We start from the raw sequence: 57,225 nt of genomic DNA, 5'->3' as shown, positions 1-57,225 counted from the left end.
GGTGTGGCTTGCCGGCAGATTGGCACCGTGACGGAAAAGGAAGAGCTCATCATCCACATCAATGGTGAGCAGGTGATTCAACAGGATGTTGCATATTTAAGCAAACAGTGGGAGGAAGCCATTCCATGCGCGATGAAAGCATCTTCGACCTCGACGAACTGAATGAAGAGTGCGGCGTCTTTGGAATCATCGGCCATGCTGACGCCGCCCAACTCACTTATTACGGTTTGCACGCTTTGCAACATCGCGGCCAAGAGAGCGCGGGCATTGTTACGACTGACGGCCAGAAGTTTTCGGTGCAAAGGGGCACCGGCTTGGTGACGGAAGTGTTTAACAACAACAATATCAAGCAACTGCTTGGGTCCACCGGAATCGGTCACGTGCGTTATTCGACCACGGGCGGCACCGGCCTTGCCAACGCGCAACCCTTGGTGTTCAAATACGCCAAAGGGGAATTGGCGATTGCTACCAACGGGAATTTGGTCAACGCCAAAAAGTTGCGTCGTGAATTGGAAGAGTCGGGTTCCATTTTTCAAACGACGACTGACACGGAAGTGATCGCGCACCTGATTGCTCGCTCTTCGGCTCCCAACATCGTGGAGGCGGCCAAAGAGGCGTTGAATCAGCTGGTGGGAGCCTACGCACTGATGATCATGACCAATGATACCTTGATTGTGGCGGAAGATCCCCATGGTTTGCGCCCCTTGTCGATGGCTAAGATGGGGGAGGCGACCGTTTTCTCCTCGGAGACTTGTGCGTTTGACGTGATCGGGGCAGAGTTTGTACGCGACATCGAGCCGGGTGAAATGCTGGTTTTCGACGCGGAGGGGATGCGGACGACGACCTTCGCGCCTAAAGCGGAGCGGGCTATTTGCTCGTTTGAGCACGTTTATTTCGCTCGCCCGGACAGCAACGTCGGCGGTGTCAATGTTCATGCGGCTCGCAAACGCATGGGCCGAATCTTGGCTGAGGAAGCGCCAGTTGAAGCGGATGTGGTTACTGGTGTGCCCGACTCCAGCACTTCAGCGGCTATCGGTTTTGCTGAAGCGACCGGTATCCCGTATGAGTTGGGTTTGATCAAGAACCGTTATGTGGGCCGGACGTTCATTCAGCCGAGCCAAGAGTTGCGCGAGCAAGGGGTTAAAATGAAGTTAAGCGCGGTGCGCGGGGTTGTGGCCGGCAAACGCGTGGTGATGGTGGATGATTCCATCGTACGCGGAACGACCAGCCGCCGCATCGTCACCATGCTGCGTGAAGCTGGCGCAACGGAAGTACATGTGCGCATCAGCTCTCCCCCAGTCAAAAATCCGTGTTTCTATGGCATCGACACACCAGATCGGGAGCAACTGATCGCCGCCCAAAAAACGGTGGAAGAAATTCGGCAGGAGATTGGGGCCGACACTCTCACTTTTATCAGTGTGGAGGGCATGTTGCGTGCGATTGGCCGTCCGGCGAGTGAACGAAACCGTGGCCACTGCATTGCTTGCTTCACCGGGGAATACCCCACTGTCCTTGAAGATGAGTTGGTATTGGAGGGGAAACGATGAGTGAGGCGTATAAAGCGGCTGGTGTCGATATCGATGCCGGCAATGAAACCGTGGATCGCATCAAAAAGCATGTCGCCCGTACCATGAGGGATGAGGTGCTGGGAGGATTGGGCGGGTTTGGCGGCTTGTTTGCCCTCAAATCATACAAGGAGCCAGTACTCGTGGCCGCGACCGATGGTGTAGGTACCAAGTTGAAAGTGGCTTTTGCGCTCGACCGTCACGATACGATCGGGATCGATTGCGTGGCCATGTGTGTGAATGACTTGGTTGTGCAAGGCGCAGAGCCGCTCTTTTTCCTCGACTACCTGGCAACGGGAAAATTGGCTCCAGCACAAGCGGAAGCGGTGGTCAAAGGGATCGCCGACGGGTGCGTCGAAGCCGGATGCGCGCTCATCGGCGGTGAGACAGCGGAGATGCCGGGCATGTACGCCAAGGGCGAGTATGATGTGGCTGGCTTTTGCGTCGGTGTCGTTGAACGCGATCGCGTGTTGACGGGTGCTACCATTCGCCCTGGGGATGCGTTAATCGGTTTGGCATCCAATGGCTTGCATAGCAATGGTTATTCGCTGGCGCGCAAAGTATTGTTAGATGATGGTCGCTACCCGTTTGCGACGAAGGTACCGGGAACCGAGCAAACATTGGGCGAGGCGATGCTAGCTCCGACAAGGATCTATGTGAAAACATTCCTTGAGCTGATGCAACAGTTCCAGGTCAAGGGTGGTGCCCACATCACCGGCGGCGGGTTGATAGAGAACGTGCCCCGCATGTTGCCTGAAGGATGCCAGGCGCAGCTTGACAAGTCTTCTTGGGAAGTGCCGGCGATTTTCCGTTGGATCGAGGAAGCGGGCCAAGTGTCTGAAGAAGATATGTTCCGCACCTTTAACATGGGTGTGGGCATGGTTATCGCGGTGCCAGCCGAGGAAGCGAAAGAAGCGGTACGTGTGGCGCAGGAGCTCGGTGAGCGGGCGTTTGTTATCGGTCGGGTGGCAGAGGGTCCGCGGGAAGTGGTCTGGGCATGAGTATCGCCGTGTTCGCATCCGGTAGCGGAAGCAACTTCGAGAGACTGGTGGAGGTCTCGCGAGACCAAAAGTGGCCGGTGCCTATCCGGTTGTTGGTATGCGACAAGCCGGGGGCGAAGGTATTGGAGCGGGCCGAGCGGCTGGGCATTCCCGCTGTTTGCGTCAGTCCCAAGACATTTGCTGATAAAGCGGCTTATGAAACGTTTGTACTCGCTGAACTGCGCAAGCATGGCATCGAGTGGATTGTGCTGGCGGGTTACATGCGGTTGATCGGTTCCACTTTGCTTGATGCGTATCCATGGCGGATTGTGAATATCCATCCATCTCTGTTGCCGGCCTTTCCTGGCAAGGATGCGATCGGGCAGGCGTTTGCTTACGGAGTGAAGGTCTCAGGCGTAAGTGTCCATCTGGTCGATGCGGGGATGGACACCGGACCGCTTCTGGCGCAGGTTCCTGTGTTGCTGGAAGAGGATGACGATTTGGAGAGTTTTACCACTAAGATTCATCAGGCTGAGCACCGCCTTTACCCGGAAGTGGTTTACCAATGGATCACCGGCGCCATCAAAACGCCGGACATGGAAGGCTAACGGCCATTTCAAAAACCCTCTGGTATGAGGGATGGGGAGGATTTGCAGGTGAGTATTCGTCGCGCGTTGATCAGCGTTTCAGATAAAACCGGGATTGTCTCATTCGCCAAACAGTTGGCTGAACTGGGGATCGAAATCATCTCCACCGGAGGTACGCACCGTGTGCTGGAAGAGGCGGGCGTTCCGGTTACGGGTATTTCGGAAGTGACTCATTTTCCGGAGATCATGGATGGGCGGGTCAAAACGTTGCATCCGAAAATTCATGGCGGACTCTTGGCGATCCGTGATTTGCCTTCGCATATCTCTGCGATGGAGGAAAACGGAATTGAAGCGATTGACCTCGTTGTGGTCAATTTATATCCATTCCAGCAGACGATTCAAAAGCCGGGCGTCACAGTGGAAGAAGCCATTGAAAATATTGATATCGGCGGTCCATCCATGGTTCGTTCCGCCGCCAAGAACCATCAATATGTCACCGTTGTGGTCGATCCCGCGGATTACGAAGAAGTGATCGCGCAATTGCAAAAGGATGGCAGCACGAGCTTGGAGACACGCCGCCAGTTGGCTGCTAAGGCATTTGGGCACACGGCGGCATACGATGCGTTGATTGCTAATTATTTCAATGAATTGCTCGGCATCACCTTCCCAGAGCAATTGACTGTCACCTACAACAAACAGCAAGCGTTGCGGTATGGTGAAAATCCGCATCAGCAAGCCGCTTTTTACCGCGAACCGCGGGCGGCAGCAGGCACCATCGCCTCCGCCAAGCAATTGCACGGCAAAGAGTTGTCTTATAACAATATCAATGATGCCAACGCAGCTTTGGAATTGGTGCGCGAATTCAGCGAACCGGCTGTGGTGGCGGTGAAGCACATGAACCCATGCGGAGTGGGGATCGGCAAGACCATTTCGGCCGCTTACCAAAAAGCGTATGAAGCCGATCCGGTGTCGATTTTCGGGGGCATTGTGGCGGCTAACCGTCCCATCGACAAAGAGACGGCGGAACAAATGAAAGGAATTTTCCTTGAAATAATCCTTGCTCCTTCTTTCACACCAGAGGCACTTGAGCTGTTAAGCACGAAAAAGAATTTGCGGTTGCTGGAATGGGGTGACAGCTCGCTGACTGAACAGGCGGCTGGCCTCAAAGTGCAGACGGTGGGCGGGGGCGCCTTGGTGCAAGAAGCCGATCTGGGGCAAGTGACGCAGGAACAGTGTGAGACAGTAACAGAGCGTGCGCCGAGTGAAGAAGAGTGGAAGCAGCTGCTCTTCGCTTGGAAAGTGGTTAAACACGTGAAATCCAATGCGATTGTGGTTGCCAAAGATTCCCGCACCTTGGGAGTGGGCGCAGGGCAGATGAATCGTGTCGGTTCGGCAGTGATTGCGCTCAACCAAGCTGGCGCCGAAGCAAAAGGTGCCGTGCTGGCGTCCGATGCCTTTTTCCCGATGAAAGATACGGTAGAACAAGCCGCCAAAGCGGGGATCACGGCGATCATCCAGCCGGGTGGTTCGATTCGGGATCAAGAGTCGATCGATGAAGCGAACAAATACGGCATCGCCATGGTTTTCACCGGCATGCGCCATTTCAAACACTAAGAACCTTCTTGCTATGTATCGAGGTACCCTTCTGATGCGTATACTAAGACAAAAACGCTGACGGAGGGTTACCCTATGCGGATATTTGCTTGGGCCATTGGTTGGATGGTCATCGCCGTATGTTTGACGGGCATTACATCGTATTTGACATACGATTTTAATCTACAGATTTGGCAAGCGCATCTGCGCACAGCCAGTGGCATTTTCTTTATGATCGCGCTGATCGTTGGCGGGGTGTTGACCACTGATGCGGCCTACCGCAGTCGTAAACGGTTTTTTTACCGGGAAGAGTGGTCCTTCATCTGTTTGTTGGTGACAGTGGGATTGTTCGGATTAAGTTTGATCTTGTCCTGATGCGTTCCCGGCTTTAGATGCGGGGTTCGGGGTTATAAATGAGAGATGGGAGGGGACAAGCAATGCGAATCCTGGTGATCGGCAATGGTGGACGGGAGCACGCCATTGTATGGAAGTTGAAGCAGAGTCCCAAAGTGACGGAGATTTATTGTGCGCCGGGCAATGGAGGCATTGCCGGACTGGCCACATGCGTGCCGATTGCAGTGGAAGACGTGGACGGCTTGGTCGCTTTCGCGCAGGAAAAACGGGTGGATCTGACAGTCGTGGGGCCTGAAGTGCCTCTGTTGCTAGGTGTGGTAGATCGGTTTGAACGGGAAGGTCTCCAAGTGTTCGGCCCACGCAAGCAAGCCGCGTTGATCGAGGGGAGCAAACGGTTTGCGAAAGAATTGATGCAAAAATACCACATTCCCACAGCCGCGTTTGCTTCATTCACTGATGCAGAGAAAGCGAAGGCTTATGTGCGTAAGCAAGGTGCTCCCATCGTGATCAAAGCCGATGGCTTGGCTGCGGGCAAAGGGGTTGTCGTAGCGCAGTCGGTGGCCGAGGCAGAACAGGCGATTGCCGATGCGATGGAAGAGAAGGTGTTTGGTGAAGCGGGCAACGAAGTGGTCATTGAGGAGTTTTTAAGCGGGCAGGAAGTTTCGCTGATGGCTTTCTTAGACGGGAAGACGGTTAAGCCGATGGTGGTCGCGCAAGATCACAAGCCGGTGTATGACCATGACCAAGGGCCGAACACCGGAGGCATGGGCACGTATTCACCTGTTCCACAAATCCCGGAAAAAGTGGTGCAACAAGCGATTGACACCATTATTTGGCCGATGCACGAAGCTTTTCGTAATGAAGGGATAGAGTATAAAGGGGTATTGTATGCCGGTCTGATGATCACCGCGGATGGGCCCAAAGTCATAGAATTCAACGCCCGATTTGGTGATCCGGAAACCCAAGTTGTGTTGCCGCGGCTTAAGACCGACTTGGTTGAGGTGATGGAAGCGGTCATCGCTGGCACATTGGACGAGCTATCCCTACAATGGAGTGAGCAGGCTGCCGTCTGTGTGATTTTAGCAGCGGGTGGCTATCCCGGCTCATATGAAAAAGGGTTGCCGATTACCGGTTTGGATGAGGTGGGGGAAGACACGATGGTGTTCCACGCCGGAACCAAACAGCAAGAAGATAGAGTCGTTACTGCTGGTGGACGCGTGCTGGGCGTGACCGCGACAGGAGCCGATATTGGGAAAGCGCGGGAAAAAGCTTATCAGGAGTTGGCCAAAATTTCTTTCAAGGATATGCATTATCGCACTGATATTGCGGCCAGAGCGTTATAATAAAAAGCCGATCACGGATGTGGTCGGCTTCTTTTGAAACGGCTTATAAAAAAACGAGCCTAGTCATCCTCTTGGGCTCGTTGTTCTTCATCGGTTTTGAGTCAACCGATTTTCGTTGTCTCTTTTTCACCTTGAATGCTGATGCCATTGACGGGGATTTTAAACCACCAACCACCTTGGGATTTCTTTATTGGTTGGTACCCAGCTTTTTTCAAGGAACGAGCAACTGTCCAGCTGGCAGTGTAAACAGTAGCAAGGTTTGTGGATTCGTCAAATTGAATCACGGTTTCTTTTTCCATTTCGCTAAGAGACATTGCACTCACGCTCCTTAATGGTGTTGTGTCGTTCTTATGTGCCGATCATATGTTCGCATCCTCTTGCAATCATTTTATCATGATCCATTGCATTTGCCACTACTCTCTTCAGGAAAATCTGTAATTCTTTTTTTCGACGCCATGTTACATGATGTCCTGCTTTTTTCGATAAAAAATGACGAATTTTGTATGCAAGATTGTTAATATTCGATTTTTGTCGATTCAATACGCTAACTTGAAGAGACGGTGTCTGAGCTAATATGTTGCAGTTTGCGCTTGTTCAATCAATTGGGCTAAAATTTCATCTAGGGTATGACGAATCGTTGCAAGAAAAAGGTGAACAACTCTTTCAGTTAAGTAAATTTCTAAGTTTGATTCTAAGGCATAGACGAAATTTAATCAACAACCAACTGCACATTGCGGGTTGACAGATAGCAAATTGGCTTGAAGTTGTCACCTTTTGGCTCATTTTGCGTGCGGCCTTAGCCGTGAACGACGAACGGCGAATCGGGACTAGATCCCGCACCCCCTCCGACTAATTGGTTTCATGGCATCCGCCAGCGTAATAACTTTTGGCAGTGACTTAAGCGCATCGGCGTGTATTGCCTTGTGCACCTATTTGACGTTATGAAACGGCCATCCGGGTGATGGGCATTGCATGAGGTTTAATCGGATGGCACGGGAGTGTTGTCTTTAGTCAGTGCTGGTTCATGGTGTTTGGAGCACAAGTCCATTCCTCCACTACGATTTGTGCGAAATATGGGAGGGAGGAGAAGATGGATGTCGAAAGTAATCCAATAATCTGAAAATATCTAGATCTGAACCAACTTTCTACGTGGTATTCTTGGAAACTATTATACAAAAAAGTCTGAATATAGGCAAGGGATTTGTATTCGTTTTTTTATATTTTTATTCTACTTGTATATTGAATGCTTGTGTCAAGGCGGTTTGACAGGGAAATCGTTGCTTCACAAATAAATGTTTGTCGATCTCCCTGTGCGCAAACTTCGACAAGTGAGCGATTTTACGTTGTTCGTTTGTTTAACATATCTAACATCGGACAATAGCGGGTGATTCCTTCTGCTACTTTTAGCGCTGATATAAGCGCGATCATGTAGGGGAAGTTTCGCCGGCCCTTGACCGCGCACCAAGTTAGTCCGAGCAGCCCGCAGGTGATGCGGATAATGGCGTCAATGGTGCCCACGTTTTGCTTCATCAACCGACTTCCTCCTTTCGCTTTTCCGTAGCTTGGGAGTTAGTTTGCTACCTTGCCGATGTTTCTATGCGACTGGGGATTGCCATGTTTTGACTGGATGGGGACGGATTTGCACATCAAAGGAGGTTATCATTGTGATCAAAAGAACAATGGCCGAGCATCAAAACCTGTTGGATGTGGTGATGGGCCGCAAAGCCCCTTCTCGCATTATTCGCGGGGGCCAAATTCTCAATGTGCATACGGGAAGGCTGGAGGAGAAAGACATCGCCTTGGCCGGACGCTGGATTGCATATGTCGGGCAACTGGAAGAAAGCGGGCTGTTGTTGGAGGGAGCGGGTTGCGAAGATGATGTGTCAGGCTGCGTGTTGGTTCCGGGGTATATAGAGCCGCACGCTCATCCGTGCCAGATTTATCAGCCGTTGACGTTGGCCTCCCATGTTGTCCAACGCGGGACGACGACGATGGTTTGTGATACGCTTCCTTTCTTCATGCAATTAGAAGCGTTTGAGTTGTTAACTTTGTTTGATGGGTTGCAATCTTCTCCGGTAAAACTCTTGTGGTGGGGACGGCTCGATTCGCAAACCCACCTGAGCGAGGCGGAATCGGCAAAGCTGTTCTCCATGGAGCGGATGCAGTCGATCTTGCGTTCACCTCATGTTGCACAAGCAGGGGAGTTGTCGGATTGGATGCCGCTGTTGGCTGGGGACAAAGAGAAAAACGCATGTCTGCTTGACGCTTGGGGTCGGGGTAAGCGTATCGAAGGGCATGCGCCGGGTGCTTCAACCCGTACGCTTTCCCGCTTAGCCGCGTTGGGGGTGACAGGTGATCATGAAAGCATCACCCCCGAGGAGGTTTGGCGCCGGCTGGAATTAGGATACATGGTTACTTTGCGCCACAGTTCCATTCGGCCCGACCTGCCTGAGTTGCTGGCGGGCTTGTTGGCGCATGGCGACGTTCCTTGGCACCGGTTGATGATGACTACGGATGGAGCTACCCCGCCCTATTTGGCTGAAGGGTTCACTGATTATCTGCTAAAGTTGGCTTTGGAGCAAGGTGTTGATCCTGTTCAAGCGTACAGAATGGTCACTGTCAACCCGGCTGTGTATTACCGTCTGGACGAACGGTTGGGCAGTATCTCCCCAGGACGCTTGGCGGATATCAATGTGCTCGCCTCTTTGGACGTGCCGACACCGATCAAGGTGTTAAACGAAGGGGAGTGGGTGGATTCGTCATTCCCACTGGGAACTGAGCCACCGGTGCTTCCAGCGGGCTACCGCGCATGGGGAGGGCGGTTTCAGTTGACGCCGGATGAGTGGCGGGTTCCGCACACAGAAGAGGGAACGGTTCCTGTCATAAACTTGCTTAATGCCGTGATAACCAAATTAACGATGGAGGCAGCCCCTTCTCCCGTCGGCTCCCGCTTGGTTCCTGAAGAGGATGACCGGTTGGCCGTATTCTTGGTTGATCGCAATGGAAATTGGAAGACTGGCGCCTATTTACGCGGGTTTGCGCAAGGGATTGACGGACTTGCTTCCAGCTACACCTGCACTCACGACTTGCTAGTGATCGGCCAGGATGCCGAAGCGATGGCGCAGGCGGCCAATTATGTGATAGCGCAAAACGGGGGCATTTATTGGCTGCAAGGGGGAGAAGAACGGTTTTATTTGCCGTTGCCCATTTTGGGGACGATGAGCGATCTTGACTTGGAAGAGCTGATCCCACAGTGCCAAGCATTGGCAGAACGGCTTCGGGAGGCCGGCTATACCCACCTCGACCCCATCTACACCCTGCAATTCCTCACATCTACCCATCTGCCCCAAGTGCGTTTAACGAACGCGGGCGTAATGAGCGTGAAGAAAAACAAAATCATTACTCCCCCGCTTGGGAGGAATGAGTAAATGCGGCGCGCAAGGCAGATTATCGCCATGGGTGGAGGCGGGTTCTCCATGGAGCCGAGGAATCCTTTGTTAGACCGTTATGTTTTGGCGCAAGCGGGCGTGTCTACACCGCGCATCTGTTTTGTGCCGACGGCGAGCGGTGATTCTCGCCCCTATATCCATCGGTTTAAACGTTTCTTTGAAAAAGAGTCTTGCCAACCGTCCTGCCTGGCACTGTTTCGCTTAGAAGTTGCAGACTTGCGTGATTTTCTCCTGTCGCAGGACATCATCTACGTCGGGGGAGGGAATACGCGCAATATGCTGGTGTTGTGGCGGGAATGGGGGGGTGGACGAACTGTTGCGAGAAGCGTGGGAGGAAGGCGTGGTCTTAGCCGGGCTTAGCGCGGGGGCGAATTGCTGGTTTTCTTCTTGTGTCACGGATTCCAATCCGGGTGAGATGTCGGCATTGCCCGCCCTCGGTTTGCTTCAAGGGAGTTTCTGTCCACATTATGATGGGGAAAGTCGTCGCCGTCCCACCTATCACCGCTTGTTGCAGTCAGGGGAGATCGAGCCGGGATGGGCATGCGATGACGGTGTGGCGTTGCATTTCGTTGACAATCAGCTACATGCCGTTGTTAGCTCGCGGGTACATGCACGCGCTTACCGGGTGGAACGAGTTGATGGGGAAGTAAGGGAAACGGTGGTGGTGCCCCGTTTTTTGGGAAGTGGAGGAGACTCCGCCAGTTAACGGAGTCTGGCTGATCGGGAAGCTACGGCGGCACCATGTTAGGCGGATTAATTGGTCAGTGCCAAGGAGGGGGTGGCGGACAATTCCCTGCCTTTGCCATACGGAATACAGTGGGGGGTGCCGGCGATCGGGTCGGTCATCACTTTGCACCGCAAATGGAAGACGTCTTGCACCAATTTTTCTGTTACAATTTGTTCAGGCGCCCCTTGCGCATAAACCTGTTTATTCTGGACGGCGATCATGTGGTGCGCATAACGGCAAGAAAGATTGAGGTCGTGCAACACCATGACGATGGTCCGATTCTCTTTTTCGTTCAATTCATACAGCAAGTCGAGGATTTCAATTTGATGGGTCAAATCCAGATATGTGGTTGGTTCATCCAACAAGATGATGTCCGTATCTTGCGCAAGCGTCATCGCGATCCATGCGCGTTGGCGTTGTCCACCAGACAGGTCGTCCACCGAACGATGGGCGAGGGATGTGAGTTGTGTCTTCTCAAGCGCCCAGTTCACTTTGGCTTCATCTTCTTTTGACCATTGCCGGGCCCATGACTGATACGGGTAGCGTCCCTGCTTGACCAATTGGTGGACGGTTAGCCCTTCCGGTGCTTCAGGGCCTTGCGGCAGAATCGCCAGTTGTTTGGCGACCTCTCTGGTGGATAACATGTGAATCTCTTTTCCGTTTAAGAGGATGTGTCCGGCCCGTGGTTTGAGTAGCCGCGCCAACGAACGGAGCAAAGTGGATTTGCCGCAACCGTTGCTGCCGACGAGCACAGTGATTTTGCCGTGGGGAATGGTGAGATCCAGATCGTTGATGATGATGGATGAACCATAAGACAGTGTTAAATTTTGGGTTTTCAATCCTTGGGACAACAGGATCGCCTCCATTTCAAAAAATAGCCGAAACCGTGCAGATATTTCTGTTTCCATTCTATGAGAATGTTTTTCAATCGTCAATGAAAATGAAATTTCTTTTCAATTAAAGGGTATTCCCATCCGCCCGATTTGACCCCTGTCGGCGCATTGGTTATATTAGACTCTATGGTAGGGTGATACAGGTTTCGTATTTTGTCCCAGTACCCCTGCCTTTTCTATGGGCATTTCCTTTTTTTGTAGAAAAAAGAGGGAAAGAAAAAGGATGGAATCGAATTTGAATAAAATAGGTTTACCTTTCCCCGCGCCCAAGGAATAAGAAGGATGGAGCGGAGAACAATAGGGTGAGGTTGGGGTTTCAACGGGGTGAAAACTTCTGAACAAGGGAGTTTATACTTTTGAAGGTGATGAATAGAACGACAATAAACGGATTGATGATGGGGTTGTTTTTATCCATTGTCTTGTCCACGTACTTGCCGCCGGTTATGCTGGCGGTCGTGGGGATATTGATGGTGTTCGTCTACCGGGACAGGTGGACGGCGAATGAATGGCCAGAGAAAACGTTCCTTGGCTTTATCATTCTCTCCTGCATCAGCTGGGTTTACAATCCATCTTGGTTTTATTGGGTGCCGATCGGCATTATTCCCATTGTCATGTTTGGCCTTTATTATTCTCTATCATTGTGGGTTCGTCATGTTGTGAAATGGTCTTGGCCGGAGGTGCAACGGGCGTACCTGTTTTTCTGGTTGGCCGGTCTTTATGTGGCCCTGATTGTCATCATCCAACAGATTGATTGGCATGTGATCAACAATTCGTTGGGGCCGCTGATGGATTTTTACCGTGAACATCGGTGGGAGTCGGAGCATTCGGTGCGGAGTGTAGGTACATCGGGGAATTCCAACTTGGCCGCGGCGTTGTTGATTTGTTTTGCCCTCATGAGCATTTATGCAATGTCCGTACTAAAGAAGCCGTGGCAAAAAGTTGGCGCTTTTGCAGTGTTTATCCTGTATTGCGCGGCAATATGGTGCACCGGATCGCGCGGAGCATGGGTGGGTCTAGTGATCGGCATGATCGTCCAACTGTGGATGACGGGGCATCGCAAACGGACGGTATCCATCACATTGGCTATCCTGTTATTTGTCTATTTGTGTCCGCAATTTATCCCCCGGAAAGAATCTCTTTACGCCACGATTGAAGTCCGTCTAAAAGTATGGTCAACCGCGCTTGAGATTTTCAAGGAAAATTGGTTGTTTGGCGTTTTACCCCTGCATTTTGGGCAGCTGTTTGCCAAAATGGCCGGATTTTACGTTTGGCATGCCCATAATATCTTCTTGGGGATAGCCAGCGAATATGGGATCATAGGGTTGGGCCTGTTTTTGATCCTTATTTTCATGACGATTCGCCGGGCCCGCCGCTGGCGCAAACAAGCCAACCAAAAAGAAGAAAAGCGGTTGGCTGGGATGTTGCTTTCTTTGATTATTGCCTTGCTGGGCCACGGCATGTATGATTATCCGATCATCGCGCCTCAAGTCGGGCTGATGTTCATGTTGAGCGTCATCATGATTCATACTCAATATGAACGTCGTTGCCTGTGCAAGCCAGTTTGGGATGAAGGAAGCAAAGCACAGGTGTCGGAATGGGCGATGCTGAAGAAGGTGATCACCGCCGCGGTGGTGTGGTTAAAAAGCGGTCCCCTGAGGGTGTTGATCAATTTGGCCTCAGGGGGTTATCGAAAGCGGGCTTAACGGCCTGCTTTTTTTGTATAAAACCGGCGGGTTCCGTCCACACTGGATACCAACTCTAGCAATCTATGAAAGCGAGAGGGGGTATCTTTACGTATGCAGAAGTCTTTAAAAGTTACTTGTGGGTTAGCCTTGTGCTTGCTCATGGCTGTGTTGCCATGGATGGCAGGGCCACGGGCAGAAGCCGCCAATTCGTTCATCGAAGTCACAGTGAAGCGAGGTGACACGCTGACCAAATTGGCGAAAAAACACGGGGTGGAGGTTGCTGCCATTCAACGTGCCAATCGCTTGGCGAACCCTGATTTGATTCGAATTGGCCAAGTGTTGCGCATTCCGGGGACACCCCGCACGGTGTCTGAACGCCCACAGAATGAAGAAAAGGCCCCTGTCCCAGACGTGCCGGTGCTGAAGCGGGGCCAAGGGTTAGGTTCATTTATGATCACCGCTTACACAGCGGGACCGGAGTCAACAGGAAAACATGTAGGCGAGCCTGGATACGGGATTACTTCCAGTGGCCAACCCGTCAATGAAGGTGTGACGATTGCGGTGGACCCGGAAGTCATCCCGATCGGCTCACGTGTATACATTGAAGGGATTGGTTACCGGATCGCGCAGGATACCGGTTCTAAGATCAAAGGCAAGCGGATTGATTTATATATGAACAGCGTGGCTGAAGCGCGGGCGTTTGGCGTCAAGCGGAATGTCCGTGTCGAATTGGTCGAGTGACGGAAGGCTTGACTAGACGTGTCTGATGAATAGGCCAGCGGCTCCAAAACCATATTCTCATTCGCTTCACGCGGTACTAGGCGCTCCTCGAGAAAAGGTTTTTCCGCCGCTTCTTCCCTACCAACTTGATTTGCCAGACACACCCTAGTCAAGCGATGAGGCAACTTCAGCGTTCGCTGTAGATTTGGTGTGTAGCCTGGAGCCGTCCAGGCTGTTATTTATGAGAAAATTATAGCGCGCATCTCCCGGTTGGAAAGGGGCGTGTTCTGAACAATAAGTGACGATGATTTTGAAATCATGTGAAAATGGTAAAATGGATGGGGCACAAGCAAAGGTCTGGATGAGTCCGGTAGTCGGAGATCGGCCCCCTAGATCGATGGAGGCTGGGCTGAGCCGTGATGGCGAATGCCGTGCATATCGGATAATCGATTTTACAGCACTGTGGCGGGGCCGATTCAGTGTGGAAAGGGGTTATTCCTAATGCAATTCCAATTGCCATTGATCTATCCCTATTCTTTCGAACTGACCACCAAGCGGTTGCGCACGTTTGAGAAGACTAGTTTCGTAGCCGACGGGGATAAGTTGTCCCGCACCATGCACGGCTCGCGAGGCCCGCTCCTGTGCACGGTGGAGCCGCTTGCTGGGGAAAACGCGTTACGGGTGGAAATCGAGGGGGCTCTGGCTGAAGGAGAAGCGGAAGAAATAAAGCGTAAGGTGGCCCGGATGTTCAGCACCCAAGTCGATTTGACGCCATTTTATGAGCAGATGAGGGAGCATCCTGTCTTGGCGCCCGTCATCGCCGAGCGGGAAGGGTTGCACTTTGTGTTAGAGCCCAGCCTGTATGAGTGTGTGGTCAAAACGATTATCGGCCAGCAACTCCATGTCTCTTTTGCGGCGACGCTGATTCAGCGGTTTCAGGAACTTGCCGGTAGCAAAGCGGTGTTCCGGGGGCGGGAGTGGGTGTTATTTCCGACACCGGAACAAGTGGCCCGCTTGAAATATGAGGAGTTGCAAGCATTGCAATTCAATCGGCGCAAAGCGGAATATATCATTGATTTTTCTCGCAAAGTGGTAAATGGGGAATTGTCGTTAGAAGCTTTGTGGTCCCTCAGTGATGAAGAGGTTTTGCACACCTTGTTGCCGATTAGGGGAATCGGGCGGTGGACGGTAGAATGCGTTTTGTTGTTCGGGTTGGGGCGGCCCGATTTGTTACCGGCAGCCGATATCGGTTTGCGCAATACGTTGAAGCGCGTTTACGGCCTCGATCATCAACCGGGGGAAGAAGAAGTGCGGCAATGGGGGGAAAGCTGGGCACCTTATCGGAGTTATGTGACATTTTATTTGTGGGATTCGTTGGATAATGTGAAGTAGGGTTGAACAAAATGTGATAGAATCATCATGAATGAATGCAGATGAAAAGGAGGCGCTCCCGGTTGGCCAAGAAGAGAGTTAAAGAAAAACGGGTTGCCGCGGTGGATGAGCATGGCGTGCTGATGCGCGATCTCAAATCCACGGCCTTGTGGATCATGATCTCTGTGGGTGTTGTCGCGGTGCTGGCGCTCATGGAGCGGACAATATTTTAATGCACATTTGAAAACCCCGGTCGGGTTTTTTTGACCGGGGTTTTGTCGTGTCAATCGTTGCCACCTGTCCCGATCAAGCCGGAAGAAGGTCAACTATTCACTTTGGCGGGGACTTGCGCCTGCATTTGCTGTTCGGGGCTGTAGATCACGCTACGCGGATAGGCGATCGGAATCCCTTGCTGATGAAGGCTGATCACCGCTTCTTTGCGCATTTCCCGCTCAAGGGACCAGTGTTGTTCTGGTTCGCTCAGTGCGGTGACGGTGAATTCCACCCCGGTCTGGTCGATACGCGTGATGCCCATGATCTCGGGTGGTTGGATCAGATGGGGCGCGTAGCGCTCAGCGATGGTACTGCACATTTTCTCCAAGGCCTGGTTGACCACGGTCAAATCTGATTCATAGGGCACCGTGACTGCCACAATGGCCCGCATCTGCTCGCGGTTGTAGTTGGTCACCTGCGTGATGTTTCCATTGGCGATGTAATGAAGACGTTGGTTGAATTCGCGGACTTTGGTCACCCTTAAGCCCACTTCTTCGACTCTGCCGCTGATTTGGCCGTTGATCTCTACAAAATCCCCAACTTCCAATTGGCTTTCGAAAATGAGGAAAAATCCGGTGATGATGTCGCGCACCAGATTTTGGGCACCGAATCCGATGGCCAAGCCCAGGATTCCGGCACCCGCCAACACCGGAAGAGGATCAAAGCCGAGATTGATTAAAAGCGTCAGAGCGGACATGAAATAGATGCCATACCGCGCGATCGATTTGATCAATTTGCGCAAGGTATCAGCTTTTTTGCTCTCAATGCGGCTTAATTCAAACACTTTGTCGATCAGTCGATCGATAAAGCGCAAAGCAACGATCGTGAGTACGATGATAAGTGTGATTTCCCCAACAGGCAACAGAATGTATTGCACAGGATCTTCAATGATTTTGGTGAATAGAGTTTTCGTCTCCGCGGCGAGGTTGCTCACGGTTGAGACTTTTTGCTCCAAGGCTGTTGAGGTTGCTTGTTCCCAAATCAAAAGAATTGCACCTCCGATGATGTTATGCCAAGGGTTTGGGGCGCCTTTATTTTCCTCCGTCCCTTCCGCGGCAAGGGGGGCGGCAAACCGCCCCAGCCCGTCGGACACGCCTCAACTAGACGGCAAGGATTGTTTAACTTTTTTGTCTAACTGCTCTTGATTGATCCACCCCACAAAAGAGTAAATAATGTTATACTCGTGGTCAAGCAAAGCGACGGCCAAGAAAGGAAAATGTTTTTTGGAGTGGTAACGAACATCTAGCCATCTCACCTCATACCCATAAGCGCGTTTGCGAACTTCGGGATAGCCATATGAAGTGAAATCTAAAAAGGCTGCGATTGGTTCCGCTTTTTTCGAATGGAGGGTCGCCGGATGTTGCAATCCCTTAGTGGAGATCCTGCCGGTCCATAACAATTGTTGGTCGCGGATTTCCCCCAGATGGACTTCTTCCGCAAATTCAGCGATCACTTTCCAGTGAAACCAATTGCCGGTGGGGATCAGTGTGTAGCGCCCGTTGCGGTTGAGATCGCGCTGCACAGCACGGGTCAATCTTCGGCGGATCCATATCCGGATGGCGATATAGACCGCGATCGCTACATAGATGGTGAGAAAGAGAAAACCGACTTGGTTTGGAAACAGCCACCACAGAAGAAAACCGACCAAGTGGATGGAAAAAATGAAGGGATCGAAAATAGCCAATGTGTGAAAAGCGATCCACTTATTTGTGAAAGGCCGCCCTGCTTGTGTACCGTATGAGTTGAACAGGTCGATGAATATATGGATGAAGACAGCCAGGAACGTCCACCACCACAGGTGAACCATATCGGCGTTGGGCCAAAACAAATGCAGGCCGGCGGTGATGAAACTAGGCCAGATGGACAGCATCGGGAGCGAGTGGCTGAAGCCGCGATGCTGGCGAATGTAGGTGGCGTTGCCTCGGAAGCGGAAGATCGTGTCGGAGTCAGGCATTTGCGAGCCGATGACAGTCCCCAAGAGAACCGCTTGCGAAGTGTCTGGATTGGCGCCGATGGCGGGATCGAGGTGGGCCAAGCCAAAGAGGCCGATACCCATGACGAAGTGCGTGACCGTATCCATTCACCATCCCCCTTTAGAAAAATGGATTGACATGCTGTCGTCGGGAACAGCAACCCTTTCTCATTGAAAAAGGTTGCGGCTTGCATCCTTGACGGGTTGATCAGGAAGCGATGGGAACGGATGGAGCCAGGTGCCATGCCATTCCTTTTGACATGCCCGGTTCGCTCGCTTTGGTCCGGTTCCCGCTTGATAGGCTGTTCCCGATAATGAAGCTTTCACCCTCGGGTTGTTGACTGGAAAACCGTTTGGTGCGCAATGGCTGGGCATGGTGGATCGTCAGAATGACTGACAGAGACTTCTACAAAAGTCTAACAGATTTTACGAGTCAATGGGTGAAAACTTCCTTGAAAAGGAGTGAAGATGTTGTATATCGTTTTTGTCGAATATGCCGTTGATAAACAAGCCATGGACGAAGTGGCCCAAGCGTTGTGCATCCTGCGTGAAGAGATGAAGGACCAGATTCCAATTGCGTCATACCACGGAGGGGAAAGTTGTGATCAGCCGGGCCTCATTGTTGAAATGATCCAAGTGCCATCATGGGAACAGGCCAACCTTGTCAAGCGCATGCGCACTGCGCTAGAACATGGCTGGGGCCATGCGATGGACCCCTGGATTAAAGGTGGGCGCGGCAAAGTCCGCTCGTGGATTTTCCGCCTGTTTGATGATCGTTCGCTCTCCGCATCTCCCCGCCAAGACGTCTAACCCCGGCGGCTGGCAATCCCAAAATGAAGCTACCTCTTCATGCGACGGAGGCGGGTCTTTTGCACCTTAAAGCCTCATTCATCCTGTCTCCTGTCGCCCGTTTCCCCTTTTCTTTTCGATAAGCCCGTTATCATGAGCAATGTTTAAAATCTGTCTATATCCTTTGGTTGGAATAACAGTGTATGATGTATATAACCAATCTTTTAAATAAGAGATTGACGCTTACACTTCCTTAGACTTTGCCGGTGAACAAGTATTAAGGAGGCAAAGGTATTGGTAAAAAAAGATGTCTTCACCATAGATGGGGAAGTGGTTCAGATTATTGGGTGGGAGCTTCTTGATTGGTACAACCGCAATCGGAGGGATCTGCCATGGAGGAAGGATCAGGATCCATATAAGATTTGGGTTTCTGAAATCATGCTCCAACAAACTCGTGTCGATACAGTTATCCCCTATTTTCAGCGTTTTATTGAACAGTTCCCGACGCTGGACGATTTGGCTAAAGCACCGGAAGAGCAGGTGATCAAAGCCTGGGAAGGGTTGGGGTATTACTCGCGCGTGAAAAATTTGCATGCGGCGGTGAAGGAAGTATCCACCCATTATGGAAGCCGTGTGCCCGATGATCTGGAGACCATTTCCAAGCTGAAGGGAATTGGCCCTTATACTGCCGGTGCCGTGTTGAGCATCGCCTACAATAAAAAAGCGGCGGCGGTAGACGGCAACGTCATGCGCGTGTTCTCTCGCTTGTTTGCGTTGACAGACGATATCGCGCTGGCTTCTACCCGTAAAAAAATGGAGCACATTGCCTTGCAACTGATTCCGGAAGATGCTCCCGGCGACTTCAACCAAGCCTTGATGGAATTGGGAGCGCTCATTTGCACGCCGTCTTCGCCACAATGTCTATTCTGCCCCCTGCAGTCTGTCTGTAATGCATATGCAGAGGGAATCGAGGAAGAACTGCCGCGCAAGAAGAAAGCCAAACCGCCTAAGCGAATGGACATGGTGATGTTGTGGTTGACGCAGGATGAGCGAGCCTTGGTTGAAAAACGGCCGGATGAAGGACTGCTTGCGGGCATGTGGGGATTGCCAACCATTCACTTAGCCGAAGCGAAGGATCCCTTAGATGAAGCCTACCGGTTTTGTGACAAAAATGGTCTGGACGTTACGAATGTAACGGTAGCGGGGAAGTTTGAGCACATCTTCAGCCATCAGCATTGGAAGGTGACTGTGTTACGTGGAGATGTGAAGCGAGCAGATGATACCGCGTCCCCGTCGCTTACATGGATGTCAGCCCAACAAATCAAAGATAAACCTTTTTCAAACGTTTACCGTAAAGCATTGCAATTATTCATATGATTTCCAAATGAATGGGCAACAGTTTGGCGCCTCAAAACGATGTTTCTTATATTGATTTACACATCAGATAGGGAGAGAGTGTCTGTGGAAGGTAAAAAACCGATCGAAGAGCAGTTGCCTGAGGGAAAGAAGGACGCGGCAGAAGAATTGCAATCGCCGGCAGGTCAAGAAAGTGACGAGCGAAAAGCCGCATCTCCCGAATGTGATGCGGAAGTGAAACAGGCGACGCCGAAGGATGAGGCGGCAGAGCAAACACCCGAGGTGACAGGGGACGAAACCGCTTTCCAGCCCGCCGACAAAGATGAGGCAGAACCGGCAGAAACCAAAGAGATTGACCGCGACCGTGCCTTTGACACGATGGAGCTCAAGATTTTTGGCCAGTGGGACACGGAGAACAAGGCAACGCCGATTTTGGAGCAAAATCAGGAAAGCGCACCTGAGGCACAAGAAACAAAGCCTGATCAACCGGAGGAAGCAACGCAAGCGGTGACGGCGGAGGAGCCCGCGCAACCAGCAGAGGAAGTGAAGCCGGAAAACGACGCTCCGGTAGCGGAAGCACCCAAGGCCGAAATCGCTCCTAAGCAGGAACCGCATCCCCTGGCGACCATGAAGGTGGACTTCAGTGAGGAAATCGCCAATCTGGAGAAAGAAGAGTCGAAAAAGGCCGAAGAGAAGCGCCAACCTGAACCCGCTCCAGCCGATGCATCTGCCGCTGTGACGGATGACACAGGCGTGTTCAAATCGGTGAAGCGCGAAATCCGCACCACACCACGACCCAAGAAATTGTTGGTAATGGGTATCGTTTCCTCGATGGTGATCGCCGGAGTAGTTGGTTTTAGCGCTTTTGCCTACGAACAGCAGACTTCTGCAGGAACCAATAACCCCAAAGCAGAACAGCCGGTTCAAAAGCCCAATTACTTTGAATTAACCTTGGATGGGCAATCGTTTAAGCTTGATTTGAACACCATTGGCTATGACGGCAAAAATGAAAACACGATCGATCAGCATCAATTGCGGACGTGGCTGGACTCGGTGCAGAAAAAAGTAAATGTGGAGCCGAAAAATGCCAAAGCTAGCCGGATTGGGGGTAAGATCACACCAGAGCAAGACGGGCGCAAGGTCGATGTGAAAAAGGTGGAAGAGTGGTTAAAGAATCTGAAACCTTTGATCAACAAGCCGCAGCCTATTCCCATGATCACCCTTAAGCCGCTGGTGACAACACAGGACATTAAAAATGTCGACAAAAAATTGATCGGCAAATATGGGACGAAGTTTGATCCCGGAAATGTGAACCGGACGATCAATATGCGACTCGCTTCCAAAGCGATTAGCGGTATTATCCTCATGCCTGGTGAGAAGTTTTCCTTCAACCAAGTCGTCGGTGAGCGCACCACTGCGCGCGGCTACAAAACCGCCGGCGTCATCGTGAAGGGCGAATTCACAGAAGGGATCGGGGGCGGCATTTGTCAAGTGTCATCCACCTTGTACAACAGCGTGGATGAGGCGGGCTTGAAGATGTTGCAAGTGAACCACCACAGCGCTGAAGTGACTTATGTGCCTAAAGGCCGGGATGCGACCGTTTCTTGGGGCGGACCTGATTTCAAATTCAGAAACAATCTCAACAAGCCTGTGATGATCAAGATCAAAATGGCCGGCCCTTATCTGACCGTTTACACTTACACGGCACCGGGAGCGAAGGTAACCAAGAAGAAAGTGCAAGCTCCCCCGGAAACATTTACCCAAGTGAAAGTGAACCCGACCCAACAGACCGAACCATCGTCTAAAACGGGAAACTGATCGCCCTTTTTACTGTGCTTTCATGTGAAACACCCGGTCAATCCGGGTGTTTTTTCATGCGTTCAAGCGAGAGGGTCTTCCGGTTGAATCGCGGCCAGACCTCCGCGTTGCTCGATCTCCCCGATGAGATCATGGTGTAGGCTGGTTCCCTGGACATTCATCAATGGGGACAGCTGGGACATCACGAAATGGTGGTAGGTCAATTCTTCCATCGTCCATTGCGACAGCGGAACCATGCTTAATTCGTCAAACGTTCTACCATAATACACAGGGTATCACCTCCCGTTTAGTATGGGAGGGAAAACGCAAAACATACGCGGAAGGCTGTGCAGAAAGGCGTGTGAAATGAAATGAACTGGCTGATGGAGGAAATTCCTTTTCCGATTGATTTGGAGCAAGTCTTCACAAAAATGTATCGAGATGAGCCGTATGCGTTTTGGCTGGACAGTTCCCGCTTAGTTGAGGGACTGAGCCGTTATTCCATGATGGGGGGGCGTCCGCGCCAAATCCTATCCACTGTGGATGGACAAACCGAATGGCGTCATGCCGAGGGAGAGGGACGGTTTAGCGAGGAGTCACCCTTTGCCACGTTGCGGCGCGTCTTGGAGCAACAAAGCGCCCTTAAGATGGATTGTCCCTTCCCTTTTGTCGGCGGTTGGGTTGGGTATGTGGGCTATGAGTGCAACCGCCATGTGGAGCGGGTGCCCGTTCATCGAAATGATCCCACTCAAGCGCCCGAGATGTTTTGGATGTTTGTCGACCAAGTGCTTATATACGATCATCTAGAGAAAAAAGCGGTGGTTAGTCACCTGTATGAAGGGGATCCTGCTACAGCCAAGCGCAGGGTAACGGCGTGGATTGCCAAATTGCGCCAAATAATGCAGGAGCCGTTTCATCCCCCGACCGTACCGAAAGCGGTGAATGACGGGCAGATGGGGGCGTTTCGCAGTGCGGTCACACCGGAGGCATATCGTGAACGGATTCGGAAGATCAAGGAGTATATTGGGCGCGGCGAAATATACCAAGCCTGTTATACCTATCAATGGGAAACGGATTTTTCAGGAGATCCATACCACCTTTACACCATCTTGCGTAGGGTTAATCCCGCTCCGTTTTCTGCTTATTTGCGTTTGGGGAAGTGGGCGGTGGTCTCTTCATCGCCGGAGCGCTTCTTGCGCATGGATGAGCGGCGGGTTGTGGAAAGCAGGCCGATCAAAGGTACCCGCCCCCGCGCAGGAAACATTGAAGAAGACCAGAAGTTAGTTCGTGATCTGGCGTCCCATTCCAAAGACCGCGCCGAAAATGTTATGATCGTCGACTTGGTGCGCAATGACTTAGGGCGCGTTTGTGAGACGGGATCGGTTTGCGTCCCCAAGTTGCTACAAGTGGAGTCGTATGCCACCGTGCATCAGCTGGTGTCTACCGTTGAGGGTATCTTGCCGGCTGGACGTTCGCCAGTGGATGTGATTGAAGCCGCTTTTCCTGGCGGTTCAATGACGGGGGCGCCCAAAATCAGAGCCATGGAAATCTTGTTTGAATTGGAAATGGGAGCACGCGGCATTTACTCCGGGGGGCTTGGCTTTCTGGATGCGCGGGGGACATTTGATCTGAGCATGGTGATCCGAACCATCGTATGTCATCAAGGGAAGGCTTATTTTCATGTGGGCGGGGGCATCGTCGCCGATTCCGATCCAGATAGCGAATACCAAGAGACATTGGACAAAGCGTTTGCGCTGAAAAAAGCATTATCTTTGGCGAACGCCACGGCAACGGTAGCCACCCTTCCCGGTTAAGGCCTGTTTCATCGTCCCGGCGCGTGGCAAACGGGTGGAAGGGACATACTATGATGGGTGATGGCAAATGATTGTGCGATTTGGTTTTGTGGCCATGAGTAGTCAGGTGCAAAACGCTTCACCTTCCAAAACCATGACGGTGAAGGCATTTCAGCAGATAGGCCAGCCGCAGTTGGCAATGAAGAAAATCATTCGCATTGCCAAAGAGAACCTTGCCAACACGAAGCGGATTTTGTATCACGCCTTGGCGCATGACATCAAGTTTTACCGGTTTTCGTCCCGCTTGATTCCGCTGGCAGGGCATGCGTTGGTCGGAGGGCGGGATTTTGTTCGGGCGCTCTTGCCGGAGTTGAAAGAGATCGGGCAAATGGTGCAGGACCATCAGATGCGGGTCGGATTCCATCCCGAACACTACACTGTCCTCAACACACCAAACAATGAGGTGTTTGCCGCTTCATACAAGGATTTGATCCGCCATGTTAAGATGCTAGCAGCGATGGGTTTACATAGCGGGCACAAATGCAACATCCATGTGGGGGGAGTGTATGGAAACAAGGAGGATTCAATGGAGCGGTTTCTCGGCAACTTCAAGCGGTTGGATGCGCGGATCCAAGCGCACCTCTGTTTGGAGAATGATGACACGACTTACACGGCGGCAGAGACGCTGCATCTCGCTGAAACAGTGGGTGTGCCCATGGTGCTGGACCTTCACCACCACCGCCTCAACCATCATGGGGAAAAAGAGGAAGACTTGTGGCCGAGGATTGTGGCCACTTGGGCCAAAGAGCCATTTCCCCCCAAGATCCACATTTCCAGCCCCAAAAGCGAGACCGATGCACGCGGACATGCTGATTATGTGGAAGTAGATGATTTGTATCCTTTTCTGAAGGCAGCCGCAACGCACACGGATCGGCTGGATGTTATGATTGAAGCAAAACAGAAAGATGGTGCCCTGTTTCAGTTGATGGAACAATTAAGGCAAAAAGAGGGCGTTTCCGTGATGAATCAAGCCACGATACGAATCTAAAAAATGAAAAAATTTAGGGTGAAATGATTAAACGTTCGTAGGTGTAGGTTAAAATAAAAAAGAGGATAGGCCTTGTTAGGGGTGAGGAGGGGGGAATACATGGCAGGGCGACTCCCACAGATGAATAGCGTGCTGGCGGCAACTTCCCAAAACGCAAGGCGCATGTGGTTTGCTTGGGTGTTGAGAAGTTCGGCCTGCTTGCATGGTCTGGCAGGGTTCTTCATGTTGTTTGTGCTGGTACACGTACTGCGGGGCGATTGGCTCATGCGCACCCAGTTTGTGGTGCAAAATGAATGGCTAGTGACGGTCTCTTGGTCCAGTATGCTGTTGTCCAGCTTGGGTTTGGTTTGCTCTTTCGGCATTTTGACTTTCGCGTTGAACAAACAATTTCGCTTTATTCTGCATTGGGCTTGGTTGATTCAGTTGATCGGCAGTTCGGCACTTGCGCTCCATTATGTGATTCAGATGGTGTTGTATCCCGCATTGATGAAGTATTTCGTTCACATGCCGACCTCCGCGTTGTTAAGCCATATCAATGAGTGGGACGACTTGCTCTCGCACCTTGCCACCGTGTTTGCCCCATCATGCTTGGCCATTGGCGGGTTTATCTATACCGCTGCCATGTTTTACACCCCGGGCTTTTCCCGTTGGTTGAGTTGGTGGTCTCTGTTGGTATGGAGTTTGCTTTTGGCTGGTTCGGTTGTCGTTCACTGGTCATTGTCGACATTTTCAGTCTTATTGGGTTTGACTTTGGCATGTTATGTTCCCTGGCTGTGGAAGGCGGCCAAAGAGCTGATGCTGTCATGCTCTAGATAATCCTTCCATCTAGGCTCGGATTGAAAAGGAAATCAATCTTGAGTTAAAATAGAAAAGCCAAACAGATGTATAATTCCCCATTGGAGGAGAAACTTTATGCGCCTACGGTCTTTTCAACTTGCCGATGCCCATGATGTCTCTCAAATCTGGCAAATGACCGCATCTCATGAACAAGAAAAAGACACGTTGCAAGTGTTGACTGAGCAATTGGGTTATGACCGAGATTTGGTCATCGTAGCGGAAGCGCCGGATGGAAGAGTAGTAGGAGCCATAGTGGGCACTATCGATGGTCATACGGGGTTCTTTTATTGCCTGGCGGTTCATCCCGATTACCAAAAGCGCAGAGTTGGCACCATGTTGGTGCGCGAATTGGAACAACGCTTTTTGCAAAAAGGTGTTAAAAGGATTTGGATCACGGTGGATGAAGGAACGGAAAAGTTATTTCCATTTTACCAGCACCTTGGTTACACCAATGGCTGTTCTACACGTTTGGAAAAGGAACTTTACGCTGTTTCATCCTATTCACATGGACAAACGGGTTAATTTTCTTTTTTTATTATCGTCTGCCTACCAGCATAGGCAGATTTTTTTTGATCCAAACCCTTTCACATTTTAATGATACCTATATAGGATTAAGAATACTACACTTTGAATGCGCTTTCAATTTAAAATTCATTAAACATCCGATTTTTTATTTTATATGAAACCGTGTCTAGTTTGTAAATTAGCCCATTTCAGCCTTTGGTGGATAAAAAGTGATATAAAATTTTACCGCGGGGCGGAAGGGATTCATCGATAAAAATGATGAGGTCATGTGTGCAAAGAGAAGACAAACGAAGAATCGATTTTGCATGGATTATCCGCAGGATTGCATGATTATTTGGGAGCCGATATGCCAAGGTTTTGCTTGACTTTCAGCGGTTCATTTCGCATAATATTAAAAAATTACTTCGGTTAAACGCGATGACGAGGACCAGTAGAGCAGATCCGGCTGTACAGAGAGCGAGGCCCACCGGTTGAAAGGCCTTGCCAGTCCGGTTGTTCGAACCCATCCTCCGATGCTGCCGGTGAAGAGCCGGATCGGGACCCATCCCGTTATCAGGATGCGATGTGAATCGCAGGAGTTGGGCGCATTCATGGAAGCCGTGCGCCAACAAAGGTGGTACCGCGGAAGAACAACCCTCTTTCGTCCTTTGGGGACATAAGAGGGTTGTTTATTTTTTTAAAGGAGGGGCCGAGATGTTAAAAGAATGTGCAATCGGGTTTATTGGAGCGGGAGCGATGGCAGAGGCGATTTTGGAGGGATTGCTTAAACGACGTGAAATCACCAGCAGCCAAGTTTCCATGGTTAATCGCGGTGATCGCGATCGCATGTCAACGTTGGTAAAGCGGTACGGATTGGAGGCAGCGAAGCAAACCATAGATCATGTGGCACTTGCGGACGTTGTGATCTTGGCGGTGAAACCGAAAGATGCGGAGGAGGCGCTAACCTTTTGGCAGAATCGCCTTCGCCCGGGGCAGTTGTTAATCTCGGTTGTTGCCGGAATTACGACGCAAACCATTGAGGAATTTGTTCATAACGGGGTTGCTGTCGTCAGGGCCATGCCGAACACTTCCTGTGCGGTGGGCCTGTCCGCCACGGCTCTTTGTGGGGGGCAAGCGGTGACTGAACAGCAATTCGCCATGGCTGAGCGCATATTTATGAGTGTCGGTTCCGTGGTGCGGGTGGATGAAAGCGCCATGGATGCTGTCACTGGCCTATCCGGGAGCGGACCGGCTTATATTTACTATATGGCCGAAGCTCTCCAGACAGCAGGGATGCACGCTGGCTTGCCGGCTGAAACAGCCCGTCAGCTGACGGTGCAAACCCTGCTGGGGGCAGCCCACATGTTGATGGAAAGCGGCAAAGAAGCCGAGCAGTTGCGCCGTGAAGTCACTTCACCGGGTGGAACGACGATGGCGGGGCTAGAAGTGTTGCGCCGATTTGATGTGGCTGAAGCGATGAAGATGGCGGTATTGCGGGCGAAAGAGCGCGCCGGAGAAATGGGGAAGCGTGGCGGTTGTTGACCGTTTGCGACTAGGGTGTGATTGGTAAATTGTGTTAATGGGGAGAAGTGGCGGAAAAAACTTTTCTAGGTAAGCCACGGCACGCGTGAAGCGAATGAGAGTACGGTTTGGGTAGACTTTTTCCTGAAACAGTCGGGCCCAGAAATTGATAGGGTCTAAGCCTGCCATACACACAATTGTCACAAAAAACCGGGCAACGATCCCGGTTTTCTTTTTCTTTTCGGTGCGGATTGTGATACCTTTAGAAAAACGCGTGTATGCACTCAATGATAAATTCTGAGTTTTGGGTGTTTTATCTTTTTCTTTTTTTGGAAATAAAGAAAAATAGGAGTGCAAATTGTGGGTCAAACCACACCGCATATGGGTGATGCCATTGTGTGAAGCGTAATGGCGCGGGAGTTCGATGGAAAAGTTAGACAAAAATCCGTCATTTTACCGAAAGTTGTACCATGCATACTTGCCAACTATCATACAGAAGTGGTAGAAAAAGATGGGGATGTGTGGAAGACGTCTGGATCAGCAGTTTGTCACTTTTCCAAACTTGATTGGTTCCATGCGGTTGGAGGGAGCGTTACTGTCCCAGACACGCTGCGTGCGATGAAAAATCGCGATTGGAACCGAAAGGGTCGCTTCCGCGGGCTGGTGAAGGGCAGTTTTCTCAACGGCCCACGCATCATGATCCTGCAACAAGTGTGGAACAGGTGGCCAGAGCGAAGGAACATTCGAAAAATGCAGTTCATCGCCGTGCGGAACCATTTACTCTAGCATTCGCTCCATATGGTGTCACCACTACCTGACTCTTCAGATGAAGGTTGATGGAGTGAATGAAATGTTGCAAGTGAGACGGCTATACAGTTGGGCGATGGTGTTAATATATGCCTGCCTATTTGCTTGGACCGTCAATCACTACGGAATTGCGCTCTCCGTGGTGAGCGGAACGTCCATGCAGCCGACTTTGCACGATGGGGATCATTTGTTGATCAACAAATTCCAATTTTTATTGGAAAAGCCGACGGTAGGTGACGTCATCACCTTCCGTGATCCGTCCGATCCAGATCGGTATCTGGTGAAACGAGTGATTGGGAAGCCGGGAGACATCATTGAGATACGCGACGGCCTTTTGTACCGCAACGGGAAACGGGTGCAAGAACCGTATATCGACAGCATGATCGAGGATGGGGATTTTGGCCCGGTCAAGGTAAGGCAGGAGACCGTATTTGTCATGGGGGACAACCGTCACCGCTATGCGTCTAGGGACAGCCGGTACAGCGGCGTGGGGATGGTTCCCTATGCCTTGATTGACGGAAAAGTGGAATTGATTTTGTGGCGCCCTTCATTGGCTGCATCGCTGTAATCACAAGCTGAAGGGAATAATTTAAAATAGGTATAAAAGTCAAAAATTGTTCACAAAAATCAAATTGCGTTCCAAATGAAATGGCGCATAATAGGTAAGTGTTGTTATGCTTTTCCTAACGAATCCCTAACAAGATCGTCCTGGAGCCCAATCGGACGTTAATGTGGAAGGCTCAATAAACATACAAAGTGTATCAAATTTCTAGGAGGCATTTAGCAATGGATCTGTTAACGAAAACACGCCGCATCTCGAAAATTCTTCAAAGAAACGTAGGTCATCACTTGGTAGATTTCGATGAAGTCGCTCAAGCCTTGTGCGACATCATCGGCGCAAACACCTTCATCGTCAGCCCGGAAGGGAAAATGTTGGGTCTGGCCATCAACCATGAGGTAGAAAGCGAACGGATCGCGCAGTACATCAAAACCCGCGAATTCCCAACCGATTATGCTAGACTGCTGATGGAAGTGGACAAAACGATGCCGAACGTGGGTGTCGATAGCCCTTACACCGCTTACCCAACGGAAATGAGCGACTTTTTCCGCCAAGGGTACACCACTTTGGTGCCCATCATCGGTGGTGGGGATCACTTGGGCACATTGGTGCTGTCCCGCCTGAACACGGAGTTTGGCGAAGATGATCTCATTCTGGGTGAATACGGCGCGACGGTCGTCGGGATGGAAATCCTGCGCGAACGTGCCGGGAAAGTGGAAGAGGAAGCACGCAGCCGTGCGGTGGTGCAATTGGCTATCAACTCCCTTTCCTTCAGTGAGTTGGAAGCAGCTGAGCACATCTTCAATGAATTGGACGGTCTGGAAGGGCTCCTGGTTGCGAGCAAAATTGCCGATCGCGTGGGTATTACCCGTTCGGTGATCGTAAACGCTCTGCGTAAATTGGAATCCGCTGGTGTCGTGGAATCCCGCTCTTTGGGGATGAAAGGTACCTATATCAAAATTCTCAACCCCAAATTGCTCCCGGCGCTGGAAAAAGCCCGTCACTGAAAGAAAGGCCCGAGCTCAATTTAGAGCTTTGGGCCTTTCTTTTTTGAATGAAAATTCAGGAATGTTGCGGTATAATGTGATTAATTGTAGGGAAAGGGAAAGCGTCTTCAGGCCGTTTATACGGTCTTAAGGTGATGGGGAGTCAAGCGACGGAATGAAGCCAAAAGAGATAGGGCGGATGGGGATCGCGATGGTTTTGATCGCGCAGTCCGTCGTGCTCGCATGTAAACGCATTGGCGGCCCAGCCAGGCACGAAAGTCGTTATTGGTGATGTTTTTTGCATCGCTGAGGAAGACGGGTGGGCAACCGCTCTTCATGCGGCGGAAGACTTTCTAACATCGGAACCGCTACGCGCGCCAGCCACGGTGCCAATCACTGAAAAAAGGGCGCAGGCATTGTTTGTCGATTTGTCACAAAATGGTCAATGACCTTGCGCGGCACGGACAAGTTCATGCAGAGGAGTAGGCATTCCCGCCATTGTTCACATGCACGACCATTCCTTTGTTATAATGAGTACCGAGTCCATGTTCATTGTGCGGGAGTTGAATCAGATGGAGAGTATGCGGCGCTATCTCCAGTTTGTCAAGCCATATTGGAAAGAGATTGCGCTTACCATGGTGATCGGGATGATCAAGTTCGGCATCCCGTTGTTGATGCCGTTGCTTTTGAAATACGTGGTGGATGATCTGCTGCTTTCTCATTTGTCCAATCAAGACAAGTTGGAAAAACTCGCCTGGGTCATCGCCGGGGCCTTCTTTTTGTTTACCGTTGTGCGCGTACCGGTCGAGTATTATCGGCAATATTTCGCCCAGTGGACGGCGAGCAGGGTGTTGTATGACATCCGCAATCAACTGTTTGACCATATTCAAAAGCTTTCATTGCGGTATTACCAAAACCAAAAAGTGGGCCAAATTATATCACGCGTGATCAATGACGTGGAGCAGACCAAAGAGTTTGTGATCACGGGAATGATGAATATCTGGCTCGATTCGGCGACCCTTTTGATCGCGATCGGGATGATGCTGTACATGGATCCCTTGATGACAGTGATCTCCCTCGTCATTTTTCCGTTTTATGGGGTGGCCGTGAAATATTTTTTCCAGAATTTGCGCCGGTTTACAAAAGAGCGTTCCCAAGCGCTGGCCGACTTGCAAGGCCATTTGCATGAGCGGCTACAAGGTGTTTCTGTGATTCGGGCCTTTCATTTGGAAGAGTACGAACAGGGGCAGTTTGAAAAAAGAAACAAGCATTTTCTCGACAAGGCGATGACGCATACGAAATGGGTGGCCAAAACGTTTGCCTCCATCAACACCTTGACGGATTTGGCGCCGATTGTTGTGATCGCGCTGTCCGCTTATTTTGTGGTTCAAGGAACGATGACGATTGGAGAAATGACCGCTTTTTATGGATATATGGGGCTGATTTATAATCCGATTCGGCGCCTTGTCAATTCATCGACCACATTGACACAAGCTTTCGCCTCGATGGACCGTGTATTTGAATTCATGGATGAACCCTATGAAATCACAGATCAACCGGGAGCGAAACCGATCTCTAGGGTGAAGGGGAGAATTGAGTTTCGCGGGGTGCGGTTTCGATATCACAAAGAACAGGATTGGATTTTAGATGGGATCGATTTGACGATCGAACCCGGACAGACAGTGGCGCTCGTCGGGCCAAGTGGGGGTGGGAAATCTTCCCTCATCTCGCTGATTCCTCGGTTTTATGACACCGCGGAGGGCGAGATTCGCATTGACGGCCACAATATCCGCGAAGTCACTTTAAAAAGTTTGCGGGGGCAAATAGGGTTGGTGTTGCAGGAGAACATTTTGTTTAGTGGTTCCGTCGCTGAAAACATCCGCATGGGCAACATCGACGCCACGGAGGAGGAAATTCGGGCTGCCGCCCGCGCCGCCAATGCCCATGAATTTATAGAGGGGTTGCCTGAAGGGTACCAGACGGAGATTGGCGAACGCGGCGTGAAGTTATCTGGGGGGCAAAAACAACGGATCGCCTTGGCAAGGGTCTTTTTAAAGAATCCTGCCATCCTGATTCTCGACGAAGCGACATCGGCCCTTGATTTGCAATCTGAACACCTCGTGCAGGAGTCGCTAGATCGACTGGTAAAAGATCGAACAACCATCATTGTGGCTCATCGCCTCTCAACCATTACCCACGCCGACCAGATTCTGGTTGTCGATCAAGGGCGTGTGGTCGAACGGGGGACGCATGAAGAACTACTGAGAGAAAACGGCCTCTATGCCCAGCTGTTCAATGTGCAGCATTTGGGAAACAAACCGGAGGAGAATGGCAATGCAGAACAGGACGTAAGCGGTTTGATGGAGGGAAAACATGCGTAAAACATTCCAGATCAATTATGAGTGGGATATTGTGCACATTCGTAGCGAAGTGCGAGAAATGGCACGTGAAATGGGTTTTGATGAATTGGATCAAGCGCGCATCGTCCAATCGGTTTCGGAGCTGGCGCGCAATGTGATTCAATATGCCGACCATGGCAACATTTTGGTTGAGGCTGTAGAAGAGGAAGAGCGACGGGGGATCAAGGTGCAGGTGCAGGACGCGGGGCCCGGCATCGCCAACTTCGATGAAATCACTAAAGGGAAGAAGCAAACCTTCGGTGAGACATCGGGGTTGCAACATGTGGGCATGCTGATGGATGAAATGAAGCAGATTCCCGTAGATTCAGGCACTTGTGTGGAAGTGATCAAATGGCTGAATACATGCAAGCATTAAAATGAAAAATAGATGTATCCAGGCTGCTTTCTTTGATGGAGAGCAGCTTTTTTCACCAAATGGACTGGCTTAACTTGGCTGAATGTGAAAAAAATGGGTCGAGATCGGCAGTGAAAGGCGGGTTCCACCCCCGATTGACTGCTTCTCAAAAATTGTTCACATATATGTCAACTTTCTACCGGGAGCTTCGATTAGACTATTGAATAAGGAAGTTTGTGAAGAGAATCGCAAGAAGAAGGCAATAATACTGGTAAATATTGATTTGTTGCCTTCAACGCGTTGTTACCCACGCTTGCATCCCACTTTGCGATCAACTAAAATGATGATGGTATTAAGCATGGCTATTGACATTTCTCAAACCCAATAATTGAGAAATGGAATGTAATATCATAGGGTCGATAAGCCTATGGGGTTACATTTTTTTGTGTGTTAAAGCCAATTATATTCTGCACGAACAACATGGAGTGGTGCGTTGAACCATTTTTGTCCGTGTGAAAACGTTTAACTTGGCTTCGAGGTTTCTTGGTTGGAAAGGAGGTCTGTATGGTGGAACGATCTGTGCCTCAGCAATCAGCTGCTGAACCGATTCTCGAATCGATCGAAGCGGCTTCAAGGGCAACTTGGCGCGACTTTGTGGAAGTGACCAAACCGGGCATCAATAAAAGCAATTTGTTTGCTACATTTGCCGGGTATTTGCTAGCGGCGAGGTTTGCGTTGTTCGACTGGAGCACGCTGGTGTTCACCCTCTTGGGCACGGCATTGGTCATAGCGGGCGGATGCGCGATCAATAACTATTATGACCGTGACATCGACCCATTAATGGAGCGTACCAAGTCTAGGCCCGTACCGGATGGAAGGCTAAAACCGAAGACGGTCCTGTGGTATGGAACCCTATTAACTGTGTTAGGGACGCTCGCGCTCGCCTTTGGGGTGAATCTCTTAAGCGCTACCTTGGCATTGGTCGGGTTTGGGGTTTATGTATTCATCTACACCATGTGGTTGAAGCGCACAAGCACGTGGAATACAGTCATTGGTGGTGTGTGCGGCTCCGTCCCCCCGATGCTAGGTTGGGTTGCAGTGACCAATTCGCTTGATTTGAATGCCTGGGCGCTCTTTTTGATTCTGTTTATGTGGCAGCCTCCGCACTTTTATGCGCTGGCGATACTGAAAGAAGATGACTATCGCCGAGCGGGCATTCCGATGCTTCCTGTTGTTAAAGGGTTGAAGGAGACCAAGAAACAGACGCTGATCTTTACGCTATTATTGATCCCATCATCCGTATTGCTCTTTTTGACCGGTGCCGGCAGTTGGTTCTATCTGATCTGTGCCCTGGTGCTGGGTGGTGTGTATGTCGCTTTGGCTATCAAGGGGTTTTATACAGATGATCAAGTAAAATGGTCAAAGCAGATGTTTTTCTACTCCTTGATTTATTTGACAACGATTCTGTTGGTCATGATGTTGGATGTGGTCATTACAGAAGGCATCGCAATGCTAACAAGATAGAAACAGTGCTTATAAATAGCTTGATATAGATTTCTTTTGCACTGTGAATTCAGTGATCCGTCCCGCTATTTACGTTGGGGCGGGTCAAGTTAACAGAAAGTGAGGTTTGATCGTGGTGAGTCGACAAGGAATGTGGCGAGTATTGACAGTGCTGTTGCTCGCGACTTTGGTCCTCTCTGGATGCCAAGGCCATGACAGTTTAAACGTTTTGGACCCATCCGGTTCTGCGGGACAAAAGCAACTTGACCTCATCAAGTGGAGTTTCTTCCTCATGTGTGGGGTTTTTGCAGTGGTAATTACGATCTTTATTTATGTTCTTATCCGCTTCAGAAAACGCAAAGGCATAGATGTGATGCCGGAACAGACTCATGGTAGCAACACTCTTGAGATCATTTGGACTGTCATACCGATCATCTTGTTGGCGGTGTTGGCGGTGCCAACGGTGACATACACCTTTGATTTGGCGGATATGCCTCGCGAAGAAGATTCCATCAAAGTAAAAGTGACTGGCTATCAATATTGGTGGGAGTTCCAATATGAAGGAATGAACATCAAAACCGCTCAGGAATTACATATTCCTGTGGGCAAAAAAGTTCATTTGGAAATTCACGGTAAAGATGTATTGCACTCTTTCTGGGTGCCTGCACTTGGCGGTAAAATGGACGTAATTCCCGGTCGTGTTAACACGATGTGGCTGGACGCGAAAAAACCGGGAGTATACCAAGGGAAATGTGCGGAGTTGTGTGGTGCAGGACATGCTCTGATGGATTTTAAAGTCATTGCCGAAGAACAGGCTGACTTCGACAAATGGGTAGCGCAAATGCAAAAGCCTGCCGTAGCGCAAACGACATCCCAAAAAGAAGGCGAAAAAATCTTCATGCAAAACTGTTTGGGTTGCCACGCTGGCACGAACCCACGCATCATCGGCCCGGACTTGAACAAGTTTGGTACACGCACGACCATTGCTGGTATTTTGCCGCATGATGAGCAGAACTTGAAAAAATGGCTCAAAGATCCAACAAGTGTCAAACCTGGCACACTCATGCCGAAAATTGACTACTTGGAGCCGAAAGAAATGGACGCGTTGGTTGATTACCTGATGAACCGTAAGTAATTTTTTTCCTTACGGCCCTGACTGACAACAAATTATTTTGAACATCTCGTTTAAGAAGGAGGGAACACCATGGGGACGCTTATCGTGCTAATCGTCTTTGCTTTGTTCATCACGGCGATTTTAACGGGTGGCTATAACAAGGAGGCCATCGAAAAATTCAAGAAGAGCAAAGCATGGGATTGGCTCACCACGGTGGACCATAAAAAGATTGGGATAATGTATTTCATCTCGGGTTTCTTCTTCTTCCTCATCGGTGGTATCGAAGCAATCTTCATGCGGATGCAGTTGATTGTTCCGCATAACGACCTGTTTGTGGGGGATACCTTTAACCAGCTGTTGACCATGCACGGCACGACAATGATCTTCTTGGCAGCGATGCCGTTGCTTTTCGGTCTGATGAACGCCGTGATTCCGTTGCAAATCGGGGCGCGCGACGTTGCGTTTCCGTTTTTGAACGCGCTTGGTTTCTGGCTGTTTACAGCAGGGGGACTTCTTCTCAACCTGAGCTGGATCTTTGGCGGAGCGCCTGATGCCGGGTGGACGTCTTATACCACGCTCGCATTGAATGATTATAGCCCAGGACCTGGGATAGACTATTATGTGTTGGGCTTGCAGATTTCCGGTATCGGTACGTTGATCGGTGGTTTGAACTTCATTGTCACCGTCATCAACATGCGTGCACCGGGTATGACTTTCTTGAGAATGCCGATGTTTACATGGACTTCGTTTATTGCTTCAGCACTGATCCTGTTCGCCTTCCCGGCGCTGACGGTGGGTCTGTTGCTGTTGATGTTCGACCGGCTGTTCGGAGCCAACTTCTTTGACCACGCCATGGGCGGTAGCTCCGTGATCTGGGAGCACTTGTTCTGGATCTTCGGTCACCCGGAAGTATATATCGTGATTTTGCCGGCTTTCGGTATCATGTCGGAAGTCATCAGCACGTTCTCCAAAAAGCGTTTGTTCGGTTACACCTCCATGGTTTTCGCGACCGTGGTAATCGGCTTCTTGGGCTTCATGGTTTGGGTACACCATATGTTCACTGTGGGCTTGGGTCCATGGTCCAACTCGGTGTTCGCGGTAGCGACGATGACCATCGCCGTGCCAACCGGGATCAAGGTGTTCAACTGGCTGTTTACCATGTGGGGCGGACAAATCCGGTTTAAGACAGCCATGCTGTTTGCCGTAGGTTTTATCCCCACCTTCGTGATGGGTGGGATGACAGGGGTCATGCTGGCGTTGCCACCTGCAGACTTCCAGTATCAAGACAGTTACTTCGTTGTTGCGCACTTCCACTACGTGCTCGTTGGTGGTACGGTCATGGGTATCTTCGCAGGTGCCTACTACTGGTGGCCGAAAATGTTCGGTAAGATGTTGAATGAAACGTTGGGTAAAATCCATTTCTGGACGTTCCTGATCGGTTTCCATCTCACTTTCTTCCCGCAACACTTCTTGGGATTGTTCGGGATGCCACGTCGGGTGTTCACTTACCAAGCCAATGTGGGCCTGGAACAGTTGAACATGCTTAGCACCATCGGGACGATCGGTATGGTAATTGGTACGTTGGCGTTCGTTTTCAACATTGTGATCACCTTCAAGAAAGGTGCGAAGGCTCCGGCCGATCCATGGGACGGACGTACGTTGGAATGGTCGATCTCTTCACCAGCTCCAGAGTACAACTTTGCACAATTGCCATTGGTTCGTGGTTATGACGCATGGTTTATGGAGAAGCAAGCGGGCAATAAAGAAATGCCGGCGGCTGAACCACTCGGTTCGATTCATATGCCATCTCCATCTTTCATTCCGCTATTGATGTCGATCGGATTCTTCGTCTCTGGGTTTGGTTTCGTGGCCCGCGGCGACTATTCGATGGGGATTCTGGGCTTGATCATTGTGTTCATCGCTATGTTTATGCGCTCGTTTGATCAAGATCACGGCTATCATATCGAACCGCATGAAATCGAAGAAGCGAATAAGGGGGTTAAGGCATAATGGCAGCACAAACCGAAGTGAAGGCAAACCCCAATATGCCTAACCATCTGGAAACGGCAACCTTGGACGGTAAGAATAAAGTGCTTGGTTTCTGGCTCTTCTTGGGAGCAGAGACGGTGTTGTTCGCTTGCTTGTTCGGGACATATCTCGCCCTGCGCAATCAAACGATGGGCGGCCCGGACGGACAAGAGTTGTTTGACTTGAAATTGGTTGCCGCAGCAACGGCCATCCTGCTGACCAGTAGCTTGACCAGCGTATTGGCCATGATGAAGATGAACCAGCTGAATTACAAAGCGATGCAATTGTGGTTGGGCATCACCGTGTTGCTCGGTGCTTCGTTCTTGGGTCTGGAGATTTACGAGTTTATTCACTATGTCCATGAAGGGCACACGTTTATGAGCAGCGCGTTCGGTTCTTCGTTCTATGCGCTGGTCGGCACGCACGGCGCGCACGTTACCTTCGGGATCATTTGGATCTCCACACTCATGATTCAAGCGGCTAAACGGGGCATCACCAAGGAAACGGCTCCCAAGCTGTTTGTATCCAGCCTTTATTGGCACTTTATCGACGTAGTCTGGGTCTTCATTTTCAGTTTGGTATACTTGCTCGGAAAGGTGGGTTAAGCGGTGGCACAGCAACCTAACACATCCAATCATGCTCCATCGGGTAGTTCTGAGAGCGCGACAAAACACGTCTTGTCGTTTTTGCTGATGATTGCCCTGACGGTAGTAGCGTTTGCTCTTGTGATGTATGATATTGTTCCGACGAACATGATTCTGCCGCTGATCCTTGTCTTGGCTACGATTCAAGTGTTCTTGCAACTTTTCACCTTTATGCATTTGAATCAAAAAGGGACCGCGTTTTACACGATCTTTATGGTTACAGGCATTTTGATTGCGGTGGTTTCTGCTGTGGGAATCATCCTGATGTAGCGATCAAGGCCCTTCCGTCCAAAGCGGACGAGAAGGGCTTTTTGTTTTGATTGCCGCATCCGTCGGTGTTTTTCGTGTCACTCCGTTTATCTTGGGAGATGGGATGGGAGGATGCGGCCTAGCCGTTTTAGCATCTGCTACTTTAAATCGATTTGGCTTGTTAAAACAGCCCTTGCGTTACGCATTCTTGATATGCGGTTGTGTGTGTCGTTAGCCCAGTGATCATCCATCCTGCGTCTATCAACAGGCGGCAACGGGAAGGCTCTTTCTTTGCGTCTTTTTTTGAGTAGTAGTATAGGAATGCTTGTGTTTTAAAAAATAATTGCCATCTGTTTTGTACGAATCTCGTTTATTTTGTATGATTTAAACGTTATTATAAATGGTGAATCTTATCACTTTGAACCAACAATTGAGGGATGTATACCATGTTGTCAACTTGGTTTGGAAAGAGAGAGCTGAATGACGTTTCCGTGGTGAGAAGGTTTGAGTTGTCTGAAGGTCTGGGGCTGGGTGCGGTAACCGGGTTAGGATACTTCGCAGCTTATTTGTCAGAAAGTGCCTACAAAGCTTATTTCGGTTTACCTTCGCTTTATGCCGACATCAGTTTGAATGCCATTGTTTTTGATGTCTTGCATTGTGGTAGTGGGTTTGTTGTTTTGGGTGTTCACGCAACATGATCATTTGCGACGAACGGGCCAGTATTTGTTGCCGGTATTGCTACCGCTTTCGGTCGGGTTCATGTTGGGATTAAAACTAGATTTTCGAGTGGAGCAATCTTTGTTGCTGATTGTTTTTTATCTGCTCTTGTTCATTCTTTTTATGGCGGCGTTGTTTATCTTAGCAGTGTACAAACAGTGGGTTTCGGCAGGGGCTTTATTCATTGTGATTATGATGTCCGTCTCCAGCGCCAGCGGATATTTGGTGGCTTCCAACCAAGTGGAATATTTGGTTGCGCGGAAAGGAAATGCCACCTATGCGGTGGTGGATGTGTATAAAGAGTCGCTAGTGTTGATGCCTGTTGATCTCAAAAAACGCACCGTCAAGCCAGAGTATCTTTTTGTCGATCACAAGACGGAGCTACAAGCGGCCATGCAGTTGCAAAAGAAGAGAATTGGTCCATTGACGCTCGAGCAATGAAAAAATACAGCGCACAGCCTGGATTTACGCGAAATCGGCTGTCCGCTGTTTTATTTGGTTTCAGGGAAAAAAGCAGAGCTTTCGATGGTTCGATATTTGCGAGACACTTGGGTGTCAACATATTGCTTCCACATCCGTTTGGCGCAGTCGGTCGAGCAGATCGGCGATTCAAAGCTGATCTCCACATATCGCGCTTCATTGCCACAGATGGAACAAGGAGCGGTCTCGACTGCAGGGACGAGCAAGTCTTCTGTTTGCAAAGATTTGATTGGTTTCAAATCATTCTCTCCTTTCCAGTATGGTGGTGCAGTCATCCATAATCTGCAAAAGAGGAGAAACGTAAGTTACGTTCATGTTCCTACTAACTATTTTCTCATAAAATCTTGAATTTCTAAAGTCTATTTCCATCTAATTATGCCTCGTTTTAAAAAAAATGGCTGTATAGATGTTGAAATGGCAGGGGTTTGCGCCGATTTTTCCATATTTGTCCTTTCGGATGAATACCTAGAACCATCACTGGCACCTTCTTGAGATGTGATTAAGATGATGAAAGATGGTTTTCAGTCATAAAAATAGAAGCATACGGGGAAGATGTTTGGATGTGGTGAAAACTGGGTGGAAGCGTTGCATGGAGAGAGCCTGACGGGGAGATTGTGGCGATGATAGGATTCTCAGGATGTGGTGTTCGAGCCGTTTCACTAGGCCCGCCGCAATGATTAGAATATTCCATCTATTGCGGCGAGCGAATGTTGAAACGGGGCTATCCTGACTGGGCGATGCCAAGGGGACTCTTCAGCCGCAACAGATCCTTTTGCTTATGGATAAGCAATTCTTCCTTGATCCGCAACATCGTGATCAAAAAGGACGATGGTTCCTCCAGATGGGGGCAGTGAGCTGAGTTTTCAAACCAAATTAAGTCCTTGGCAGGCGCGGATAGATGGTCGAAAAAACGCTGTTGTAATTCATGGGGAGAGAGATAGTCATATTTGCCCACGCATAAATAGACAGGTATTGCAATCGTTTGCACATCGTCAAAGAGGTTGATGCGCATAATCTCTCGGCCGATACTGCGCATGTGCAGGCGCATCCCCTTATAATAGCGCCACCAATCGAGAAGTGTGTATTCCGTAGAAAAGAAGCCGCGCAACAAGAAACGGAAAATGCTCCCTTTTCTCACATCTCCTCCGAAGCGGGAGACCCATTTGTGGTGTGCGTACAGGTCGCGTGTGCGCTTGTAAGGGGGGTACCCCAGCCGTTGCAATGCGGATATGGCCCGCCGTTTTTCCAATTGCCGCGCGTGGATCAGCACATGCTGGTAGGAGATGAGTTCCCCTTTTTCCACATTGCTCAACTGGCCAATACCGATATAGGCGTGGAGAAGCTCTGGATGTTTTTGGGCGAACAGTAACCCGAGGATGCTTCCCCAAGAATGGCCGGCCAAAAAGACGCGTTTTTGGTTGAAGCGAGTCAGCAAGTATTGAATCAATTCATATATATCGTCAATATGTTGCTGAATGGTCATGTCCGCTTTTAACAGCCGTGGGGAGAATGATTTTCCCGTGCCGCGCATGTCCCAGTTCACAACCAAAAAATGTTTTTCCAGCTCTTGTTGATAATGGCGGGCAAAACCAATCTGGGCAAACCCGGGTCCCCCGTGCAGAAACAACAGCAACGGATGGCTTTGATCCCGTCCGCGAACCATGATGGTTTGCTCCTGCCCACCCAGTATGATTTTTTCAATTGTAGCAACACTGCCCTCAATTTTTCTTTTCTTCAAGTCGAAAAATTGGGGGGTTCTACTCTTAAACATGAAATTCCCACCTTTTTGAGCGATTTTGCAGAAGTTTGGTTTGGGGATAAAATATTCTCTGTTTTCTACTTATTTCCTTCAAGAACTGGATAAATTTTGCCTGCTTGCCGAGAAATGTGCGAAAGGCAATAGCGCAGAGGGAAGGTGAAAGGAGAAAAATCGTCGCATGGTGGTGTGCGCGCGCCGAACAGCGGGAAAATAAAAAGAGAACACGCCGCGGATGGTTGCGTGCGTGTCCCCAAGGGTTATTGATCTTCTGTATTAACCATATGGTGCGCCGCCATAACTAGCCGCGCCCACAGTGACTCGCGGACAGCTCCCTGTACCCCAGCTTCGTCCAATGCTTCGCTCATGCAAGCTAACCACGCTTCTGCGCGGGCGGGGGTGATAGGGAAGGGGAGGTGCCGCGCCCTAAGCATCGGATGGCCGTATTTCTCCGAATACAGGGGAGGGCCACCCAAAAATTGCGTGAGAAACAACCTCTGTTTTTCCATCACAGGTGTGATGTCCTCAGGGAAAATCGGCTTCAGCAAGGGATGCGCCTGCACTCGTGGGTAGAAAGCCTCCACAATCGCGCGCACCGTTTTTGCGCCGCCGATGGCTTCGTAGGGTGTTTTCGTTTGATCCATTATGTACACCTCCTAATGGGGCGCTCCAGAGCAGGCCCTAATCCAATGTTGCCTTAATTTGCTAGCGCGTTTGCGTCACCGCAACTCCTCTCAGTGAGAGGGTTTCATCTTTTTGAAAGCCCGTTCTACGGCACGCACAGTAAATTGGATGTCTTCTTCGCTATGGGCGGTGGTGAGGAACCAAGCTTCATATTTGGATGGGGCCAAATAGACGCCTTCTTCAAGCATTAATCGGAAAAACTGGCCGAACAGCTCACCGTCAGCTCGCTTCGCGCCTTCATAATCCGTCACCTGCTCTTCGGTGAAGTAGACGGTGAACGCTCCCCCTACCCGGTTCAGGCTGATCGTGATGCCATGTTTCTTGGCCAAGCGCTTGATCTCGTCTGCCAAGGTTTTGCCCATTTGATCCAACCGTTCGTAAGTCCCGGGTTGTCTGAGGGTTTCAACACAGGCGATTCCGGCAGCGATGGAGAGGGGATTGCCAGCCATGGTTCCAGCTTGGTACATCGGTCCCATCGGTGAGACTTTTTCCATGATATGCCGTTTGCCGCCATAGGCGCCGATGGGCAGGCCGCCGCCGATGATTTTTCCGAGAGCGGTCAAGTCGGGCTCGACACCGTACATGGTTTGGACGCCGCCGTAGTGGAAGCGGAAGCCGGTGATCACTTCATCATAGATCACAAGCGCGCCCGCTTCATGAGCCAGCTTGTTCACTGTTTGCAGAAAGCCAGGGTTAGGCGGAACGATGCCGAAGTTGCCGACCAAAGGTTCCACCAAGACCGCCGCGATCTCATCGCCCCAATGGTCGAGCGCTTCTTGCAAAGTGTCGATCCGGTTGTAGGGGACTGTAATCACTTCTTGCGCGATGCTGACGGGAACCCCTGCGCTGTCGGGCGTGCCGAGTGTGGAAGGACCCGAACCGGCAGCAACCAGCACCAAGTCGGAGTGCCCGTGATAGCAACCGGCGAATTTCAGTATCTTGTTGCGGCCGGTGTAGGCGCGGGCCAAGCGGATGGTGGTCATCACCGCTTCGGTGCCACTGTTGACGAAGCGAATCTGTTCCATGGTCGGGATCGCTTCACGGAGCATGGTGGCAAACCGCACCTCTTTTTCTGTAGGTGTGCCATACAACACGCCAGCGGAAGCCGTTTCGATGATGGCGGCAGTCACGACAGGATGAGCGTGACCCAAGATGATAGGGCCGAATGCGGCCAAATAATCGATGTATCGGTTTCCGTCCTCATCCCAGAAATATGGTCCTTGCGCTTTTTTCATAAAAATGGGCGTGCCGTTGCCCACAGCACGAAAAGACCGTGATGGACTGTTCACACCGCCCACGATCACATCGCACGCTTCATTATATAATTGAATAGAACGGTCGATTTTCAATAGCACTTCCTCCTTTATTCCATCTTTGTCAATTGTAACGCTGTTTTCCCATACTGCCTAGGCTTCGAGGCGCAAGACTTGTTGTTGTCTCAACGTTTGCACCTGTGATATTCTCAGATTGGGAATATATACGGTTTTTACGGATTGTAAGAATATAACTTGGTTGTTGGAATTGGGAAGAAATGTTTGGAGGCGAAGAATGTTGTCGTTTTTTGGAGTGGGTGAAATATACCGAAATGGTTATCGGGTAGAACATGTCGTAAAATTTTTTGATGGGGAACTCGCGGTGGCTCGCAAAGACGACCAACGGTTTTATTTGCAATCCGCAATGTTACAGAAGCAAGCCCCTTCGCGGGCGATTCAGCAATACCGCACTTTGCACCATCCGCTTGTGCTTCCGTATGACGAAGTATATACAGAAGAGCGCTCCATCGTATTCATTCGACCTTATGAGGCGATTCACCCGCTGCGTGAAGTAATTTCTTCGCGGGAGGTTGATGAAGATCAAGTGGTCGAGTGGGGGCGTCAGCTACTTTCTTTGGAAATCGAGTTAAAGTCCAAGCCCATGCCCATGTATTTGTTGTTGGATCCGCGCAACATTGGGCTAAACGACCAGGATGAATTACGTGTACTTTTTTGCGGATTGGAACAGATTACGGCCCAATCGCGCACATTGGATTGGGGTTCGTTTTTTTTCAGCCTGCTTTCAGGTCAGTACTTGGAGGAGCCGTTGGACAAAATGCCAGCCGACTTTCCTTGTTCCAAGCCCATGTCCAGGCTGATCCAGCGCAGCTTGAAAAAACAATCGCCTGAGTCGGTGCTGTCCCAGATTGATGCGTACAAGAAAAAGCAGAAGCAGGGCGGGGGGTTCTTCGATTTCCTGTTCGGCTCGACAAAAGAGGAAACCAAACCGCGACCGAAAAAAGTGGAGGCGCAAGCCGCTAAAGAACAGCCGGTGCCGAAGCAGCAGAAGGATGAGGAACCGTCCCCGGTTACCGAAACGCCCGTGGCCCCCGCGGACAACAGAGAAGAACAGGAACAGCTCTATCGCAAGTTGGAAGAAGAGCGCCTAGAGCAGTTGCGCTTGGAGTTTGAGCGGCGCCAAGAGGAGCTGTTGCGGAAACAACGGGAAGAATTGGAGCGCAAACAACAGGAGCTCTTGGAAAAGCAACGCCAGGAGTTTGAACAAAAAGAGCGGGAGCTTTTGGCCAAGCAGAAAGAAGAGTTTAAGCAACGCATCACTGAACCGGAAGAACAAGAAAGCTGGGAACGTGAGCAAGAAGAGAAAGAGCGGCTCGAGCAAGAGAAAAAAGAACAAGAGAGACTAGAACAAGAGCGCCTCGAGCAGGAGAAAAAAGAGCAAGAGCGGTTGGAGGAAGAAAAGCGCAAGCGTGAGGAGGCGGAGCGCGCCCGGCAGGAAGAAGAGCGCCGTGCCTGGGAGCAGCGTGAACGCGAACGGATTGAGAAAGAGCAAGAGGACCGTGTGCAAGCCGAATTAGAAAAGCTGAAGCAGGAACGACTGGAGTGGGAGAAGAAGCGGCAGGAGCTGGAACGCAAAGAGGAGGAGCTCAAGGAGCGCTTGCAAAAGGAATTTGAAGTGTTGGCGCAAAAGCTCTTGGAAAAACAAGAAGAAGAATTCCGGCGGCGCCAAGAAGAGATGCTCAAAGCCCAACGGGAACTCCTGGAGAGCAAGACCAAGGAACGGTTGGAGAAACAGCGGGAGGAGCTTGAACAGACATCCAAGCGTTACCTGATCACTCCGCAACACACCAAACCGCGCGCAAGCCTGTTTGATTTATTGCCCAAGGATCATCAGTTAAAGGGCAAGCCACAGAGCGAAGCGGAGCCAACGCCGCCGGCGGAGGAGCAACCAGAACAGGTTGATCCGCAACCACCGGTAGCCGAAGCCAAGCAGGAAAAAGAAAAGCGAGGCAGCGAGGAGAAAGCCAGCTTGCGCCAGGAGAAGTTGGAGCGTGAAAGCCAGGAGCAAGATCAGTTGGCATTGCAGTTTGAAGAATATATGAAGCAGATGATGGGCGATGAGTCTTAAGCCGCCCAGTCTCTCCCTTTTTTACCATGTGAAGGAGTGACAGTGCATGATGCCGATTTTCAAATCGTTGGCGAGTATCGGGATTGGGTCAGCGACCGTTGATACGCGCCTTGAATCAAAACAATTTCATCCGGGTGACACCGTCAAAGGCGAGGTGTTGGTCAAAGGGGGGCAGGCACCACAGGATATCACCACCATCTATCTCTATTTGGTTGCCGATGTTTCCAAGGGAGATAAGAAGACGCAAGTGACCATTGAAAAGTACCAACTGTCCCAACCATTTACCATCCAAGCGGAAGAGCGGAAGCTGATTCCGTTCCAGATCAAGCTTCCGATGTCCACGCCCATGTCGACAGGTAATTATCCTGTCTATTTTAAAACCGGCTTGGATATAAAAATGGCCATTGATCCAACAGATTTAGATAAAATTGAAGTGTTTCCTACTCCGCTGGTGCAAAAGTTGCTCAAACAAGTGGAGGACGCTGGTTTTATCTTGTACCGGATCCACAATGAACATGATACGACGGCCAAACCGCACCCGTTTTTTCAGATGTTTCAATTCAAGCCGACGGGTCGCTACCACGGCTACGTTGATGAATTGAATATTATCTTTTTTGTCTCTGAAGTCAGCATTCATATGGAAATCGAAATGATCCGTTCGGGACGGGTACTTAACAGCTCGTTTGCGTGGGAATATCATGATCCTAACGGCACCTTGTTTATCAATGATCAGAAAGTCGCCGACGATCCATTGTTGAAGATTCAGGAGATGTTGAACCGCAAGCCGGGTAATACCTTGGCCTAAAGGCGTAGGATACATGGTAAAAAATAAATTCACTTAGAAGAGAGGGAGCTTGAGCATATGTCGTTTTTTGGTAAAGCGTTAGCAAGCATCGGTGTAGGCTCCGCCAAAGTGGACACCCGCTTGGAAAAAGCCACATATCGCCAGGGGGATATCATTCGCGGGGAGGTATTCGTGCAAGGAGGACAAGCCCCGCAACTGATTGAGGATATCTATCTATATTTGGTCATGCAGTACCAGCACGAAGGGTCTGAGCATGAATACGTCATCGATGAATTCCGCCTGACGGACGCTTTTGAGATCGGTGTGCGGGAAACGCAAGTGTTGCCGTTCCAATTCCAGTTACCGTATGATGCACCGGTATCGACGGGAGGTTCTCCCATTTATGTGAAAACGGGTTTGGACATCAAAATGGCAGTGGATCCAAGTGATACGGACGGAATCGAGATTTTGCCCCACCCGCTAGTCGATACCGTGTTGCACGCGGTAGAAGAGGTGGGCTTTCGTTTGAGCAGTGTCAACTTCGCCTTCGACAAGTTTTATTCTCGCCATCCGTTTGTCCAAGAATACCGCCTTGCGCCGTTGGGGCCCTATCAAGCGGAGTTGGATGAAATCATCCTTGTCTTCTATCCGCATATGAGTGAAGTGGACGTGATCCTGTCATTGGATCGCAAAGCCGTCGACCTGATGAGTTCGATGGAAGAGGCGTTAAATTTGGATGAGCGGATCATTCGGTTCACGGTGTCGCAAAAGGAAGTGGAGCATACCACTACCCAATTGCAAGCGAAAATCAAACAACTGATTGATCAGCATCTGTAAAGGAGAAAAGCCAACTTCTCGCGCGGGAAGTTGGCTTTTGTAGATCAGTCGGTGCGATAGCCGAGGGCTGAGAAAGCGGCTTAATGAAACTTTATTAAAGTAAGTTGCTTATAATGTCTTCGCAAAAAAACTTTTTTTTGGTATGCTATAGAAGGCAATGGGAAAAATGCTTTTGAAATAGACAGTAGTTGGGTATTCCATGTTGGGAATGCCTTTTTTCGTTAGTATCTTTGAAAACAACAGAAGGCCATCCCCAAGCCTTCTGTTTCATGGCAGTGATTGTGAAAGGAGTGGGAGGATGCGTTCGATTGAAGCGCGTGGCCTGACAAAAGAATTCAAGGTGTATCAAAGCCGCCCGGGGCTCAAGGGTGCGTTTCGCGATCTGCTGAACAGGCAATATCGCACCATTCGCGCGGTAGATGCCATTGATTTGACGATTGAACAAGGTGAGATGGTAGCCTACATCGGTGAAAACGGAGCCGGAAAGTCGACAACGATCAAGATGTTGACCGGTATTTTGCAACCGACGGCCGGTGAATTGAAAGTGAATGGTTTCGATCCGCACCGGGAGCGGGAGAAATTTGTCAAGACGATCGGCGTGGTTTTCGGGCAACGGAGCCAGTTGTGGTGGGACATCGCCGTGCAAGAATCTTTTCGGCTGTTGAAACAAGTGTACCAAGTGCCTGACGCCGACTATAAACAACGGCTGGACCGGATGATCGAGGTGTTGGACATCGGTGGGCTTTTGGATCAGCCGGTGCGCAAACTAAGCCTTGGGCAACGGATGCGGTGTGAATTGGTCGCGGCGCTGATCCACCAACCGAAGTTGTTGTTTTTGGACGAACCGACGATTGGGTTGGATGTGCTGGTGAAAGAGAACATCCGCCGGTTTTTGCGGGAGATTAACCGTGAATTTGGTACGACTGTGCTGTTGACGACACATGACATCTCCGACATTGAAGCTCTTTGTTCCCGCGTAGTGATGCTAGATCAGGGCAAAGTGATTTATGACGGCGGTTTGCAAGAGCTTCGCCGCAATTGGGCCAAAGGGAAAAAAGTGCACTTCGAGTTGGCGCGGGAAGTGGACATGAGCGAGCTGGAAGCGAGAACGGCAGGCATGCCGCTTCGCTGGGAGCGAAAAGGGGAGCGGCAAGTCGTCTTGCATTTGGAACAACCTGATTTGGCTGTCTCCGACGTGTTAGCGCAAATTGTTCAGCATGTGCATATTGTCGAGATGCAGATTGAAGAAGTGTCGACGGAAGAGATTGTGCGCAAGATTTACCAGGAGGGGATGACGCTTGCTTAAAATGTATTTGGAAGTCATCCGCATCCGGTTTCTGATGATGTTGGCTTATCGTGTGAACTATTACAGCGGGATCGTGATTTACAGCATCAATATCGGCGTCTATTATTTTCTGTGGATGTCTATTTACGGGGATAAGCCCTCGTTGCAGGGCCTGACCGCGGTGCAAATGGCTACCTATATCGCCGTCTCTTGGATGGCGCGGGCTTTTTACTTTAACAACTTGGATCGGGAGATTGCGCAAGAAATTCGGGACGGCACGGTGGCGATCCAATTGATCCGCCCATACCACTATTTGATTGTTAAAGCATTTCAAGGATTGGGGGAGGGCGTGTTCCGTCTGCTACTGTTCAGCGTGCCGGGCATGCTGGTGGTGTCGCTTGTGTTTCCGTTGGATCTTCCCGGATTATCGTGGGATTGGTTGAAGTTTGCCTGTAGCTTGTTCCTTGGTTTTATCATCAATGTGGAAGTGAACTTGCTGACAGGGGTGCTGGCCTTTTTTATTTTGAACAATGAAGGGATGATTTGGGCCAAACGCATGATTGTGGATCTTTTGTCCGGATTGACAATCCCGATCTCCTTCTTCCCGGGATGGGCGCAGGCGGTGCTCAGCTACCTGCCCTTCCAGGCGATCAGCTATCTGCCCAGCATGGTGCTCGTTAAAGGCCTCTCGGGGGATGCGTTTTGGCATGCGCTCTCGGTGCAGGCGGCTTGGTGCGTCCTGTTGGCAATCCCCGTGCAACTCATTTGGCTGAGAGCGCGTAAAACCTTGATTGTGCAGGGGGGCTAATATGTTTCATCTTCGATTGTTAGTCGAGTATTTCAAACAATATATGAAGACCCGCATGTCTTATCGCGGCGATTTTTTGGTTCAATTCATTAGCAATTTTTTTCACCAAGGGCTTAATCTGGTTTTCATCCTGGTCGTGTTCCAACATACCCCGAGTTTGAAGGGGTGGAGCCAAGCTGAAGTGATTTTCATCTATGGGTATTTCCTAATCCCATGGGCGATCTTTTCTTCCTTTTTAAATCTGTGGAGTTTTAATGATCGTTATATCATCAAAGGAGAATTGGATCGGGTATTGACGAGGCCGGTGCACAGCTTAGTGCAGGTCATCATGGAGACGATGGCTCCCGAATCCCTGATCGGGGTGCTGACGGGAGGCATCGTGATGGGCGTGGCCGGGTGGCATCTGGATCTGGACTGGACTTGGTATGATCCGCTGTTGTTCGTTGTATTCACGCTGGGGGGTGTGCTGATCTACGCAGGCATCTTCATCGCGCTGACCAGCATCAGCTTGTACACCGATTCCAAATCGGATATTCAACCGATTATGTTTAATATCAGCAACTACGGTCGCTATCCGACCAATATTTATCATAAAATAATTCAGTTCACATTGACTTGGATTTTGCCGTTTGCATTTGTCGGGTTCTATCCGGCCAGCTATCTGCTGGATCACGGTGAATGGAAGATATATGCTTTGCTCACCCCGGTGGTGGGGGCCGCCTATTTGGCTTTCGGTATCTTTTGCTGGAACCGCGGCATCAAGCACTACCGGGGAGCAGGGAATTAAGGCATCACATCATTTTATAGCCTGTCCAACAAGCCAACAGACCGATTGTGCCGCTGAACAAGAGATACAGCATGGCGGCTAATCGGTTTTTTGTTTGCCATAACTCCAACCATTCTACAGTGAACGTGGAGAAAGTGGTAAATCCGCCGAGAAAACCAGTGGTGAATGGATGGCTGTGCGCCAAGGCTGAGGCGAGTGATTCAGCGCCGGCAGAGCCGAGGGCGAGTCCGAGCGCGAAACAGCCGCTCACATTGATCAAAAACGTGGCCCAGGGGAAAGAGCATCGCGAACAGTGGGCTTTGATCCACTTTCCGATAAGATGGCGGGCGACGGCGCCCAAACTGCCGCCCAATCCGATGAATATTGTGGTCATCATGCATTTCGTCCCTTTCCGATCTGCGCCCCCAACCACGCGCATCCAAGTCCGCCGATGAGAGAGAGACTGCCATATCCGAAAGCTGCCGGGGAGGGGAGGCTCAACCATTCCGCACAAAAGGTGGAAAACGTGGTGAATGAGCCGATCAGTCCGGTCGCCAATCCAAGCCGAATCCGAGGATGGAGGGGAAAGCCCCGTGCATAAGTGATTAAAGCGAGACAAAACGATCCGATCAGATTCACAGCCAATGTGCCCCATGGGAAATGAGCTGTGGGAATCCATTTGGACGCGGCGAAGCGCAAAGTGGTGCCGACAAAGCCGCCAATGGCCACTGCGATGATGTCGCGCATGGTAGTTCCTCCTTCACAAATCCATGCCTTTAGCATAGGGAATAGGGAGGAGCAAATCAATCCCCAGGCGGGGCTGTGTCCTCGGTGTCATCATCGTCACCGCCGATGTGGGTGTTTCCCTGCTGTTTGACGACCTGTTCGATGATTTCACCGACACCATTTTCTTCGCCTGTTGCGGTCAGGCCGATATTCAAGGTGCCGCTCAATGTTTCCACATGCAATTCATGGATTTTGTATTCGATTTTATCGATGTGAAGGGGCTTCAGCTGTTTTACCTGCTGTTGCAACGCTTCGTTTTCATTTACCAGCATTTGCAATTTATTTTCCAGCGAGTAGATCCGTTCCCAAAGTATGCGCAGGATGTGGTCGGGGTCGTATCCATGCAACCGGGGTCCCTCCTCTGTCGTCTTGTTAAAGTATATGGAGGCTGTACACCGGTTCATGCAACCTTTTGTGACAAGTGGGGGACGCAATGCATAAAATATGGGCAACTGCGGACGCAAAAGCCAGGCGGGAGCAAAGGGGGAGCTTGCGATGATAAGCCAACTTTCCAATAAAGGATGGAACCAATTGGCGCGCCAATTTTTGGGGGATGACTTCTTTGAAGATATCCTTTCGGCGGCGGAGCGCAAAGGGCCGGCAGCGGATGTGTATCATGGGAAAAACGAAGTGATTGTCGTTGTTGATTTGCCGGGAATGGATAATATTCAGTCATTGGAAATGAAGGTGGAGAACGATACCTTGTGGCTGTCTGGACGCTTTTCAATCCCTTACAACGGATATCGCATGACGCTGGCGGAACGGAGCCGGGGTGAATTTCAAAAATGCATTCCCTTAGGAGCCCCCGTGTCCAAAAACTACACCAGTGCACGCTACCGCAGGGGGGTTTTGGAAATCCGCTTTAACAAACTCCCCAGCAAGCGAGGAGCTTCCAAACTGAGAATCAAGGAGACGTCCTAACATGAGACCGGTGTAAAGGGGGGAAGCGCACTTGGGCACCATCAACAACATTTTTAATGTGAAGATCAACAGCGTTTCCAGCGCGGCGACGATCAATTTCGGAAGCACCATCAACATTGGGCAAGAAGCGTTAACCAAGTCACTTGGGGGATCGTCACCCGTGGGTGATTTCCCGCGCAACATCGATTTGGAAAAGAACGTCTATCTCGATCCTGATTTCTTTGACGGGAGCGGTGGTGGTTAATGATTAACATCTATATCCGCGCGATCAAAATTAATGCGGTGTATGATGCCGCTTCGCTCAATGTCGGTACCACTTTTAATCTGGTCAATAAGGCCGCCGGGGAGGAAGAGAAGGAGGAGGTACCGCAACCGTCCCAGCCCCAAACGGAGCCCAGCACACCACCACCCTTGCCTCCCGGACCTATCGGGCCAGGCCCCAGTAACCATGATTAAAACCGAACCGGGAAAAGGTGCATGGGAGGATGTCTCCTATCATCGCAAGAGTGGAAACGTCTATAATCGGAGTATAATGAAACGGAGAAGGCATGGCAGTAGGAGGATGGCATGAGTAGAAACGTATTGTTGGTGGAAGACGAGGGGAACATCGCCCGTTTTCTCCAATTGGAGCTGGAATATGAGGGATATCGGGTAACCGTCGCGCCAACGGGCAGGAAGGCGTTGGAGTTGTGGGAAACGGGCCAGTGGGACATGTTGATATTGGATGTGATGTTGCCTGATTTAAGTGGCATGGAGATTTGCCGCCGCATCCGCGGGCAAAGCCAGGTGCCTATCATCATGCTGACGGCGCGCGATGCGGTGCCTGACCGGGTGAGCGGTTTGGATGCTGGCGCGGATGATTATCTGACCAAACCGTTTGCCATTGAAGAGCTATTGGCGCGCATGCGGGCGATTGAACGGCGGCAATCGCAATGGAGTCAACCGCTGACCAAGCTCACACTCGATCCGTTGGTTGTTCTGTTGGAAGAACGGACGGTGACGGTGGCGGGAAAAGAGTTGAAATTGACGACGCGCGAGTTTGATTTGCTCGCCTACCTGATGCAAAACAAAAACCATGTGTTGACCCGGGAAATGATTCTTGACAAAGTGTGGGGGTATTCATACACGGGAGATACCAACGTGGTGGATGTTTATATCCGCTATTTGCGTGTGAAATTGGAGCAAATGGGATGCCAAAACATCATCGAGACGGTCAGAGGGGTTGGCTATGTTATTCGCGAACATTAAAATGCCCATTCGTTGGCGTTTGTCGTTGCTATTGACAGTGGGCTTAATCGGCATCCTCGTTTTGTTTCATATTTTCGTGTACTTTGCTCTGAAAAATTGGCTGGTCCACACCGAAGAAACCGTTCTTAAGAGCAAACTGGCGTCGATCAAGCAGGTTCATGAACAGAAAGAACTATCGGAATTGCCCTATTCGGTTTGGTTGCCGTCGTTGATCGAACACGGTCAGGCAGTCAGGATCATTTTCGCCGGTAAAGCCGCCGGCGTTGTGGACAAGGGGATTCCTTCCGAAGTGTTTTTGCAGGAGGGACAAGCTGCTCCCCGGCGGAGCTTGGTGCAGGTGGGTTCAAAGAGTGTCCTTATTCTGACCACGCCGATTGAGCGGGATCGGGGACGCATCGAGCTGTACACCGACTTCTCCTTTGTCACCCAATATTTGCACATGGCCTTGGGCGTATTGGTTACAGCATCTGTGGCTTTGCTCTTGTTTGTCTTGGTCGGTGGGTATCTGACGGTCGCACTTGCGTTTCGTCCGGTATCAAAGATCATCCAGTCCGTGCAGGCATTTGATCCGGGGCAGCCGGCACATCGCTTGGAAATACCGGCCACAGGGGATGAGATTGCGTTGTTGTCCACAGTATTTAACTCGCTGTTAGATCGCATTTACACCAGCATGCAGAAGCAAAATGCCTTTGTCAGTGATGTATCGCATGAGTTGCGGACCCCGATCGCGGTCATCCGCGGATATGTAGGCTTGTTACGGCGGTGGGGGCTCAGCCGGCGGGAAGTGGCCGAAGAAGCGCTGGCGACAATGGATGAGGAACTGGAACGGGTGGAAAAGCTCACTGAGCGCTTGCTTCGGTTGGCCCGGTTTGAAGTGGATGAGCCGGCAAGCGAGTTGGAAGCGTTTGAGCTTACTTCCGTCGTCTCTGAGCGGGTTAAGCGGTGGCGGCATGTGCACCGCGCCTTGACGATTGCATATGAGGAGCCTGAGCAACCGCTGGGTGTGATCGGCTGGCGGGCCGACATGGAAGAATTGTTAGATATCTTGCTTGATAACGCCGGAAAGTACACCGGAGACGGCGGCTTGATCACTGTCTCCTGCACCAGAGAGGGGCAATGGATCGAACTCATTGTGCAGGACACAGGGCAGGGAATCGCGGCAGACGAGTTGCCCCGGGTGTTTGACCGCTTTTACCGGGCGAAAAGGCATGTCTCGCAAACCGGTAGTGGGTTGGGGTTGTCCATCGCGCAAAAGATTGTGGAGAGGGCACAAGGTACGATGGAAGTCCAAAGCCGGTTGGGATTGGGCACCAAGGTAATTGTTCGTTTGCCTGCACAACCAGGGGTGTAATCACTTCTCGTTTCTAATCTATTTTTAATCTGATTTTTATGATAATCTCACTTAACCCTTCTATGATGAAAATACATCATTTTAATATGAATGAAAGGGTTGAGCGAGATGAAAGTGATTGCCGAAATCCTGATCATGCTGTTAGTTGTGCCGGTTTGGGGGATTAAAGCGGTCTTCTCGCTCCAAAGTGTACAAGGGATTATCAAGCATTTTTTTTAACAAGCATTGCTTTATACGGATATATAAATAAAAGCGGGGAAGCTCCGAGTGACGGGAGTTTCCCCGCTTTTTCATGTTGGTGGCCGGCGCCGGATAAATCGGCGAAACCTGCTTCCTCCAACATATTTTCCAAAAACGAATGGATGTGACACCGATTTTGGTTTTCCGGTGCGGAACATGGTAGAATGGGGTCAATCATAATGGATGGTGGAGGTGCCAAGATGTTAAAGGTAGGAGAACCGGCGATTGACTTTACATTGGATGCAACCAATGGCCGAAAAGTATCTTTATCTGAGTTTCGGGGTCAAAATGTGGTACTTTTCTTTTATCCCAAAGATAACACCCCCGGCTGCACCATGGAGGCTTGCGAATTTCGCGACAAACACGCCGCTTTTGCGGAGTTGGACACCGTTGTGTTGGGCATTAGCCGCGATTCGATCGAATCTCATGAGAAGTTTATAAAAAAACACGACTTGCCGTTTTTGTTGCTGAGCGATCCGGATGGGACGGTATGCACGGCGTATGACGTGTTGAAAGAGAAGAACATGTTCGGTAAAAAATCCATTGGTATTGTACGGTCCACGTTTGTCATCGATCGCGAAGGCAAGCTGGCCAAAGTGGATTACAAGGTGAAAGTGGCCGGCCATGTGGAAGAAGTGTTGAATTTTGTCCGTGAACAGTTGAAGTAATTGATTCTTGTTGCCGGCGGTTTTCCTAGATGGGAAAACCGCTTCTGATTTCACCACGATAGAAAGGTGAGTGGGATGGAGCATTACGCATATGATTTGCCTGATTATTATGATTGGACCTCAACGGGACTCGATCGGGATGTGACTTACTATGTGGATTTAGCGAAAGCTAGTGGCGGACCTGTACTAGAATTGGGGTGCGGGACGGGGAGGATCAGTTTGGCGATTGCCCGGGCGGGAATTCCCGTCGTCGGCGTAGACAATTCACCGGCCATGCTCAACCGTGCCCGGCAGAAAGCAGAACAGATGGAGCTTGCTGACAAGATTGAGTGGATCGAAGCGGATATGGCTCGCATGGAGCTGACAGGGCAGTTTCCGCTGATTATCATTCCCTATCGTTCCTTTTTGCACTTGTTAACTGTTAATGACCAAGTGGAGACGTTGAAGCGTGTTCGGCGCTATCTTACCGATGACGGCCTCTTCGCTTTTAATATCTTTGTACCCAAACTGTGGGACTTGATTGAAAAGGACAGTAAACTGTCATATTGTGGTGCTTTTCCCGTCCCTGGAACGCAAGAGTTGATTGAAGTGAACGATTACACTGAATTTGATCATTACCGTCAAACCGCCCGTGTCATCCGTTACATGGATCGCTATGACAAGGAAGGGCGGCAGTTGGAACGGGTTCGTGCCCAATTTGACTTGCGCTACCTGTTTCCGACGGAATGCTTTCACTTATTGACTCTGTGCGGTTTTCAGATCGTGAACAGCTATGGTACTTTCCACCGCAGTACATTTGATGAATTCAGCGAAGAATTGATCATTGAAGCGGTGAAGCGGAAGATCGAGAGGGATGACCGGCATGGATGAGCGCTGGATGGGGAAACAGAGCGCTGCGGTCAGGGTCGTGTCAACGGCCAAAATCAGTAGTAAGCATCAGCAAGCATTGACCACGGATTATCCGCATGTCCGCTTCTCTTTCTTCGATCATATCGAACAAGCGGCAACGGCTTTGCCTGATGCGGAAGTGATGATCACTTACGGGGAAGACCTTGATGAAGAACGGATTGCCCAATGCCGCCAATTGCGTTGGATTCACGTGATTAGCGCTGGTCTGGAGAAGATGCCGTTTCAAGCGATCAGCGCGCGTGGGATTCGGGTGACCAACGCCAGGGGTATTCATGCTGTCCCCATGTCGGAATACGCGCTGGCCGTCATGTTGCAGATCACTCGGCGAACCGATCAGCTGAGGGACTTGCAACGGGACAAACGGTGGGATCGCACCATCCGCGTGGGAGAGTTGGCGGGGCAAACGTTGCTTGTGTTGGGGGCGGGAGCGATTGGGCAAGCCATCGCCCAGAAAGCGCAAGCGTTTGCCATGACAACCATCGGTGTCAATACCGACGGTCGGGAAACGCCACACTTTGACCGCATGGTGAGCATAGGCCAACTGCACTTGGTGCTGGGGCTTGCCGATTTCATCGTGTTGACTGTGCCCCAGACCCCGGAGACCGTCGGGCTGATCGGGCGTGAGGAATTGAGGAAGATGAAGCCGACGGCCACCCTCATCAATCTCGCCCGCGGAGCCGTGGTGGATGAGGTGGCGCTACTCGACGCGCTGCGGGAGCGAACCATTGCCCAGGCCGTATTGGATGTGTTCCAGCAAGAGCCGTTGCCGGCGGCACATCCTTTCTGGGAGCTGGACAATGTGATTCTCACCCCCCATCTTTCCGGCCGTTCGCCCCGCTACATGACCCGAGCGCTGGAGGGATTCCGTCGCAACTTGGACGCCTACTTGCGGGGCGCGAAACGGATGGAGAACGAAATCGACGCCGAGAAAGGCTACTGAGGCCATGCTATAATGGGTAAGGCTTGATTATGACCGATGACCAGGGAGAGGAGGGAGAAGCGCATGAAGCCAAAACCAAAGCGGGTTCCGACCAGAAAAATATTGGACATCCTGGCGCAGATGTACCCGGATGCCCACTGTGAGTTGGAATACCGCAATCCGTTTGAATTATTGATCGCCACAATCTTGTCGGCACAATCCACCGACCGGCAAGTGAACAAAGTGACGGCGGGACTTTTCGCCAAATTCCCCACCCCCGATTCGTTTCTCACCTTGACCGAAGCGGAGCTGGCGGAGCATATCCGGGGCTTGGGTTTGTTCCGTAATAAAAGTAAAAACATCCTGAAAACCTGTGAGATTTTGGTGGAGAAATACGGTGGAGAAGTGCCGCAAGACCGGGAGAAGTTAGAGGCGCTTCCCGGCGTCGGACGCAAAACGGCCAATGTTGTCCTGAGCAACGCTTTTGGTATTCCAGCCTTGGCCGTCGATACGCATGTTCAGCGTGTCGCCAACCGCCTAGCCCTCGCCGACAGCGAAAATGTGCTCGAGACGGAGCGCCAGCTGATGAAACGCGTCCCTCGCGCCGAGTGGAGTGATACCCACCACCGTATCATCTGGCATGGCCGCCGCATCTGTAGCGCAAGAAGCCCCAAATGCCACCAGTGTGATCTATACCCTTATTGTTGGTATGGCAAACAGGTGGAACCAGTGAAAAAATAGGACAAAAAGCTGACAAGAGATCTTGTCAGCTGAGGCTGCTGACAAACTGCCTTGAAAGGCAGGGTCAGCAGCCTTTTTTGTCGAATCAATAAAAAACACTCTATAAGGAGTTTTTTCTATGTTTA

Annotated in this window: 59 protein-coding genes and 1 pseudogene (1 of these 60 only partly in view); 47 read left to right on the top strand and 13 right to left on the bottom strand. The window is 50.6% G+C overall.

Going from position 1 to position 57,225, the window contains the following annotated elements:
- The 7 genes from purL to purD form a co-directional block, all read left to right on the top strand.
- Positions 1-162 carry the 3' portion of a phosphoribosylformylglycinamidine synthase subunit PurL gene (gene purL / locus CLV36_RS15230; RefSeq protein WP_245888389.1) on the top strand. The gene continues 2,070 nt to the left of window position 1, outside the view, so only the last 162 of its 2,232 coding nucleotides appear in the window; its start codon lies beyond the left edge, outside the window; its stop codon occupies positions 160-162.
- On the top strand, positions 126-1,547 hold the full coding sequence (purF, locus tag CLV36_RS15225) for an amidophosphoribosyltransferase (protein WP_106343240.1): 1,422 nt from the start codon (positions 126-128) through the stop codon (positions 1,545-1,547). Before purL ends, purF begins: the two co-directional genes overlap by 37 nt.
- Entirely contained in the window at positions 1,544-2,566 is a 1,023-nt protein-coding gene (gene purM, locus CLV36_RS15220; RefSeq protein WP_106343239.1) for a phosphoribosylformylglycinamidine cyclo-ligase, read from the top strand. The genes purF and purM overlap by 4 nt, the downstream gene beginning before the upstream one ends.
- Positions 2,563-3,153 (top strand): phosphoribosylglycinamide formyltransferase, encoded by a 591-nt coding sequence (gene purN, locus CLV36_RS15215; RefSeq protein ID WP_106343238.1) that lies wholly within the window; start codon positions 2,563-2,565, stop codon positions 3,151-3,153. Before purM ends, purN begins: the two co-directional genes overlap by 4 nt.
- A gap of 48 nt (positions 3,154-3,201) precedes the next feature.
- A complete protein-coding gene (purH, locus tag CLV36_RS15210; protein ID WP_106343237.1) occupies positions 3,202-4,746 on the top strand; it encodes a bifunctional phosphoribosylaminoimidazolecarboxamide formyltransferase/IMP cyclohydrolase in 1,545 nt (514 codons plus the stop codon).
- Between the two features lie 75 nt (positions 4,747-4,821).
- Positions 4,822-5,100, top strand: a complete 279-nt coding sequence (locus tag CLV36_RS15205; RefSeq protein WP_102991406.1) for a hypothetical protein — start codon at positions 4,822-4,824, stop codon at positions 5,098-5,100.
- Positions 5,101-5,162: 62 nt separating this feature from the next.
- Positions 5,163-6,422: a phosphoribosylamine--glycine ligase gene (gene purD / locus CLV36_RS15200; RefSeq protein WP_106343236.1), complete on the top strand. Its 1,260-nt coding sequence runs from the start codon at positions 5,163-5,165 to the stop codon at positions 6,420-6,422.
- A 101-nt stretch (positions 6,423-6,523) separates the two neighbouring features.
- Here purD and CLV36_RS15195 read toward each other — a convergent pair whose 3' ends face one another.
- Together CLV36_RS15195 and CLV36_RS15190 are read right to left on the bottom strand one after the other, a co-directional pair.
- Positions 6,524-6,736, bottom strand: a complete 213-nt coding sequence (locus CLV36_RS15195) for a hypothetical protein (protein WP_022735638.1) — start codon at positions 6,734-6,736, stop codon at positions 6,524-6,526.
- Positions 6,737-7,760: 1,024 nt separating this feature from the next.
- A complete protein-coding gene (locus tag CLV36_RS15190; protein ID WP_102991408.1) occupies positions 7,761-7,952 on the bottom strand; it encodes a YgaP family membrane protein in 192 nt (63 codons plus the stop codon).
- A gap of 134 nt (positions 7,953-8,086) precedes the next feature.
- On the opposite strand from CLV36_RS15190, the gene CLV36_RS15185 reads away from it, so the two are divergent.
- Complete coding sequence (locus tag CLV36_RS15185) at positions 8,087-9,850, top strand: adenine deaminase C-terminal domain-containing protein (protein WP_106343235.1); 1,764 nt, start codon at positions 8,087-8,089, stop codon at positions 9,848-9,850.
- Positions 9,851-10,577, top strand: a pseudogene (locus tag CLV36_RS15180) (Type 1 glutamine amidotransferase-like domain-containing protein).
- A 47-nt stretch (positions 10,578-10,624) separates the two neighbouring features.
- On the opposite strand, the gene CLV36_RS15175 reads toward CLV36_RS15180, so the two are convergent.
- Positions 10,625-11,464, bottom strand: a complete 840-nt coding sequence (locus CLV36_RS15175) for an ABC transporter ATP-binding protein (RefSeq protein ID WP_106343245.1) — start codon at positions 11,462-11,464, stop codon at positions 10,625-10,627.
- 392 nt (positions 11,465-11,856) lie between these two features.
- On the opposite strand from CLV36_RS15175, the gene CLV36_RS15170 reads away from it, so the two are divergent.
- The 4 genes from CLV36_RS15170 (at position 11,857) to CLV36_RS17465 (ending at position 15,500) form a co-directional block, all read left to right on the top strand.
- Positions 11,857-13,194 (top strand): O-antigen ligase family protein, encoded by a 1,338-nt coding sequence (locus tag CLV36_RS15170; RefSeq protein ID WP_228503186.1) that lies wholly within the window; start codon positions 11,857-11,859, stop codon positions 13,192-13,194.
- Between the two features lie 93 nt (positions 13,195-13,287).
- Positions 13,288-13,917 (top strand): 3D domain-containing protein, encoded by a 630-nt coding sequence (locus CLV36_RS15165; protein WP_106343233.1) that lies wholly within the window; start codon positions 13,288-13,290, stop codon positions 13,915-13,917.
- A 480-nt stretch (positions 13,918-14,397) separates the two neighbouring features.
- On the top strand, positions 14,398-15,288 hold the full coding sequence (locus CLV36_RS15160; protein WP_181353100.1) for a DNA-3-methyladenine glycosylase family protein: 891 nt from the start codon (positions 14,398-14,400) through the stop codon (positions 15,286-15,288).
- Positions 15,289-15,350: 62 nt separating this feature from the next.
- Positions 15,351-15,500 carry a hypothetical protein gene (locus CLV36_RS17465; protein ID WP_181353099.1) on the top strand — a complete coding sequence of 50 codons (150 nt, stop codon included), beginning with the start codon at positions 15,351-15,353 and terminating at the stop codon, positions 15,498-15,500.
- An 89-nt stretch (positions 15,501-15,589) separates the two neighbouring features.
- Here the strand turns inward: CLV36_RS17465 and CLV36_RS15155 are convergent, their stop codons facing one another.
- Both CLV36_RS15155 and CLV36_RS15150 read right to left on the bottom strand, forming a co-directional pair.
- Positions 15,590-16,525, bottom strand: coding sequence for a mechanosensitive ion channel family protein (locus CLV36_RS15155; protein ID WP_146130655.1), 936 nt, complete (start codon positions 16,523-16,525; stop codon positions 15,590-15,592).
- A gap of 111 nt (positions 16,526-16,636) precedes the next feature.
- Positions 16,637-17,620 carry a metal-dependent hydrolase gene (locus tag CLV36_RS15150; protein ID WP_106343230.1) on the bottom strand — a complete coding sequence of 328 codons (984 nt, stop codon included), beginning with the start codon at positions 17,618-17,620 and terminating at the stop codon, positions 16,637-16,639.
- A gap of 360 nt (positions 17,621-17,980) precedes the next feature.
- Here CLV36_RS15150 and CLV36_RS15145 point away from each other — a divergent pair, with 360 nt between their 5' ends.
- The 3 genes from CLV36_RS15145 (at position 17,981) to CLV36_RS15135 (ending at position 21,475) form a co-directional block, all read left to right on the top strand.
- Positions 17,981-18,322, top strand: a complete 342-nt coding sequence (locus CLV36_RS15145; RefSeq protein ID WP_106343229.1) for a hypothetical protein — start codon at positions 17,981-17,983, stop codon at positions 18,320-18,322.
- A gap of 273 nt (positions 18,323-18,595) precedes the next feature.
- A complete protein-coding gene (gene mutY / locus CLV36_RS15140; protein WP_106343228.1) occupies positions 18,596-19,678 on the top strand; it encodes an A/G-specific adenine glycosylase in 1,083 nt (360 codons plus the stop codon).
- Positions 19,679-19,762: 84 nt separating this feature from the next.
- Positions 19,763-21,475, top strand: coding sequence for a VanW family protein (locus CLV36_RS15135; RefSeq protein ID WP_181353098.1), 1,713 nt, complete (start codon positions 19,763-19,765; stop codon positions 21,473-21,475).
- Positions 21,476-21,537: 62 nt separating this feature from the next.
- Here the strand turns inward: CLV36_RS15135 and CLV36_RS15130 are convergent, their stop codons facing one another.
- Complete coding sequence (locus tag CLV36_RS15130; RefSeq protein ID WP_106343226.1) at positions 21,538-21,744, bottom strand: cytosolic protein; 207 nt, start codon at positions 21,742-21,744, stop codon at positions 21,538-21,540.
- Between the two features lie 81 nt (positions 21,745-21,825).
- On the opposite strand from CLV36_RS15130, the gene pabB reads away from it, so the two are divergent.
- The 16 genes from pabB (at position 21,826) to CLV36_RS15040 (ending at position 38,959) form a co-directional block, all read left to right on the top strand.
- The gene (pabB, locus tag CLV36_RS15125; RefSeq protein ID WP_106343225.1) at positions 21,826-23,268 is read left to right on the top strand and encodes an aminodeoxychorismate synthase component I; all 1,443 of its coding nucleotides are present in this window, start codon (positions 21,826-21,828) and stop codon (positions 23,266-23,268) included.
- Between the two features lie 67 nt (positions 23,269-23,335).
- On the top strand, positions 23,336-24,295 hold the full coding sequence (uvsE, locus tag CLV36_RS15120; RefSeq protein WP_106343224.1) for a UV DNA damage repair endonuclease UvsE: 960 nt from the start codon (positions 23,336-23,338) through the stop codon (positions 24,293-24,295).
- A gap of 99 nt (positions 24,296-24,394) precedes the next feature.
- Entirely contained in the window at positions 24,395-25,111 is a 717-nt protein-coding gene (locus CLV36_RS15115) for a hypothetical protein (RefSeq protein ID WP_106343223.1), read from the top strand.
- Between the two features lie 96 nt (positions 25,112-25,207).
- The gene (locus tag CLV36_RS15110; RefSeq protein WP_102991421.1) at positions 25,208-25,654 is read left to right on the top strand and encodes a GNAT family N-acetyltransferase; all 447 of its coding nucleotides are present in this window, start codon (positions 25,208-25,210) and stop codon (positions 25,652-25,654) included.
- A gap of 696 nt (positions 25,655-26,350) precedes the next feature.
- Positions 26,351-27,178 (top strand): pyrroline-5-carboxylate reductase, encoded by an 828-nt coding sequence (gene proC, locus CLV36_RS15105; protein WP_106343222.1) that lies wholly within the window; start codon positions 26,351-26,353, stop codon positions 27,176-27,178.
- Between the two features lie 829 nt (positions 27,179-28,007).
- On the top strand, positions 28,008-28,532 hold the full coding sequence (lepB, locus tag CLV36_RS15095; protein WP_181353097.1) for a signal peptidase I: 525 nt from the start codon (positions 28,008-28,010) through the stop codon (positions 28,530-28,532).
- Between the two features lie 218 nt (positions 28,533-28,750).
- The gene (codY, locus tag CLV36_RS15090; protein ID WP_102991425.1) at positions 28,751-29,530 is read left to right on the top strand and encodes a GTP-sensing pleiotropic transcriptional regulator CodY; all 780 of its coding nucleotides are present in this window, start codon (positions 28,751-28,753) and stop codon (positions 29,528-29,530) included.
- A gap of 551 nt (positions 29,531-30,081) precedes the next feature.
- On the top strand, positions 30,082-31,890 hold the full coding sequence (locus CLV36_RS15080) for an ABC transporter ATP-binding protein (RefSeq protein WP_106343244.1): 1,809 nt from the start codon (positions 30,082-30,084) through the stop codon (positions 31,888-31,890).
- Positions 31,883-32,284 (top strand): ATP-binding protein, encoded by a 402-nt coding sequence (locus CLV36_RS15075; RefSeq protein WP_106343219.1) that lies wholly within the window; start codon positions 31,883-31,885, stop codon positions 32,282-32,284. The genes CLV36_RS15080 and CLV36_RS15075 overlap by 8 nt, the downstream gene beginning before the upstream one ends.
- A 543-nt stretch (positions 32,285-32,827) precedes the next feature.
- The gene (cyoE, locus tag CLV36_RS15070; protein WP_106343218.1) at positions 32,828-33,787 is read left to right on the top strand and encodes a heme o synthase; all 960 of its coding nucleotides are present in this window, start codon (positions 32,828-32,830) and stop codon (positions 33,785-33,787) included.
- A 130-nt stretch (positions 33,788-33,917) separates the two neighbouring features.
- A complete protein-coding gene (coxB, locus tag CLV36_RS15065) occupies positions 33,918-34,901 on the top strand; it encodes a cytochrome c oxidase subunit II (RefSeq protein ID WP_022735665.1) in 984 nt (327 codons plus the stop codon).
- A gap of 69 nt (positions 34,902-34,970) precedes the next feature.
- Positions 34,971-36,890, top strand: coding sequence for a cytochrome c oxidase subunit I (gene ctaD / locus CLV36_RS15060; RefSeq protein ID WP_022735666.1), 1,920 nt, complete (start codon positions 34,971-34,973; stop codon positions 36,888-36,890).
- Positions 36,890-37,513 (top strand): cytochrome (ubi)quinol oxidase subunit III, encoded by a 624-nt coding sequence (locus tag CLV36_RS15055; protein ID WP_022735667.1) that lies wholly within the window; start codon positions 36,890-36,892, stop codon positions 37,511-37,513. Before ctaD ends, CLV36_RS15055 begins: the two co-directional genes overlap by 1 nt.
- Positions 37,514-37,516: 3 nt before the next feature.
- Positions 37,517-37,822 carry a cytochrome C oxidase subunit IV family protein gene (locus CLV36_RS15050; protein ID WP_102991430.1) on the top strand — a complete coding sequence of 102 codons (306 nt, stop codon included), beginning with the start codon at positions 37,517-37,519 and terminating at the stop codon, positions 37,820-37,822.
- Between the two features lie 425 nt (positions 37,823-38,247).
- Entirely contained in the window at positions 38,248-38,499 is a 252-nt protein-coding gene (locus CLV36_RS15045) for a hypothetical protein (RefSeq protein WP_106343217.1), read from the top strand.
- Positions 38,483-38,959, top strand: a complete 477-nt coding sequence (locus CLV36_RS15040; RefSeq protein WP_146130654.1) for a hypothetical protein — start codon at positions 38,483-38,485, stop codon at positions 38,957-38,959. The genes CLV36_RS15045 and CLV36_RS15040 overlap by 17 nt, the downstream gene beginning before the upstream one ends.
- Before the next feature lie 50 nt (positions 38,960-39,009).
- On the opposite strand, the gene CLV36_RS15035 is transcribed toward CLV36_RS15040, so the two are convergent.
- From CLV36_RS15035 to CLV36_RS15020, 4 genes are all read right to left on the bottom strand, one after another.
- Entirely contained in the window at positions 39,010-39,237 is a 228-nt protein-coding gene (locus CLV36_RS15035; protein WP_022735670.1) for a hypothetical protein, read from the bottom strand.
- A 482-nt stretch (positions 39,238-39,719) separates the two neighbouring features.
- Entirely contained in the window at positions 39,720-40,769 is a 1,050-nt protein-coding gene (locus CLV36_RS15030) for an alpha/beta fold hydrolase (RefSeq protein ID WP_106343215.1), read from the bottom strand.
- A 245-nt stretch (positions 40,770-41,014) separates the two neighbouring features.
- Positions 41,015-41,401, bottom strand: a complete 387-nt coding sequence (locus CLV36_RS15025) for a globin domain-containing protein (protein ID WP_029071690.1) — start codon at positions 41,399-41,401, stop codon at positions 41,015-41,017.
- 87 nt (positions 41,402-41,488) lie between these two features.
- Positions 41,489-42,787 carry a glutamate-1-semialdehyde 2,1-aminomutase gene (locus CLV36_RS15020; RefSeq protein WP_106343214.1) on the bottom strand — a complete coding sequence of 433 codons (1,299 nt, stop codon included), beginning with the start codon at positions 42,785-42,787 and terminating at the stop codon, positions 41,489-41,491.
- A 199-nt stretch (positions 42,788-42,986) separates the two neighbouring features.
- Here CLV36_RS15020 and CLV36_RS15015 point away from each other — a divergent pair, with 199 nt between their 5' ends.
- From CLV36_RS15015 to CLV36_RS14990, 6 genes are all read left to right on the top strand, one after another.
- Complete coding sequence (locus CLV36_RS15015; RefSeq protein ID WP_106343213.1) at positions 42,987-44,837, top strand: coiled-coil domain-containing protein; 1,851 nt, start codon at positions 42,987-42,989, stop codon at positions 44,835-44,837.
- A 46-nt stretch (positions 44,838-44,883) separates the two neighbouring features.
- Positions 44,884-45,642, top strand: coding sequence for a sporulation protein (locus tag CLV36_RS15010; RefSeq protein ID WP_054095621.1), 759 nt, complete (start codon positions 44,884-44,886; stop codon positions 45,640-45,642).
- A gap of 57 nt (positions 45,643-45,699) precedes the next feature.
- Complete coding sequence (locus tag CLV36_RS15005; RefSeq protein WP_022735676.1) at positions 45,700-46,458, top strand: sporulation protein; 759 nt, start codon at positions 45,700-45,702, stop codon at positions 46,456-46,458.
- Between the two features lie 298 nt (positions 46,459-46,756).
- On the top strand, positions 46,757-47,764 hold the full coding sequence (locus tag CLV36_RS15000; protein ID WP_106343212.1) for an ABC transporter ATP-binding protein: 1,008 nt from the start codon (positions 46,757-46,759) through the stop codon (positions 47,762-47,764).
- A 1-nt stretch (position 47,765) separates the two neighbouring features.
- Entirely contained in the window at positions 47,766-48,551 is a 786-nt protein-coding gene (locus CLV36_RS14995) for an ABC transporter permease (RefSeq protein WP_102993747.1), read from the top strand.
- A gap of 1 nt (position 48,552) precedes the next feature.
- Positions 48,553-49,338, top strand: a complete 786-nt coding sequence (locus CLV36_RS14990; protein WP_106343211.1) for an ABC transporter permease — start codon at positions 48,553-48,555, stop codon at positions 49,336-49,338.
- Positions 49,339-49,342: 4 nt separating this feature from the next.
- Here CLV36_RS14990 and crcB read toward each other — a convergent pair whose 3' ends face one another.
- Genes crcB through gerPC form a run of 3 tightly spaced genes read right to left on the bottom strand, consistent with a single transcriptional unit; the run spans position 49,343 to position 50,450 of the window.
- Positions 49,343-49,714, bottom strand: a complete 372-nt coding sequence (crcB, locus tag CLV36_RS14985; RefSeq protein WP_181353095.1) for a fluoride efflux transporter CrcB — start codon at positions 49,712-49,714, stop codon at positions 49,343-49,345.
- A complete protein-coding gene (locus CLV36_RS14980) occupies positions 49,711-50,064 on the bottom strand; it encodes a fluoride efflux transporter FluC (RefSeq protein WP_106343209.1) in 354 nt (117 codons plus the stop codon). The genes crcB and CLV36_RS14980 overlap by 4 nt, the downstream gene beginning before the upstream one ends.
- A 56-nt stretch (positions 50,065-50,120) precedes the next feature.
- Positions 50,121-50,450 carry a spore germination protein GerPC gene (gene gerPC, locus CLV36_RS14975; RefSeq protein ID WP_223248013.1) on the bottom strand — a complete coding sequence of 110 codons (330 nt, stop codon included), beginning with the start codon at positions 50,448-50,450 and terminating at the stop codon, positions 50,121-50,123.
- Between the two features lie 148 nt (positions 50,451-50,598).
- On the opposite strand from gerPC, the gene CLV36_RS14970 reads away from it, so the two are divergent.
- The 9 genes from CLV36_RS14970 (at position 50,599) to nth (ending at position 57,100) form a co-directional block, all read left to right on the top strand.
- Positions 50,599-51,024: an Hsp20/alpha crystallin family protein gene (locus tag CLV36_RS14970; protein WP_022735683.1), complete on the top strand. Its 426-nt coding sequence runs from the start codon at positions 50,599-50,601 to the stop codon at positions 51,022-51,024.
- Between the two features lie 31 nt (positions 51,025-51,055).
- Positions 51,056-51,268 (top strand): spore germination protein, encoded by a 213-nt coding sequence (locus tag CLV36_RS14965; protein ID WP_029071691.1) that lies wholly within the window; start codon positions 51,056-51,058, stop codon positions 51,266-51,268.
- The gene (locus CLV36_RS14960; RefSeq protein WP_106343208.1) at positions 51,268-51,480 is read left to right on the top strand and encodes a hypothetical protein; all 213 of its coding nucleotides are present in this window, start codon (positions 51,268-51,270) and stop codon (positions 51,478-51,480) included. The genes CLV36_RS14965 and CLV36_RS14960 overlap by 1 nt, the downstream gene beginning before the upstream one ends.
- Before the next feature lie 111 nt (positions 51,481-51,591).
- Complete coding sequence (locus tag CLV36_RS14955; RefSeq protein WP_022735685.1) at positions 51,592-52,272, top strand: response regulator transcription factor; 681 nt, start codon at positions 51,592-51,594, stop codon at positions 52,270-52,272.
- On the top strand, positions 52,253-53,623 hold the full coding sequence (locus CLV36_RS14950; RefSeq protein WP_022735686.1) for a sensor histidine kinase: 1,371 nt from the start codon (positions 52,253-52,255) through the stop codon (positions 53,621-53,623). The genes CLV36_RS14955 and CLV36_RS14950 overlap by 20 nt, the downstream gene beginning before the upstream one ends.
- A gap of 440 nt (positions 53,624-54,063) precedes the next feature.
- Positions 54,064-54,531 carry a thioredoxin-dependent thiol peroxidase gene (bcp, locus tag CLV36_RS14945; RefSeq protein WP_106343207.1) on the top strand — a complete coding sequence of 156 codons (468 nt, stop codon included), beginning with the start codon at positions 54,064-54,066 and terminating at the stop codon, positions 54,529-54,531.
- 75 nt (positions 54,532-54,606) lie between these two features.
- Positions 54,607-55,401 carry a class I SAM-dependent methyltransferase gene (locus tag CLV36_RS14940; protein ID WP_106343206.1) on the top strand — a complete coding sequence of 265 codons (795 nt, stop codon included), beginning with the start codon at positions 54,607-54,609 and terminating at the stop codon, positions 55,399-55,401.
- Positions 55,394-56,380: a D-2-hydroxyacid dehydrogenase gene (locus tag CLV36_RS14935; protein WP_181353094.1), complete on the top strand. Its 987-nt coding sequence runs from the start codon at positions 55,394-55,396 to the stop codon at positions 56,378-56,380. The genes CLV36_RS14940 and CLV36_RS14935 overlap by 8 nt, the downstream gene beginning before the upstream one ends.
- Before the next feature lie 63 nt (positions 56,381-56,443).
- Positions 56,444-57,100, top strand: a complete 657-nt coding sequence (gene nth / locus CLV36_RS14930) for an endonuclease III (protein ID WP_022735691.1) — start codon at positions 56,444-56,446, stop codon at positions 57,098-57,100.
- Positions 57,101-57,225 lie beyond the last annotated feature (125 nt).

It is taken from the genome of Laceyella sediminis (assembly GCF_003003125.1).
Lineage (GTDB): Bacteria > Bacillota > Bacilli > Thermoactinomycetales > Thermoactinomycetaceae > Laceyella > Laceyella tengchongensis.
The sequence above is the reverse complement of the archived record's forward strand: the minus strand, read 5'-3'. Positions and strand labels throughout refer to the sequence as shown.

Excerpts from the sequence above, each read along its gene's own strand:
- CLV36_RS15160 (WP_181353100.1), top strand. The coding sequence starts at position 14,398 with ATGCAATTCCAATTGCCATTGATCTATCCCTATTCTTTCGAACTGACC.
- CLV36_RS14955 (WP_022735685.1), top strand. The coding sequence starts at position 51,592 with ATGAGTAGAAACGTATTGTTGGTGGAAGACGAGGGGAACATCGCCCGT.
- purN (WP_106343238.1), top strand. The coding sequence starts at position 2,563 with ATGAGTATCGCCGTGTTCGCATCCGGTAGCGGAAGCAACTTCGAGAGA.
- CLV36_RS15030 (WP_106343215.1), bottom strand. The coding sequence starts at position 40,769 with ATGTTTAAGAGTAGAACCCCCCAATTTTTCGACTTGAAGAAAAGAAAA.
- bcp (WP_106343207.1), top strand. The coding sequence starts at position 54,064 with ATGTTAAAGGTAGGAGAACCGGCGATTGACTTTACATTGGATGCAACC.
- CLV36_RS15145 (WP_106343229.1), top strand. The coding sequence starts at position 17,981 with ATGTTGTATATCGTTTTTGTCGAATATGCCGTTGATAAACAAGCCATG.
- ctaD (WP_022735666.1), top strand. The coding sequence starts at position 34,971 with ATGGGGACGCTTATCGTGCTAATCGTCTTTGCTTTGTTCATCACGGCG.
- CLV36_RS15055 (WP_022735667.1), top strand. The coding sequence starts at position 36,890 with ATGGCAGCACAAACCGAAGTGAAGGCAAACCCCAATATGCCTAACCAT.
- CLV36_RS15190 (WP_102991408.1), bottom strand. The coding sequence starts at position 7,952 with ATGAAGCAAAACGTGGGCACCATTGACGCCATTATCCGCATCACCTGC.
- pabB (WP_106343225.1), top strand. The coding sequence starts at position 21,826 with ATGAACTGGCTGATGGAGGAAATTCCTTTTCCGATTGATTTGGAGCAA.
- CLV36_RS15170 (WP_228503186.1), top strand. The coding sequence starts at position 11,857 with ATGAATAGAACGACAATAAACGGATTGATGATGGGGTTGTTTTTATCC.
- purF (WP_106343240.1), top strand. The coding sequence starts at position 126 with ATGCGCGATGAAAGCATCTTCGACCTCGACGAACTGAATGAAGAGTGC.
- CLV36_RS15110 (WP_102991421.1), top strand. The coding sequence starts at position 25,208 with ATGCGCCTACGGTCTTTTCAACTTGCCGATGCCCATGATGTCTCTCAA.
- CLV36_RS14980 (WP_106343209.1), bottom strand. The coding sequence starts at position 50,064 with ATGCGCGACATCATCGCAGTGGCCATTGGCGGCTTTGTCGGCACCACT.
- CLV36_RS15175 (WP_106343245.1), bottom strand. The coding sequence starts at position 11,464 with ATGGAGGCGATCCTGTTGTCCCAAGGATTGAAAACCCAAAATTTAACA.
- nth (WP_022735691.1), top strand. The coding sequence starts at position 56,444 with ATGAAGCCAAAACCAAAGCGGGTTCCGACCAGAAAAATATTGGACATC.
- purM (WP_106343239.1), top strand. The coding sequence starts at position 1,544 with ATGAGTGAGGCGTATAAAGCGGCTGGTGTCGATATCGATGCCGGCAAT.
- CLV36_RS14940 (WP_106343206.1), top strand. The coding sequence starts at position 54,607 with ATGGAGCATTACGCATATGATTTGCCTGATTATTATGATTGGACCTCA.
- cyoE (WP_106343218.1), top strand. The coding sequence starts at position 32,828 with ATGGTGGAACGATCTGTGCCTCAGCAATCAGCTGCTGAACCGATTCTC.
- CLV36_RS15165 (WP_106343233.1), top strand. The coding sequence starts at position 13,288 with ATGCAGAAGTCTTTAAAAGTTACTTGTGGGTTAGCCTTGTGCTTGCTC.
- proC (WP_106343222.1), top strand. The coding sequence starts at position 26,351 with ATGTTAAAAGAATGTGCAATCGGGTTTATTGGAGCGGGAGCGATGGCA.
- CLV36_RS14995 (WP_102993747.1), top strand. The coding sequence starts at position 47,766 with ATGTATTTGGAAGTCATCCGCATCCGGTTTCTGATGATGTTGGCTTAT.
- CLV36_RS15045 (WP_106343217.1), top strand. The coding sequence starts at position 38,248 with ATGTTGTCAACTTGGTTTGGAAAGAGAGAGCTGAATGACGTTTCCGTG.
- CLV36_RS15150 (WP_106343230.1), bottom strand. The coding sequence starts at position 17,620 with ATGGATACGGTCACGCACTTCGTCATGGGTATCGGCCTCTTTGGCTTG.
- CLV36_RS14935 (WP_181353094.1), top strand. The coding sequence starts at position 55,394 with ATGGATGAGCGCTGGATGGGGAAACAGAGCGCTGCGGTCAGGGTCGTG.
- CLV36_RS14950 (WP_022735686.1), top strand. The coding sequence starts at position 52,253 with ATGTTATTCGCGAACATTAAAATGCCCATTCGTTGGCGTTTGTCGTTG.
- CLV36_RS15000 (WP_106343212.1), top strand. The coding sequence starts at position 46,757 with ATGCGTTCGATTGAAGCGCGTGGCCTGACAAAAGAATTCAAGGTGTAT.
- CLV36_RS15005 (WP_022735676.1), top strand. The coding sequence starts at position 45,700 with ATGTCGTTTTTTGGTAAAGCGTTAGCAAGCATCGGTGTAGGCTCCGCC.
- CLV36_RS14990 (WP_106343211.1), top strand. The coding sequence starts at position 48,553 with ATGTTTCATCTTCGATTGTTAGTCGAGTATTTCAAACAATATATGAAG.
- CLV36_RS15080 (WP_106343244.1), top strand. The coding sequence starts at position 30,082 with ATGGAGAGTATGCGGCGCTATCTCCAGTTTGTCAAGCCATATTGGAAA.
- CLV36_RS15010 (WP_054095621.1), top strand. The coding sequence starts at position 44,884 with ATGATGCCGATTTTCAAATCGTTGGCGAGTATCGGGATTGGGTCAGCG.
- CLV36_RS14970 (WP_022735683.1), top strand. The coding sequence starts at position 50,599 with ATGATAAGCCAACTTTCCAATAAAGGATGGAACCAATTGGCGCGCCAA.
- codY (WP_102991425.1), top strand. The coding sequence starts at position 28,751 with ATGGATCTGTTAACGAAAACACGCCGCATCTCGAAAATTCTTCAAAGA.
- uvsE (WP_106343224.1), top strand. The coding sequence starts at position 23,336 with ATGATTGTGCGATTTGGTTTTGTGGCCATGAGTAGTCAGGTGCAAAAC.
- CLV36_RS15205 (WP_102991406.1), top strand. The coding sequence starts at position 4,822 with ATGCGGATATTTGCTTGGGCCATTGGTTGGATGGTCATCGCCGTATGT.
- lepB (WP_181353097.1), top strand. The coding sequence starts at position 28,008 with ATGTTGCAAGTGAGACGGCTATACAGTTGGGCGATGGTGTTAATATAT.
- CLV36_RS15195 (WP_022735638.1), bottom strand. The coding sequence starts at position 6,736 with ATGTCTCTTAGCGAAATGGAAAAAGAAACCGTGATTCAATTTGACGAA.
- crcB (WP_181353095.1), bottom strand. The coding sequence starts at position 49,714 with ATGATGACCACAATATTCATCGGATTGGGCGGCAGTTTGGGCGCCGTC.
- CLV36_RS14960 (WP_106343208.1), top strand. The coding sequence starts at position 51,268 with ATGATTAACATCTATATCCGCGCGATCAAAATTAATGCGGTGTATGAT.
- CLV36_RS15075 (WP_106343219.1), top strand. The coding sequence starts at position 31,883 with ATGCGTAAAACATTCCAGATCAATTATGAGTGGGATATTGTGCACATT.
- CLV36_RS15015 (WP_106343213.1), top strand. The coding sequence starts at position 42,987 with ATGTTGTCGTTTTTTGGAGTGGGTGAAATATACCGAAATGGTTATCGG.
- purD (WP_106343236.1), top strand. The coding sequence starts at position 5,163 with ATGCGAATCCTGGTGATCGGCAATGGTGGACGGGAGCACGCCATTGTA.
- CLV36_RS15115 (WP_106343223.1), top strand. The coding sequence starts at position 24,395 with ATGGCAGGGCGACTCCCACAGATGAATAGCGTGCTGGCGGCAACTTCC.
- coxB (WP_022735665.1), top strand. The coding sequence starts at position 33,918 with ATGTGGCGAGTATTGACAGTGCTGTTGCTCGCGACTTTGGTCCTCTCT.